Source organism: Henriciella mobilis, assembly GCF_003576315.1.
GTDB classification, from domain to species: Bacteria; Pseudomonadota; Alphaproteobacteria; order Caulobacterales; family Hyphomonadaceae; genus Henriciella; species Henriciella mobilis.
Genome location: NZ_QWFZ01000032.1, coordinates 1 through 57671 on the forward strand (window position 1 = coordinate 1; position 57671 = coordinate 57671).

Sequence of the window (57671 nt, forward strand, 5' to 3'; positions counted from 1 at the left end):
TTGCGAAGTCGATCGAACACCGCCGAGAAAATCTCCTCAGGGCACTACGAGCGATGGCAGGTATTTTCAGAGGCCTTGAAAGAGCCTCGCTGGAAACGACGAGCAACAGCCCGAACAGGCTCGGGACCGCGTGCGGTCAATGCGAAACAGCGATCTACGCTTTTCTTAAAGCAACCGAGCCTGACACTCAGGGGAGATTGAAATGAGCGCGGCGCCCTGGTCTGGCGCGTTGGCCATCGGGGTCGGCTGGGCCGCGCTCGACGCTCGCCTTGGCAAGAACACGGCACATGCTCATTTGGCACATCAGGCCATACTCGGGCTGGATGGCGCAGTCGTGGTGACGACAAACTCAGAGATAGTAGCCCCGACCGGCAAGGCTATTCACATCCCTACTGGGCAGACCCATTCCATCGGTCCTGAGGGACGCCTGACGCGCTCGATCTATATTGACCCGCGCTTTTCCGGAATTCGAAACGATCAGCAATGCAATCAGCCTGCCTGCCTTTCGGATGATCTATCAGCCGCTCTGGAGCACATCACCGACACTAATCAGGCGCGCGATTGGGCGAAAAGGTTCGCGGGCCGGTTGCCTGGTTCGGCCATAGATTCACGCCTACAAAAAGCCCTTGGCAACGTTCGCGCACTCGCCAATCCCGCCGCTCTGGCGCGCGAGCTCGCGCTGTCTCCAACTCGGCTGCGAGAGATCGTCAAGGCGGACTTCGGTGTTCCGCCCAGCAACCTATTGCAATGGTTGCAATTGCTCGGCGCCGCTAAGGCAATGGAGGCGTCGTCCAGTCTCGCTGATGCAGCGGCCGCGGGCGGTTTTGCTGACCAGGCGCATTTCACTCGCCGACTGCAACAATGGTTCGGGGTGACCCCAAAAATTGGCCTGTCGGGTTTGGAGGTGTCCGTCGATGATCTCAGCTGATCCCTCACCCAACGCGGATTGGTCGGCGCGCTTGTCTTGCTCAAGACAACGATGCGGGCCCTAAGTATATATACGGAGTAACCAATACCCCCTATGGGTATTAACTCATTTTCGAAGCAACGCATCGCTGTCGCACGAATTATGTGGCGGCAACAACCAAAGAGAAGGAAAACACCATGCGCCTCATCCCCACTGGGCACGCCCTATCCATTTTTCTCGCCATCACGTTTACGCTCTGTATCGCATGGGGGTTGGTCGCACCGCCTAGTCTCCACATGCACGGTGCGTGGGAAGAGCTCCTACCCGGATTTGAATTCATTTCGGTTTCAAGCTTCTTCCTCGGCCTCATCGAGTCCTACGTTTACGGCTGGTATATCGCGCTTGTCTTCGTACCGCTCTACCGGCTGTTCAATCGCCAAAAAGCCTAATGCAAGAACTCCATTAAAGATCAGCCGCCCAACCCGGGCGTTGACCTTTAAGAGTGACACTGAAGCCAAACCCCGGAGGGGCGGATATGACCAATACCGATCATAAACATCACGAGCATGGACATCATGATCACCACCACGGGGATGATCATGATTGTTGCCATGGTGGCGGAGACGCCGATGCCGGCGCGGACGGCAAATATGATCTCGTCCCGCAGGGCTACACAGGCACGGTCTATACATGCCCGATGCATCCAAACGTTCGCGACGTCCGAAACTCCGGGTGCCCTATCTGCGGCATGGCGCTGGAGCCAGAAGGTGTTGTCGTAGGCGAAGAAGACACTTCAGAACTCGACGATATGACCCGTAGATTCTGGATCAGCGCCATCTTCACCATCCCGCTTGCCATTTACGCCATGGGTGACCTGATCTCCGGCAAACCCCTCGAAGGGCTTTTGCCCGCCGGTTGGTCCCAATGGGCTCAATTCGTGCTGGCGGCTCCTGTCGTCCTCTGGGGCGGATGGCCATTCTTCGTCCGTGGTGTTCGGTCGGTACGGACGATGAACCTCAACATGTTCACCCTTATCTCTCTCGGCGTAGGCGTTGCTTTTGTCTTCTCGCTTGTTGCAACAGCTTTGCCAGGCATCTTTCCGCACGCATTTCGCAATGAGGCTGGCGAAGTCGCTGTATATTATGAAGCGGCCGCGGTGATCACGACGCTCGTATTGCTCGGGCAGGTTCTTGAGCTGCGAGCCCGAAGCGCAACATCGGGAGCAATCCGCGCGCTCCTGGAACTCACCCCGCCGACAGCAAACCGAATCGTGGCGGACGGACAGGAAGAAGAGGTTTCCGTCGACGATGTCCAGAGCGGTGACCGGCTACGGGTCCGGCCAGGCGAAAAAGTACCTGTCGACGGCGAAGTTGTTGAAGGGCGTTCGAATGTCGACGAGTCCATGATCACTGGAGAACCTATTCCAGTCGAGAAAGCAGCAGGGGATCCGATTACCGGCGGTACAGTTAACGGCACCGGATCACTCGTCATGGCCGCGACGCGCGTCGGCGAAGATACAATGCTATCGCAAATCGTACGCATGGTCGCCGAAGCTCAGCGCTCACGCGCGCCCATCCAGAAGCTCGCCGACACAGTGGCCGGCCTGTTTGTCCCGGCCGTCGTCGTGATCGCGATTATCACTTTCATCGTCTGGGCGATTTTTGGGCCTCACCCGGCCATGGCTTTTGCGATCGTCAACGCCGTGGCTGTGTTAATTATTGCGTGTCCCTGCGCGCTTGGCCTTGCAACGCCGATGTCAATTATGGTCGCCACAGGAAAGGGCGCACAGAGCGGCATTCTGATCAAAAATGCTGAAGCGCTCGAGACGTTTGAAAAAGTCGACACGATCGTCGTCGATAAGACCGGCACTTTGACAGAGGGCCACCCCAAACTTGTGACAGTCGAGCCTGCGAGTGGTCTCGCAGAAGCAGACTTCCTGGCTTACGCTGCCGCGATTGAACGCGGGAGCGAGCACCCTCTTGCGCAAGCCATCGTCAACGGGGCCGAAGAGCGCGGCGCAGCGCGCCTGAAGTCGACCGATTTTGAATCAGTCACCGGAGAAGGCGCGCAGGGCCGGGTCGATGGAAAGCTTTTCGCCATCGGCAACGCCAAGATGATGCGCCGGGTCGGTGCTTTTGACGAAACACTGAAAGCCCATGCTGAAACCTATCGCCGCGACGGCCAGACGGTGATGTTCGCCGCTCTGGACGGCAAACCGGCGGGCCTGATTGGTGTCGCCGATCCAATCAAAGAAACGACCCCTGAAGCCATAGCCGCCTTGCACAAGGCTGGCATGAAAGTCGTCATGCTGACAGGCGACAGCCTGGCAACAGCACAAGCGGTTGCACGCCAAATCGGCATTGATGAGGTAGAGGCCGATGTGTCACCAGAAGACAAAAACCGGATCGTGCGCGAACTCCAATCGAAAGGTGCGGTCGTCGCCATGTGCGGCGACGGCATCAATGACGCGCCTGCCCTTGCTCAAGCGGATATCGGAATAGCCATGGGAACCGGTACAGATGTGGCCATGGAGAGCGCCAGTGTCACCCTGGTCAAAGGCGATCTTCGCGGTGTCGCCCGCGCGCAGCGGCTGAGCCGCGCGACGATGGGCAATATTCGCGAAAACCTGTTCTTTGCCTTTATCTATAATTCGCTCGGCGTGCCGGTTGCTGCCGGCGTCCTCTATCCGTTCTTTGGACTGCTTCTCAGTCCAATTATCGCCGCCGCCGCGATGAGCCTCAGCTCATTCTCGGTCATCGCCAATGCGCTTCGATTGCGATCCGTAAAACTGTAATTTGAAAGGAGACTCTCATGTCGAAATGGATTCTTGGATCCCTGGGGGCGGCAGTCTTCGCCATCGTGGCTGGATTTGCCGTTATGAGCGGAACCGCCGGCCCGGCGAATGCGCAGACCATTACCGTCTACAAGACGCCCTGGTGCGGGTGTTGCACAGCCTGGGTCAAACATCTTCAGCGCGACGGCCTGGACGTCCGCGTCATCGAACGCGAGGACCTGGCTCCCGTGCGGGCCTCGCTTGGCGTGCCCGACCAACTTGCATCCTGCCACACCGCCGAGATTGATGGGTATGCGATTGAAGGCCATGTCCCGGCCGCGGACATCCGAAGGCTGCTGAAAGAACGTCCCGCCGGAGCGGGACTATCTGTGCCTGGCATGCCGATGGGCTCGCCGGGGATGGAAACACCAAATTCGCCTGACGCCTATGATGTGATCCTGTTCGATGGTGAGGCGCAAAGCGTATTTGCCAGCTATGTTGGCCGTTTCCCAGCCGAGCAGGCAGCGGACCAATGACGTCCGAAACCTATAAGAAAGGTTCGCTAAGCCTCGCTGGCACTGTCGCGATGGGCACAGGCGTGATGATTGGCGCTGGTATCTTTGCCCTCACCGGCCAGGTTGCGCAATTTTCCGGTCCCGGCTTCCCGCTTGCGTTTCTGATTGCAGCCTTCATCAGCGGGTTCAGCGCCTACACCTATATCAAGATGTCGAACAAATACCCGTCGGCAGGCGGCATCGCGATGATCTTGCAGAAGGCGTACGGGCCAACCACGATTGCCGCCGCCAGCGCGCTCCTGATGACCATGTCCATGATTATCAATGAAAGCCTCGTCGCGCGTACCTTTGGGGCCTACACATTGCAGCTCTTCGATGTCGCTAAAGACAGCGTTCTGGTGCCGGTGCTTGCAGTCGGGTTAATCGTCTTTGCTTTTGTGATCAACATATCCGGCAACAAGATAATCGGCGGCGTGTCCAAAGTCGCGGCCGTGCTCAAAGTCGGCGGGATACTGGTCTTTGCTGGCGCAGCGCTCTGGGCGTCAGGCCTCTCCTTCGAAGCGGCATCCTCTGCGACCACTGAGCAGACCGGACCCGCCGGTTTCCTGGCCGGTGTCGCGCTTGCAATCCTGGCCTTTAAAGGCTTCACGACGATCACGAATAGCGGCGACGAGGTCCAGAACCCCAACAAGAATGTCGGCCGGGCGATCATCTGGTCGCTGGCCATCTGCCTCGTCGTTTATATGGCTGTGGCACTGGCCGTCGGCTCTTCGCTGACGCTGGACGAGATTGTTGCAGCCAAGGACTTTTCATTGGCCGAAGCCTCGCGCCCGGCCTTTGGCGATCGTGGCGTGGCGTTCACCGTGATCATCGCGATCATAGCCACAGCGTCCGGACTTCTGGCCAGCGTGTTCGCCGTCTCACGTATGCTCGCCATGCTGACGAATATGAACCTGATCCCGCACAAGCATTTTGGCATGCCCGGCGGCATCCAGACGCATACGCTCGTCTACACCGTCGTGCTCGCTGCCTTTCTGGCCGCCTTCTTCGATCTTGGCCGGATCGCCTCACTCGGCGCGATCTACTATCTGGTCATGGATATCATCATCCATTACGGTGTAGTGCGGTATTTGCGCGAGGATGTCGGTGCCCGCGCCTGGGTCCTGATCGCCGCCATTCTGTTCGACTTAATCGCGCTTGGCGCATTCCTCTTCATCAAGGCCAGTGCTGACCCGATGATCGTTGTGATCGCACTGGGCTCCATGGCGGCAATCTTTGCCTTCGAAGCCCTCTACCTGGGCCGGATCCGCGGCAAGGAGGCGCCCGATCATGCGCACTCACATTCGTGACTTGCCAGGGACACATAACTGATGCGCCTGCTCGATCGCCCCATAATCTGGATTGTGATTTTCGGCTTCCTCACTGCCTTTGTCTGGGAGGCTTTGCAGATGCCTTTCTATGCAATGGATCACCTTAGCCACCGGCAGATGACCATGACCTGCGCCGTCGCGTCTATCGCGGACGCCGGTCTGATGGCGCTCGCTTACGGTCTTGCGGCGCGGGTTGGGTCGCCGGGCGTCTCGAACCCCATGCCGCTCCTGATCTATGTGGGCGCCGGTTTGACTGCGACTGCGCTGGTCGAACAGGTCGTGGTCAGTGCATCCTGGGGCTGGCGCTATAGCGAAGCCATGCCGGTCATCCCCGGTACGACTATTGGCATTGTCCCACTCTTGATGTGGATCATGGTACCCTTAGTAACACTCTGGCTGGCGCGGCGCATGACGAGGCGCGCAGCATGATCCTGGCTATTCTCATCACCAGTTTCACCTTCGTGCTGTCAGGCGCTTTGCATTACGTGATGGTCTCAAGCGCGATCCGGCACCTTGGTGCGGCGACCTATCATCGCGGGTGCAAACTCGTTATCGCGCTCTGCGTGTCTGGTATCGCGCATATAGGAGCGGTCAGTCTCTACGCCCTCGCATATGGTGCAGGCCGCGCGTTGGGCATTGGCGATCTGCGCGGCGAAACCCCGGCGACCGCGATGGATGTCTTTTACTTCTCATTGGTCAGCTACACCTCGCTCGGCCTCGGCGATATCGTCCCAACCGGACATTTGCGCCTGATTGCAGGCGTCGAGGCACTGAACGGATTCCTGCTGATCAGCTGCTCGGCAGCCATGCTGTTCCTGTTCATCAGGGATGGGGACAAGGCCAAATCACCATGAACCGTTCGCCCCACCTTTCCATACACCTGAACCTGAAATGCTCCGCCCCACTGTGCGTCATTCAGGGAATAACCGCAGCCATACGTATTATTGGGGGAAAGGGACGCGAATGACTCGCCATTTCAAGCGCTATGGCCTGATTGCTATCGTCATTGTCTTCCTTGCGGCGGCGATCCTCGGCTGGACACAGCTTCAGGACCCCCACGAAGAGCAGGGTCATATTGAAGTCTTCGGCAATGTCGATGTGCGCCAGGTCAATCTTGGGTTCAAAATCCCGGGCCGGCTTGCAGAGATGAAGGTTGAGGAGGGCGACCAGGTCGCCGCGGGTGACGTGATCGCGGCGCTTGAACCGGTTGACTATGATAATGAAGTGAAATTGGCCCAGGCGCGCGTCGCAAGATCACAAGCAGCGCTCAATGTGCTGCTCGCTGGCGCGCGGCCCCAGGAAATCGCACAAGCTGAAGCGCTGCTGGCTGAGGCTGAAGCGGCGCTGAAAGTGGCTGAAACGACTCTTTCCCGGCAAACCTACCTCGCTGAACGCGACATCGCCTCTCATCAGGCGCATGAGGAGGCGGAGGCGCGCCGCGGCGGCGCGGTCGCCCAGCGCGATGCTGCCTCAGAAGGCCTCGAACTCGCCCGGATCGGACCGCGTGCGGAAGACATTGATCAGGCGCGCTCGGTCCTGGCGGCTGAACAGGCGGCGTTCGCACTCGCTGAGCAACGCGTTGCCGACACGGTGCTAACCGCGCCCAATGACGGGGTCATCCTGACCCGCGTCCGTGAACCAGGTTCGATCATAGGCGCGGGAGAAACAATCTACACCCTGACCCTGACCTCGCCGGTCTGGGTGCGCGCCTATATTGAAGAACCCGATCTTGATCTGATCCAGGCCGGGATGGACGCAGAAATCCGCACAGATTCCGGGCACGTCTATCACGGCCAGATCGGTTACATCTCACCCGTTGCCGAGTTCACGCCCAAAACAGTCGAGACGCGGTCATTGCGCACAAGCCTCGTCTACCGCGTGCGTATTATTGCTGAGGACCCCGAAAACCGTCTCAAACAGGGCATGCCGGTTACCGTATTGCTCAGCCCGGACAGGACTCGTTGAGCGTGCCCGGTCCGCTCGTCCAGATTGATCAACTCACCAAGCGTTTTGCCCAGGGCAACCTGGCCGCGCTCGACGACGTAACAGCCAGCGTCAGCGCTGGCGAAGTGACCGGCCTTGTTGGCCCGGACGGCGCCGGCAAGACAACGCTCCTGCGACTGATCGCAGGCTTGCTGGTTCCCAATACGGGCAAAATCACCGTTCAAGGCCTTGATCCCGTCAGCGATGCCCGCGCCGTCCACCGGATCGTGTCGTACATGCCGCAGCGGTTTGGTCTTTACGAGGATCTCAGCGTCCAGGAGAACCTGACTCTGTATGCCGATCTGCGCTCGGTTACAGGCGCGGACCGCGATGACGCCTTCGAACGTCTTCTGCGCTTTACCGGCCTCACGGACTTCAAAAAACGACTGGCCGGGGCGCTGTCCGGAGGCATGAAACAAAAACTCGGCCTGGCTTGCGCACTGATCAAGACACCCGATCTGCTCCTGCTGGATGAACCGAGCGTCGGAGTCGATCCAATCTCGCGGCGCGAGCTATGGCGCATGGTCTATGACCTTGTCGACCAGGGTATCGGGGTTGTCTGGAGCACCGCCTATCTCGATGAAGCTGAACGGTGCGCGCGCGTATTGCTCCTGAATGAGGGCTCATTGCTTTATGCAGGCTCGCCGCAAGATCTGACCGACCGCGTCGCGGGACGAACCTACCAGATCCGTCATATCAGCACCGATCGGCGAAAGGTTCTGAGCGAAGCGACAAAGCTTGACGGCGTGATCGATGGCGTCATTCAGGGCAGCCGCGTCCGACTGGTCCTGGCTGAGGGCGCTGAACCGCCGTCCCTGGACCTGCTGGATGCTGGCGATCAGTCGGAAATGGCACTCACACCGCCGCGCTTCGAAGACGCCTTCATGGATTTGATCGGAGGCGGTTTCAAAGCCAACTCGCCCTTTGCCGACCGTCAGGACGCGGCCACCCACACGGTTGATAAAGTGGTCGAGGCGAACGCGCTGACCCGCCGGTTCGGAGACTTCATCGCCGCAGACGATATAAGTTTTGACGTCGGGCGCGGCGAGATTTTCGGCCTGATCGGACCGAACGGCGCTGGCAAGTCGACGACATTCAAAATGCTGTGCGGGCTGCTTCGGCCAAGCGCTGGCTCTGCTCGCGTTGTCGGTCTCGACCTTCAAAACGCGCCCAGCAAAGCGCGCGGGCGGATTGGCTATATGGCCCAGAAATTCTCGCTCTATGGCGATTTGAGCGTGCGCCAGAATCTGGACTTCTTCGCCGGTGTTTATGGCTTGCGCGGCCAGGTCCGCAAGGCGGCGATCGAACGTATGATCGATACGTTTGGACTATCCGATAAGCTGATCGTGAATGCGCTCAGCCTGCCGCTTGGCTATAAGCAACGTCTGGCGCTTGCCTGCGCGGTGATGCACGACCCCGACGTCCTGTTTCTTGATGAACCGACATCTGGCGTCGATCCTCGCACACGCCGCGAGTTCTGGACCCATATCAATGCTATGGTTGCCAATGGTGTGACCATTATGGTGACGACGCACTTTCTTGACGAGGCCGAGTATTGCGATCGCATCGCTCTCATCTATCGTAGCCGGATGATCGCATCCGGGTCGCCGGACGATCTGAAGGAGAGCGCCCGCGCCCATGGTCTGGAAGACCCCACGCTAGAGGATGCCTTTATCGCGCTTGTCGAACAAAGCGATCGGGAGCGCGAAGCGGCATGACACCGCACGCGCCTTTCTCGCACAAATGGCGGCGCCTGACGGGTTTGATCACCAAGGAGTCGCGCCAGGTTCTGCGCGATCCAAGTTCGGTTCTGATCGCGGGCGTGATGCCGCTTTTGCTTCTATTCCTGTTTGGATATGGCGTGACCTTCGATCCACGCGAACTCGACGTCGCGCTTGTGGTGGAGCAGCAATCATCCGAGACAGCGAGTTTTCAGGCGGCTCTTGAAAACTCGACCTTGTTCGAGGTCGAGGTCGGACCCGATCGACGCCTGTTTGAGAGAGATCTGTCGCTTGGCAAGATTGGTGGTTTGATCGTCCTGCCTGCCGATTTTTCTGCGAAGGCGTTTCGCGCGGACAGCGCACCCGTCCAGGTCATCGTTGACGGGAGCGATCCGAATACCGCCTATCTCGTCAGCGGCTATGTTGAGCTCTTATGGGGTAACTGGCTGGAACAGGAATGGATCAGGCGGGGACGCCCGGCCCTGCCGCCGAGCGTGCAGCTTCAGCCGCAAGTCTGGTTCAATCCGGAAATCTCGAGCCGCAACTATCTTGTGCCGGGATCGGTTGCGATCATTTTGACGACAATTGGCGCTCTGCTTACGGCACTGGTCGTCGCACGCGAATGGGAACGCGGTACGATGGAAGCCCTGCTCGCGACACCGGTTGGGATTTTCGAATTGCTGATCGGAAAACTGGTGCCCTATTATCTGCTTGGGATGGGCTCTATGGCCCTTGCGGTCATCACCGCTGTTTGGTTGTTTGGCGTGCCGTTCCGCGGGTCTCTCGGCGTCCTCATCCTGTCTTCGTCCTTGTTCATGCTGTGCTCGCTCGGTCAGGGTTTGCTCATATCAACCCTCACCCGAAACCAGTTGGTCGCGGCGCAGGCATCGGTTCTGACCGCCTTCCTGCCTGCCTTCTATTTCTCCAATTTCGTGTTTGAAATTGATAGTATGCCGCTGGCCCTGAGGCTCATCAGTTACGCGGTTCCTGCCCGCTATTATGTTTCTACATTGCAAACCGAGTTTCTCGCGGGCGATGTCTGGAATGTTATCCTGGCGGATCTGGCCGGGCTTGGACTCTTTGCCCTGATTGTCTTCGGACTTACTGCGCTGACCACGCGCACACGGCTGGAGTAGGAACATGTTTCTGCGTATCCTGTCTCTCATCATCAAGGAACTTCTCGCCAGCGCACGAGATCCCCAAACCCGGTGGGTCGTTCTCTTCTCTCCGCCTTTCCTTCTGGTGATCTATGCCTTCGCAATTACCCAGGAAATCTCCAGCGTGAATTTGGGCGTGTACACGCAGGATCGCGGCGCTGAGGCGCGTGCACTGATCAGCAGGTTCGAGGGGTCTCCAATTTTCGAAGATATCATCTATCTGCGCAGCGACTCAGAAATCCCGGCGGCTATCGACGCGCGATCCGTTGATCTGGTGCTACGAATCGGGCCCGACTTTTCTCGGACCCTGGAACGCGGCGAACACGCGACTGTTCAGTTGATCCTGGACGGGCGAGCCTCCAATGCCGCGCAGATTCTGGCCGGGTATTCAGGCCGGATCGTGCAGAATTTCAATGAGGAGACGGCTGCAGCACTCGGCATTCCGCCGCTTACAAAGTTGGTAACCCGGGTCTGGTACAATCCCAATCTCGACCCGCTTTGGTCTGCGGTACCGGCATTGTTCGCCGTGCTGACAGCCATTGTCGGGTTCATGGTCTCGGCGCTGTCGATTGCGCGTGAACGCGAGCTTGGCACATTCGAGCAGCTGCTGGTTTCTCCATTGCGACCGACGGAAATCCTCATCGGAAAAGCGGTTCCTGCACTTCTGATCGGACTGGCCAGCGCAACTGCGATGCTGATCCTGGGCTGGCTGGTGCTGGATGTCCCGCTACGCGGATCATTGATCCTCCTCTATGCCAGCATGGTCGTCTATCTGGCGGCGATCATTGGGATCGGTCTGTTCATTTCGTCCCTGGCGGCGACACAGCAACAAGCGATCATTGGTCTCTTCATCTATATGATGCCGGCTGTTTTGCTGTCGGGCTATGCAACTCCGGTCGCGAACATGCCTGATTGGCTGCAGGTTTTGAGCGAGACCAATCCGATCATGCATTTCATCGTGATCAGCAAGGCCGTCTACATGAAGGACGCGCCTGCCGAACTCTTCATCCATCACACCTGGCCCATGGCGGTGATCGCGGTCGTAACGCTCACTGCAGGTGCCTGGCTATTTCGCAGGCGCATGTCCTGAACAACAAATAGGCAATCCGGGAGAAAATCATATGTGTCTGTCAGCAGAAGTCAGTTTCATCGCCGCCGCCGGGCTTATTCCAGCTGGTATGCTCAGCATTCGGCAAGCCTGGCGGGGCGACCGGCGCTATCTGCCCCTGGCAACCCTGCCGCTGTTGTTTGGAATTCAACAATTGGCCGAAGGCGTGGTCTGGGTCGCCGGGTCCAGCCAGAACACCGAACTGATCGCAAGTGCCTCTCTCCTATACATGTTTTTTTCCTGGTTGGCCTGGCCGGTCTGGATTCCGGTCTCGACCTTCGCCCTCGAACCGGCCCGGCGTAAACCCTATTTCCTCGTCTTCGTAATAGCCGGCGCGATGTTGGGCGCACTGCAATACATTCCCTATTTTGCGCACGAGGGCTGGCTCAATACCCGCTTCCTGTCGCATGTAATCGTCTATGAAGGCACCGAACTCCTCGATTTTGTCGGACGCCGAGAGATTACCTATGCGATCTATGTGTCAGTTGTGATCCTGCCACTTTTACTATCATCGGTACGCGGCGTGCGTATCTTCGGTTTTCTCGCGTTTGGCGTTCTCATCACAACCTATACGTTCTTCGCATACGCCTATGTTTCGGTCTTCTGTTTCGGCGGGGCGGTCATGTCATCCTATCTGGTCTGGATGATGTACCGGGGTGACGGTTCGAAACACGGCACACGACCTCAAACAACACCTGCGTGAGCCAGAAGTGATGGCACTCGACCCATTCGCCATTGCCGGCATTGACACCGCCCGCCTGACACGCGTGAGCAGTCGTTTCGAGCCGCGTTTGGCGTCCGCAGTGTCGGCCCGTGTCGCAAAATGCAGGAAATAGGTGCATCGCTTTTTTAGAGTGGGTGAAGACCGGCGCCTTCTGAGCCCCCCTCAGAAGGATAGCTCAACGCCCATCAGGAACTCAAACGGCTTTCCCGGGCGAAGACCGGCCGGGTCTATTGAGGCAACATACACGTCGTCAAAAAGTTTCTCGGCCTTTACCCGCACGCGGATGCGATCCGTCAGGTCACTCCATATTGCAGCATCCGCCACCCAACGCGCCTCGATGAGTTGCGCCGCCTCGATTGCGCCCTGCCCGGCGCGCCCGTGCATCGGACACATAGTTTGCCGACAGATCCCTACCCCAGCGATTGGTCTCGACACCTGCGTTCCATGTCAGCTGTTTGTCGGACACATAGGGTAACTTGTCCCCAGCGGCGACATAATCCCACGGTACATAGTCGCGCTCGAAACGCCGCTGGAATTTTGCATCTGTGAGCGTATAGACGAACCCTGGCGGAAGGGCGAATTCTACCCCCAAAAGGGTTGCCGCATCACAGCTGGCAGTGGCTTACATGGACTTGCACGCTCACTTCACCGCCATTGAACGGGTCACCAAAGTACAGTCGTCGCCGAACGACGCCGTGCAGGTTCCGATAGTCGCTGACAATCCGGATACGGGACATGCTCTCTTATATGATCAGCTCAGTGCGCAGGCTCGCATCCGCAACGAGGCGCCGCTGCAATCCCGGTTCAACCTGATATGCCAGCGCGAACACATCGGGCATACGGGCGGGCTTGCCGGTGGAAAGCGCGATACAGACATATTTGGATGCGCCCAGAATCAGTGTTTGATGATCATCTGCCCGCACGACCTGGAAGTACCGATTGGCTCGCAATCTGCCATCATTGAACGTTATCCAGTTTGCGATGATGACCCCGTCGCCAAGTCGCGCAGGCCGCTGATAAACCAGCCTAGTTTCCCGAACCGCCATACCTCGGTCCAGATCGACGCACGCTTCAGCGGGCAGTCCAACCGACGCTGAATGTTCCATGGCGCAGTCATTCATCCATTTCAGATAAACTGCATTGTTCACATGGCTGAACGCATCAATGTCTGACGCAGCGACAGTCAAGCGAGATGTGAATGCGTCGGAAAACAGGAGGCCGCTCTGCTGATCGACAGGCATGACTTCTACCTCCCTCTTCGCTGAATATGATCATGTGCTTCCGCGGCGTTCAATTCGCGCGTCGAATTTCCGGTGCGGACATAATATTTCGAGGTATCCGACAAGACGAGAAAGACTGGTTCTGCGGCGCGCTCTACGAGCACCCAGCATATTGTCATGTCGTCGATCTTCAGGAACCGGCACCTGATCAGCGTGCAAGCGACACCCCCCAGATACGTCTTTACGATCCCCGTCAAGGCGCGCTCAAATTCATCAACTGACGGCTGCCGAAGCGTTTTAAGATCCTGTTCAATTCCGGTCAGCTCGCCTGCATCTGTCACGCCGATTAGGAGACGACCGCCTTCATGGTTCATCAATCCAGCGATTGTCTTGGCAATGACTTGCTCAAGACTTCTATTGGTCCTCGATTCATTGATATCCCACCGCAAAGTGGATTTGAACTCGGTGAATTCGTTCTCACCTCCGGCAATGACACTTGGCAATGCCGTTTGGAGATCCTCAAGGAGTCCCTCAGCTTTACGCAACTGAACAGAGAGTGCACGTGTCAGAACGGCAAAGACCATTCCGATTGCCGCGCCGAGTGCAGCGAAAATGCCATTCATAGCCATGAGATGGTAAACTGGCGCGCCACTCACCCGCTCCCAGGCAAATCGGCCAAAGTCAGAATATTCGGGTGAAAACAGAGCGCCATACTCCATCCACAAGACGAGCGTAATGATGGGGTGAAGAACAATGACCCCTATGATCGCGCCCATGGCGGCATAAAGAAGAAAATGCCGTACAGGACGGTAAAGTCCGATTCCTGAGCGTCCAAGAGCAAGACGGCGTGTCAAACTGATTCCTCTCTCAGGCCGCGAACCGAGTTGATGATGAGGGTGCCAGCCGCACCTGCAACAATCGCCTCGATATCCTTCAATGCACCGATCGCTGCTTTTGCGCCGCTATGGCGCACAAACGCGCAGGCAGCTCTGACTTTTGGGCCCATTGATCCTGCCGGGAACTCATACGTGTCCAGAGCATCAGGCCCCGCTTCTATAATGCGCCGCTGTGAGGGTTGCCCCCAGTCGACATAGACCGCATCGACATCGGTCGCCATGATGAAGAGATCCACTTCAAGTTCGCGGGCCAGCAACGCGCTGGCAAAATCCTTGTCGATGACGGCTTCAACTCCCTTGAGCCGACCATCTTCTCCCCGGATTGTCGGAATCCCCCCTCCACCGGCGCAGATAACAATTACGCCGCGGTCGAGCATCCATTTGATTGGATCCAGTTCAAGAATTTTCTGAGGTTTGGGCGACGCAACAACCCGGCGCCAATCCTGACCATCCGCTTTGATCTGCCATTTTTTTTCGGCCGCAAGACGTTCTGCATCAGCCCGGGAATAAACCGGTCCGACAAATTTGCTCGGCGCGTCAAACGCCGGATCAAGCGTATCGACCTCGATCATGGTGAGCAGTGTCGCGATCTCTTTGTCCCCTTGCAGGCAGTTTCGAAGCTCGCGCTCGATCACGTACCCGATCATGCCCTCGGTCTCGGCGCCGAGAACATCCAAAGGGAAGGCTTCGTCTGGCTTGTAGGCCGCCCCTTGCAGTGCCAGCAATCCGACCTGGGGCCCATTGCCATGCGTAACAATCAGTTCGTGATTCCGAGCCAGGGGGGCAAGCGCGCTTGCTGCAATTTTTACATTGGCGCGCTGGTTTTCGACCGTCAGCGCTTCACCGCGTTTCAAAAGGGCGTTTCCGCCAAGGGCAACCAGTATACGCATGGATCAACCGCCGATCGTGGCCACAAGAATGGCCTTGATCGTGTGCAGCCGGTTCTCGGCCTGTTCGAACTGGATTCCCGCGGGCGATTCAAAGACCGCGTCAGTAACTTCCATTTCGGATATCCCGAATTTCTCCAGCATGTCCCGGCCGACGTCGGTTTCTGCATTGTGGAATGCCGGCAGGCAATGCATGAATTTGGTTGTCGGCTTGCCTGTTGCCGCCATCAAATCGGCATTGACCTGATAAGGCCTGAGCAATTTGATCCGTTCTTCCCAGACCTCGGCTGGCTCGCCCATCGACACCCAGACATCAGTATTGATGAAGTCACAGTCCTTGACGGCTTCGACCGGGTCTTCGGTGATCGTCAGCCGGGCTCCATACCGGGCTGCCAGCTCTTTGGCAGGCTGCAAATAGTCGTCGCTTGGCCAGAGGCTCCCGGGCGAAGCGATGCGGACATCCATACCCATCAGACACCCGGCGATCATGAGGGAATGACCCACATTGCTATGGGCATCGCCGACAAAGGCGTAGGATATGTCGCGGAGCGGCTTGTCGGCATGTTCGTGCATCGTCATCAGGTCCGCCAGCATCTGGGTCGGGTGCCATTCATCCGTCAGACCGTTGAATACGGGCACGCCCGCATAGGCGGCAAGTTCTTCGACCTTTCCCTGCCCAAACCCGCGATATTCGATCGCATCGTACATTCGCCCAAGGACCCGAGCCGTGTCCTTCATTGATTCCTTGTGACCGATATGCGAGCCGGACGGCCCGAGATAGGTAAAGCCTGCTCCCTGATCCATGGCCGCAACTTCGAACGCACACATCGTACGCGTCGAGGCCTTCTCGAAGATCAGGCAGATATTCTTGCCTTTCAGGCTTTGGTGTTCGATGCCGGAATATTTCGCGCGTTTCAGATCACGCGACAGATCGAGAAGATAGCGCATTGCGCGCTGGTCGAAATCCAGCAGTTTCAGGAAACTGCGTCCTTGAAGATTATAGGCCATTATACGTCCTCATCATGAATATACGGGTGCCAAACGGGCACTTAAAAATCGACCGGATCGCGCCAGACCGGGCAGGTCATGCAATGGCCGCCGCCGCGGCCTCGCCCGAGTTCGGATCCACGGATCGTGATCACTTCGATACCGGCTTTGCGCAGGAGCGTGTTGGTCGATGTGTTGCGGTCGTACGCGACAACGACCCCCGGTTCGAGGGCGACGACATTGTTGCCGTCGTCCCATTGCTCGCGCTCCTGATTGTAGGCGTCGCCGCCCGTTTGAACGATGTTCAGCTTTTTGAGCCCAAGCGCCTCAGCCGCTATCACAAAAAGGTGACGGCTCTCCTTTGTGACGCATACGTGGTCGGGCTTGTCGCAGGGTTGCAATGTATAGCATTGGATCTGGTCGCAAACCTCGACAAAAGCCGTCGCGACATCCCGGTCACAATGGGAAAAGACCGTGTCCAGGTGCATCGCGCTGCGTGCGCGCGGCATCTGACAGGCGATGACACGGGTCGCGGCCCCGTTTTTAAACAAGGCGCGCGCCACTTGTCCAACCGCCTGCGGGCTGGTGCGTTCGCCCATCCCGATAAGGACAGTGCCGTTGCCCCATGGCATGACGTCGCCGCCCTCCAGCGTCGCGGGGCCGTGATCGGTATCCGGATCGCCCCACCAGACTTTGAAATCACCGTGTGCAAATGCCGGGTGAAATTTGTAGACAGCGGCGACGAGCAGCGTTTCGGGCCGCCGCGCGGGCCAGAACATCGGGTTCAATGTCAGGCCGTTGCCGATCCAGCAACTATTGTCGCGCGGGAACTGCGTGTTTGGCAGTGGCGGTATGACAAATCCGTCCGGACCCAGATAGCTGCCGAACATGTCAGTGGCCTTAAACGGCAGGTCATGAACGGCAATTCCGCCTATCAGAAACACCGCCAGTTGATAGGGGGGAAGTTCGCTCAGCCAGGCGCGCAACTCCTCCGGCATGCCGACGCCGACCTGGTCGTCGGTCACCCGCCGGTCGAGGATCCAGTTGCGGGCCTCAGGCATCGCGACAATCTCACTCAAGAGGTCATGAAATTCGTAGACTTCAACCCCGCGATTGGCCATTTTCATGCGAAAGTCGGCATGATCGGTTCTGGCTTCCTGCACCCAGAGAACATCATCGTAGAGCAACGCATCGGCGTTTGCGGGCGTTAGCCGTGAGTGCGCGAGCCCTGGCTGACAGGTAATGACTTTGCGCAGCTTGCCGATTTCAGAATGTACACCGAAGCCTGTCATTGGAGAGGTCCTTTCAAAAACACGTTGAATTGCGGTTCAGTATGCGGCGTTGAAGACTGTGCCCGCTCAGTTGATCAGGGTTGCGATCGTCAGAGACCCCATAACCAGGACGACCAGCCCGAGCAGGAGCGGCCACATGAACCGGAGCCAGCGCTGGTAGGGCACACCGCCAATCGCGAGTGCTCCCATGACGACCGCAAAGGTCGGGTTGATGAGGTTCACCAGCCCGTTCGCCGACTGATAGGCGGTCACCACAAGCGAGCGGTCAACGTCCGAGAAATCGGCAAGCGGTGCCATGATTGGCATGCTCAAGACGGCAAGACCCGAGGACGATGGTACCAGGAAGGACAATCCAAGCTCTATCCCGAACATGGTGTTGATGAACCCGATGGGCCCGAGCCCGCTCAAGGCGCCTTCGCCCGCATGCAGGATCGTGTCCGTCATCTTGCCTGCGTCCATGATCACCACGATTCCGCGTGCAATGCCGATTATGAGCGCCACGCCGAGAAGGTCTTTCGCGCCCGCCATGAAGGCGTCGATAAAGCCCTCTTCACCCATCCAGGAGGCGACCCCGACAAGGATAGATGCAGCGATGAACAGGGCCGACATCTTGTCCATCCACCAGCCTTGCGAAGATACGCCCCATATCATGATGGCGAAGGTCGCAGCGAAAATGATCAGGGTCAGGATTTGTGATCGTGAGAGCGGCGCGTCCGGATCATGGCCGTCGCTCTTGAAGCGGGCAGCGATTTCGTTTTTCTTGTCGGCGATGATCGATTTGGAGGGATCTGCTCTCACCTTGACGGCGTAGCGCATCACGTAGGCCGAACAGATCGCCCAGCCTGTTACCAGAATGAAAACCCGCAGGGTCAGCCCGTCCGTAAACGCGATGCCAGCCGCGTTTGAAGCGATAACCGTGGCGAACGGGTTTATCGTCGAACCGAGGACGCCGATCCCCGCCCCGAGCAGGATAACGGCAACGGCGACGACGGCATCAAACCGGGCGGCCAGCATGACCGGTATCAGGAGCCCATAAAAGGCGAGCGATTCTTCGGCCATGCCATAGGTCGTGCCGCCAACAGCAAAGAAGGCCATAAGGATCGGGATCATCCAGATCTCTCGCCCCCTCAAGGCCGACATGCAGCGTTCGATTGCATGATCGATGGCGCCTGTCCGGGTCACAACGCCGAGAAATCCACCGATGATGATCACGAACAGCGCGACATCGATAGCCTGCGCTTGATTGCTGTCCGGGTTATAGAACCCGCCAATCGGTGCGAGAAATACATCGACAATCCCTTGCGGGTTGGCATCAACGGTTTCGTATGTCCCTGGAATCGGTACCTCACGGCCCAGTTCCGCATTCTCCGCTCGCTGATATTGCCCTGCCGGTACAATCCATGTCCCCAACGCAACGAGGGCAATGAGCGCGAACAGGATTGTATAGGCAGTTGGAAACTTGAAGCCCTTCGATGGGGCCTGTGCATCGTCCGTTTCAATTGAGTCTGACATGTTTTCAGCCCCTCTCCTAGAATGCGACGGATGCGTAGAGCATGAAGTGAGACCAGGTCTCATCACCGCCCGTAAATTGTTTGGCGCCGTCGCCCGGCACCATCACAGCGGCTGCCGCCGACAGGAACAAGCGATCGGTCGCCTGCCAGTCGAGGAAGATATCGACTTCGTCTCCGAACGCCTCATCGTCCACACCGATCTGGCCAGGTTCATCCAGAGTGAAATTGAGCCAGGAAGCGGTCAGCGACACGGTGTCAGTCAGCGTGGCAGAGCCTTTGACCATATGGGTTTTCTGGTTGGAGTTCCCGAAAATCCAGTTGCCCGTGATCTCACCCTGATACCATTGGCCGTAATCGGTGAAGCCGTAGGCGAGCGGTACGAATTCTTCATTTTGCGGCGTCGACGGATCATCGCCTGTGACGACGGCGTAGCGATAGGTGATTGTCGGCTCAAACGGCAAGCTATCGAGCTTGTAGCGGCCTTGAAGGTAGCCGCCTTGGCCCTCATAGAAACCGGCCCCTTCCTGCAGGGCGTACTCGCCAGAAAATGTTAACCGGTCAGAGACGTCAATCGCGGCGCGCACATCGTAGGTTTTCAGTTCCTCGGCTGTGTTTGCGGTGACCGGGTCATCAAAATGGGCAACTTCGACATAGGTTGCGCCAATTGAGGCGCGCTCGGAGATGTCATACTCGGCATTGACCCCGCCGACATGCGCCTTGATACCGGCCCGGCCCGGATTGTTGCCAAGCCAGAACCCTTCCAGCAGCAGATCTCCTTGCTTCAGGCGAACGAGGCCGCTGCTGCGCGACGCCGAACGGGCACCCAGGTAGAAGCCGCCTCGGTCGCCGCCATCACGGCCACCATCCTTGATCAGGAAGCCGGTACCAATTTCATAGTCAAAATCGCCGCCGATGACCTCGAAGAAATCATCTTCGCCAAGTTCTGCCTTCCAGCCGACATAGAGCTTTTCGAGCGTCGCCTTGCCGGGGTCGCTGATCCCGGCGGCGAAACCTTCTGCGCTCTCGCCGTATGTCTTCGTCCCGACAGCAGACAGGCCGGCTGACAATTCCCCCCCAAATACATTTTTCAATGTCAGGTACAGTTGCGGCTCAACTGCGAACTCCGCCCATGTGCTTGTATCGACACCGATGTTCGCTTCGGGCTCTCCAAACCAGGGATTGCTTTGCGCAAAAACGACTGTGGCTGCGTCGAGACCAACATCAATGGCGACAACGTCACTGTCGTAGAGATTGATCTGGGCCATGGCTGGAAGGGCCGCAACGCCGAGTCCAATAATTGACAGAAGCGCTGTTCTGCAGGCAGGGCCCCGGGGACAATGCGCACGCACGTGTGAGTGAGGCGTATACGTGTCGGCCTTGAGGTTTCTCATCATCGGTGTCTCCAATGCGCATGGGACCAAGCCTGCCGCAAATGGGAGCGATCAGCCTTTATGGTGATACGGCATGGACGCCACCTTCCCTCACTCATTACACCGGGAACTTACACAGCCGCCGTTTTTCAATACAGTTGAAACATTCAATACTGGCGGGTTTGCTCCGCTCTAGGGTCGGGTGATGACCAAGTTACCAGCTCCTAACTACACGCCCGCACTCGGCCCTCATGGTTCGATAGAACTTTATGATCGCGCCATTGCTCTCCTGACCCGTGAGAAAACATGGCGAGCCAGGCTGCTCGTCGCTTTGGCCCCCAGAGGCGGAGAGACAATCATCGATATCGGCGCGGGCACTGCGAGCATGGCGTGTCTGATCAAAACAACGCAGCCTGGCATTCGCATGATCGCAATTGATCCGGACCCCGACATACGAACGATCGCCGAAGCGAAAGCGGTAAGAGCTGGAGCCGCTATCGAATTCGTAACCGCGATGGGCGACAAAAAGATTGACCACATTGTCCGGCCGGGAAGCGCGGACAAGATTCTGATCAGCCTCGTGCTCCACCAGTGCCCGGTCTCTGTTAAAACAAGTATCCTCGCAAACGCTTTTCGCCTCCTCAAACCCGGTGGCGAGTTGCTGATCGCTGATTACGGTCGGCAGCGCTCAATACCGATGAAGCTTGCTTTCAACCTGGTCCGCCTGACCGATGGCTATGCCGACACCAGAGCCAACAAGGACGGCCGGCTGCCCGAATTCATGCGGGGTGCGGGATTTACGCATGCCAAAGAGCAGAGCGTCACGCTCACGCCGACCGGATCGATCTCCATCTATTCGGGCACCAAACCCTAGGCTCACTGCCAGGCGGTTTGGCGCCGCGACGTACCGATCTTGCAACGCACACGCCTCGGTCCACGCCATCACGGTTTCAATAGAGCGCCGATCCAATACCGAGGGCGGCATTGGTCTTCGCGATGGATTTTTGTGAATCTGTCGAAAGCCCTGTCAGCGCCCTGATCGCATCAATCGTTTCCGGGATGACGATCGCCTGATTGTCGACCATATAGGCATAAAAGAGTTCATTATTCTGAATCGTAACCAGGTCTTCCCAAAGAGCGACTTCGTATAGGTTGTCATTTGGACGTTTCAGGTCGGCCATGAGTTCCTTGACACTGTTTATACCCGTCAGTCCGTCGTCCAGTCTGACCATGGCGATACGCGTCGAAGAGTGAAATGCCGCCAATACCTCCTCTCGGTCGGCGGCGCGCGACAGTTCAACGTTCCAATAATGCAGATGCGCAAGTGTTTCCGGCACCTTGACCGCCATCGTCACGACATCGAAATCCGGATCGACGCTTTGGGCATCCGGGCCTTGATGGCTTGGAATGCTTTGTTCCGGGACTAGCGTGTTCATGATGCCGCTCTGATGGCTTTCCCAGGGATCGGTGGCGCGGCGCAAAAGCGTGCCGCGCGCCTTTTTGAGCAAACCTGCCCGTTTCAGCGCGCCGAGCGTTCGAACAATCGACGTCGTGTTGCAGGAGACAATCCGCGTTTCATATCTGCCCACAGCGCTGTCAAAATTCGATTCGGCGACGAATGAGTGCTCGGTAAGGGCGTGGGGTTCGCCACCTTGTACAATGAATCTGAGCCCCCGCTTTCGGAAGAGAGCAACATTTCCGGTTGCAACATGTTTCGGTGTGCAATCGACGACAATATCTGCCTCGTCCAGGAGGTCATCCAAATTGCCTGACAGTACTATACCCGCTTTGCTCATCGATGTGTGCGCCTTTGGGGTTGCCGCAAAGACTCGATAGCCTCGCTGGTTCGCGACACGCAGCCGCCAGTCAACAGATGTATCAGCGATGCCTGCCAGCTGCATATCGTCCTGGCGTGTCACGGCATCGGCAACGCGTTTGCCGATGACACCGTAACCGTTTACGGCGACCCGGATTGACTTGTCAGACATGCTCTTGCTCCTTCAGTGACAGATTTTTCTGCGTTGCGACCAGGTTTTGCGGCTCGCCCGCTAGATACGTCTTGATGTTCTTGATTGTGGTTTCGGCAATGCGGGCGATGGCTTCTCGCGTATTGAAAGCGGAGTGAGGTGTCACGATCACATTGGGCATTCGCAATAGAACCTGGTCGGCAACCAGGGTGCGCAGATCATCTCCGTCACAATCAACCGAACAGATCAGCTCTGCCTCTTCGCGAAGCATGGGTTCATCAGGCAGGACGTCAAGTCCGGCCGCCGCCACCTTTCCGCTCTTTAAAGCCTCGATGAGCGCATGGCTATCGACCACGTCGCCGCGCGCCGTGTTGATGATTACGACACCGTCCTTCATGCGCATGAAGGCGTCCGCAGATAGGAGATGACGGGTCTGAGGCGTGGACGGCACGTGCAGGGATATTATGTCTGCGGTCGTTAGGAGGTCGTCAAAAGTCCGATAAGAAAAGCCCTCGCGCGTCGCAAAATCGGAATCCGGCACGATGTCAAATGCACAAACATGCATGCCAAACCCGTGAGCAATGCGGACAACATGCCGCCCGATGGCGCCGGTGCCCACCAGGCCTAGTGTCTTACCGGCGAGATCGAAGCCCGTCAGTCCGGCAGGAGAGAATGGCCCTGAGCGAGCGCGCTCCACCGCCTCGAGCAAGCGATGGCTGAGTGCAAGGAGGAGGGCGAAGACATGTTCGGCGACGGTATTTTCGCCATAGACCGGCACATTGCAGACACGAATGCCGCGTTCGGCGCACAGGGCGGTGTCAATGTGGTCAAATCCTGTCGATCGCGTCGCGATCAATTTGAGCGCTGGCAGCTGATCCAGAACCGCACGATCGATGGCCGAATTTATGAAGGTGGAAACAATTTCGGCATCAACGAAGGCGCCGGCATTTCCGGCCGAGAGAGCTTCATCTGTCAGTCTCAGACTGTTGCCTGGCTTCAGACTGTCAAACGTTGCCGCGTCTCGCGGCTCTATTTCGAAAAACGCAATTTGCATCACTCTGAACCATGCTCCTCGATGGCGACAACCTGTACGAAACTGAAGCCGGGCCGCCGCGGATTCAGCGCGTTCTTTCGCAGAGGCAACCCAGGCGATCGGGGGCCTTCCCGGTGCGAACTGGCTCATTTGGCTCAAAGTAAATGACGGTTTTTTCCGACGCCTGTGCTCAGCATGTTTCATGAAAGACTAATACAGATACGCGGCAGTGGTCCGGCGCACTCATACGCAGACGAAATTCTTCACGAGGCATGATGCTGCGCAGAACTGATCACCAGCCCCCATCGCGGGAAAAGCGCTCTTGGTTTCATACAACGCGAATAGTTTGCGCTTGTCAGGATACCTTGATCTATTGACGGCCTGGCCAAGGGGTGAACCCCAACCAGACGTATCTGACTGTGTGGATAAAGCCCCTTTCATTCCAGATCCGAAGGCAGCCACCGCAGACGCCGGCCATCTGCCTGCCGATTCAAGCGCGTCGACACGGCATGCTGCGCTTGCCGTTTTCGCAGCCATGTCCATCGCTTTTATCTGGGTTAATTCTCCGGCTGTTGGGACCTACGATTTTATCCATCATACGCCTTTCTCGATTCAACTCGGAGAGGTCGGGCTGTCCAAACCACTTGTCGATTGGATCAATGAGGGCCTGATGGTCTTCTTCTTCTTTGCGGTCGGGCTCGAAATCAAACGAGAAGTTTTGGTCGGCGACCTTGCATCGCCGCGCAGGATCGCCCTTCCCGCGATTGGCGCACTGGGCGGTATGCTCGCCCCTGCTGCAATCTATCTGATGTTCAATGCGGGTAATCCGGACACCGAACATGGCTGGGCGGTACCGGTCGCGACCGATATTGTACTCGCACTCGCCGTCTTGTCGGTACTTGGTGCCCGCGTTCCGGCCAGTCTGAAAGTCTTCCTGATGGCGCTCGCCGTATTCGATGATTTCGGAACGCTGGCTGTCATCGCGCTCTTCTATACTGAGGGGGTGAGCCTCGTCTCGCTGACTATGGCTGGTTTCGGCCTTGCCGTCCTGATCGGGTTCAACCGAATGCGCATTTCAAATATGACGCCCTATGTCCTGATAGGCATATTTGTGTGGGTCGCGGTTCTGGAATCAGGCGTGCATGCGACCATTGCCGGTGTCCTCGTGGCCTGGACCATTCCGCTTACAATCAATGGGCGCCCCGTACTTGCGGTCATCGAAGCGGGCATGAAGCCATGGGTCGCTTATGGGGTTGTCCCGATCTTCGCCTTTTTCAACTCCGGCATTCACTTGGCGGGCATAACGCCATCCTCCCTGCTCGGACCCGCCAGCCTCGGCGCCGGGCTGGGCCTTTTCCTTGGCAAGCCGCTTGGTGTATTTGGTGCGGCCAGCCTGGCTGTCTGGAGTGGGTTAGGCAAACGACCTTTCGGCGTCAGCTGGCTGCATTTGCTCGGCGCGTCCTTTCTGGCGGGGGTTGGGTTTACAATCAGCCTGTTCGTGGCGGCGCTCGCATTCGATAGTCCAACCGCTTTGCAAGGGGTCACTTTGAGTGTGATCATCGGGTCCACGCTTTCGGCGGTGACCGGGCTTGGCCTGCTTGCTGCCGCCAGACAAAGGCTCCAGCCACTCAGACCCGATGAGACATTCGCTCGATGATAATGTTGCTGGTGCGCCCTTACTGGCCATTTGCGGCGATGCCAATCGTGTTGCCACCCAATTGGCGTCCCCACCGATGAAGACCTCGTACGGCTGAGCCGGATGCGGTCGCAGGCGTTCAAATCGACCACACAATCACCTGAAATATTTGGACCGCTTGCAAGCCAGGATACACCGACCTGCCAGCTGGGATAGAAACGATATCCGAATATTGGGCGCAATCCTGCAATGATTCCTTAGGTGGCGTCGCCTTCGACTTGGCACGTTCACTCCGAGGGCGCGAACGGCTGCGGTCCCAGCCTCGTGAGTGAGTCTAGAATGGGTCTCGCAATGTCGCGGAAGCGCCTGCGGGCTGGACGTCTTGTTTCGTTTAGCTGCAAAAAAACTGAAACGTGTAATGCGCGGCCAAGGTCTGCGTCTGTTCGTCTTGCAGTCCTATTGGCTGCGATGTGGCTCGGACGGCGAACCACATCACAATACAGGAAAGTTTAAGATGAACTCTCACCAAAGTCCCCGCCGGCAAACTTCCGATGGCTCAAGCCACTCCTCCCACACTTTACCCAAGGTCTTGACCTGCGTCATATCCAGCCTTGGGATTGGCCTGTTTGGCGTGGGACTAGGTGCAATCGTGGCACCTTATATCGCAGAAACCGCTGCGCTGATTGCCCTTCTCGGACTGACGGTTCACCTTGTCGCCTTGATCCGCAGCGTTCGCCACAGACGCCCAGGCATATCCGATCAGCAACTTTGGCTCACAGCAATCTATCTAAGCTGCTGGACCATACTGATCGTGCTCACTTTACGCCTGTTTAAGGTTTGGTTTTGATGGATCCTGGGCAATTGATACCTCATTGAAGGAATACGGAGCGGCCATGACGAGGCGTTCAAAGTTGACGAGAAAGAGTGATTGCGCGCGTCTTTCGCTGAATGTCGCGTCTGCTTGCGGGCGGCAAAGTCCAAAAAGCGCAAGGGGATTGGTTTGAGCCAGGATATCAGGGACCGACAATATCAGGCGGATTTGACGGTAATATCGTGCAGAATATCGCCGGCATGCGCAAAGTGATCGGCCGCATTTGAGAGGTGGCGATAAATTTCCCGACGCTTGAGCGTCTCCATGACAAAGGAAACCCCTTTCAGGACAGAGTCGCAGCTCGCCTTATCGTCCGGTTCGAGCAAAGGTCGTAAATCCTCACTGAGGTCCTTGCGTCGCGCCGCCAAATCGTTGGCATAATGCTGCGGGCTGAATAATTCGGCTATCGCTCGCCGATAGACTTTCTCAACGTGACGCTCGGTCTTGCGAACAGCGTTTGCGGCGCGTTCCGCTTCCCCCGGATTGGTTTTCAGAACACTGAATCCGCGTTGCAGTGATCTGGCGCCCTGCAGCAGCAAGTCAGCCATTTCAGCCATAGGCTTGTCGGGGCTCACTCCAAGAACATCCATCTCCCACACCGAGGTTTTGGCATAGTTGAGCCCATCATCGATAGCGGTAATCGCGCGGTAGATGTCTTCACGATCATAGGGCGTTGCGAAGGAACGGTTCAGTATATCGATGTTTCTTGCTTTCAAACTGTCGCCTTCGTGTTCGAGCTGGCGAACCCTGTCGGCAGCGGCTTGGTCCCCCGTCATCATGAATTCAGCAAAAACCTCCATCCCCTGCACGACGAGTTCACATTGATCATTGAGCAACTGATGAAAATCTGGCGTGCGCGGAAACAGTCCGTTCAAAATCCGAACAAGGCTCGGAGGACGCTTAACGTCACCTGGGCGTTTCGACATCATACTTCCTTTCTCGCGTGCCCCGAGGGCGTCCTGCTAAACGATTGCGCCAAGCGCTTGCATAAGAAGATACAGCGCGATCGATATCGCGGCTGCACCGGGCATGGTAATCAGCCAGGCGCCTATGATGTGCTGCGCCGTGCCCCAGCGGACCGACTTTGGACGCTCAGATGCACCGATGCCCATTATGGACGTGCTCACGACCTGAGTGGTTGAAACCGGCGCGCCCGTCATGGACGCGGCCAGAATCAGGCTTGCCGATGCAAGCTGGGCATCAAGCGCATGAATGGGTCTGACTTTGTAGATCCCGAAGCCGAGCGTTCGAACGATCCGCCAACCACCTGAAAACGTGCCCAAAGTGATGGAAGTTGCGCTTGCGAGGATCACCCAAATCGGCACGGTGAACTCTGCATTGACGCCGCTGATCACAAGTAACATGGCGATAATCCCCATCCCCTTTTGAGCGTCATTCGTACCATGAGAAAAGGCGAGCGCTGCGGTCGCCACCCATTGAAATCCGCGCAAGTTACGATTGACGGCCGGACGAGCGCCGCGCAGCGCAAATCTTACCAAGCGGTGGATAATCCAGCCGAACAGAAATCCGAGGACTGGCGAAATAAGCAGCGCACCCAGGACCTTGGTGACGCCGCTCACGCGCCCTGCGTTCAACTCGGACATCCCCCATACGACATGCTCTGGTCCGGCAGAAACCAGCACAGCCCCAACCAGACCGCCTACGAGCGCTTGAGAAGAGGATGCTGGCAGTCCGAACCACCAGGTAATTAAATTCCACCCGATTGCGCCCCCCAAGCCTGAAAGCACAATCGTGAGCGACGCGATATTCTGTAGATCAGTGACATCAATAAAGTTGCCGATCGTATTGGCAACGGCTGTTCCACCCAGAACAGGGCCAAGAAAGGTGAATACGGACACAAGTATCGCGGCTTGTATTGGCGTTGCTGCTCGCGAGGCGACAATTGTGGCAAGCATATTCGCGGCGTCCTGGAGGCCATTGGTATAATCATAGGCCAGCACGATCAGAATTCCGGCGATCAACAAGACAAGAGTGTTGGTCATCGACCCGCCCGCAGGATTTAAGAGACTGAAGACACAGCAGCTGCGCTGCGCACACGCCACAATCGCTTCCCTGTCGCGGGTTCGTTTGGCCGGGAGAGACAGCTCATTCTGCGGCAGTCAACCGGATCTGGCGATCGTCGCAAGATCTCGATTTGGTCAGGCCGAGATCTATGCGCGCCAGTGTCCGGCGAAGTCGCACAGCTTCTGGTGTATGGCCGTCCCCGCGACGTTCCAGCTTTGCCAGTTTCTCCCGGAAGATTGGCACATAGACCATGATGACTGGTCGCCCGTCACATTGATCCTGACTGTCTGTCATCTGGCGGCCTCCTGGTCGGCGATCGACGCGGAAAACGGATTGTCGCGTCTGCGATAGGGTGATCAACATCAAACGGATGCAAACGTTTGAGTTTACTCTGATATGATACGCATATGACGCGCGAGGCCCTCATACGTTACAGTTCCAACTGTTTGGACCGAGCTGCGGCCGCATCGAAAATCAGCCGAACGGGCTGCTCTGACATTTCCATGCTGGCAAGAGTCCGGGTCGAGAGTGCGCCCCTGTTCCAGGTTACAGCGTTTAGCATCGTGTGCTGGAAGACGAAGTGAATCATCGATGCAGGGCTGCAATGGTTTTCTTTGTGGCCTGCAAGACAATTGTTTCATCGGGAACGGCCAGGGCCTTGTCCGTCTCCGGACAATCAATCGATTTGATGATATGCCGGATCGTATTCAATCGCGCCTGGCGCTTGTCGTCGGTGTGAACGGCAAACCACGGCGCGTGCGTCAAGTCCGTACGACGCAGCATGTCATCGCGCGCAGCCGTATAGTCATCCCACTTTTCGAGTGCGACCGCATCAATCGGGCTTTTCTTCCATTGTTTGAGCGGATCTTTATCACGGTCTGCGAGGCGGCGCGACTGTTCAGGCTTGCTTATGTCGAGATAGTATTTGAGAATCTGGGTTCCGTCGCCAACCAGCATTTTTTCGAACGCGCCAACATTGTCATAAAACGCTTCAACCTGGTCATCACTGGCAAATCCCATGACCCGTTCCACCCCGGCGCGATTGTACCATGACCGATTGAACAGGACGATTTCTCCATCGGCTGGCAAATGCGACGCGTAGCGTTGGAAATACCAGCTCCGCGTGTCCCGGTCTGACGGCTTTCCAAGCGCAACGACGCGCGTCTCTCGCGGACTGAGATGTTCGGTGATCCGCTTGATGATGCCGTCTTTGCCAGCCGCATCCCGTCCTTCAAATATTATTAGTATACGATGGTTATGCGCTATTGCCCGTCGCTGAATTTTGACAAGCTCAATCTGCAGGTCACGCAAGTCATGTTTGTAGACTTTCTTGGAGCGTCCTGCCTCTTTTTTGTCATCTCTGGGCATTGGCGAACGGTCTTTCATCATTTACGGGCGACACCTGTCGAAGGGGGCCACGCGCGGGCTCAGTCCGATACAGATAGTCGCGTGTCAGCGGCACAGCATCCTGGCGTTTGGCGAGTTGAAGCTGGAAGACGTTGTGGACGCCATGCCGGAATGACAATTCACTGCACACGAGGTAGAAATCCCACATACGTACAAAGCGATCATCATAGAGCGCTTTGGCCTCGTCTGCTCGCGCGAGAAACCGTGATCGCCAGGCTTTGAGGGTTTCTGCATAGTGCAGGCGCAGGATTTCAACATCGAGGACCATCAGGCCGGCTTTTTCGATCGCAGGCAGGATTTCAGATAGCGCCGGTATGTAACCGCCTGGAAAAATGTGGCGGGCGATCCATGGATTCGTCGCTCCCGGTCCTGGGGTCCGCCCAATCGTGTGAATGAGCGCCGTGCCGTTATCTTTCAGGCACGTCGCAATCTGATCGAAATATTCGCGATAGTGCGGCACACCGACATGCTCAAACATGCCTACCGAGACGATACGGTCATAACGCCCGGTCAGATTGCGATAATCCTGAAGCTCGAACTCCACTCTGTCGCTGACGCCCATGTCGTCCGCGCGCTCGCGGGCAAGGCAATGCTGCTCGCATGACAGAGTGACCCCGTGAACACGGACATTTTCACGGCCGGCAAGATGTAAGGCCAGTCCGCCCCACCCGCATCCGATATCGAGCACAGTGTCGCCCGGTTTCAGGCACAGCTTGCGTGCGACATGATCTTTCTTGAAGCGTTGTGCATCGGCCAGAGACGTCTCCGGGTCAGGGAAGTAGGCGCATGAATACTGCATGTCCTCATCGAGGAAGAGGCGGTAAAGATCGTTGCCGATATCATAATGGTGCGCGACATTTCGAGCCGAGCGTGCGCGTGGATTGAACTGCGCGACCGCCCGAAACGTCTTTCTGAGGAATGCCGGTAGCGAGGCACTCGGGCTGCCATCAGACAATATATTCGTCCAGAAAATATCCAGCAGATCATAAAGGTCGCCCGCTTCCAGCACCAGCCCCCCCTCCATATAGGCCTCGCCGAGCTGCAGTTCCGGATCGAGCAGGATGCGGCGAAGCCATGCTTCCGATTTGATTGCGATACGGATCGGGCTAACGCAGTATGAGCCGAAGAGGGACGTCGCGCCATTTGGAAACGTGACTTCCAGGCATCCTTTGCGAATAGATCGGTCAAGCCGGCTCCTGGCGATTGCACTCCAAAGGCTCATTGGGAAAATCCTTCTCGTCTGGCGCAAGCGCAACGTCCGGCGCTCACCACATACTCTGATACGGGTAAGACGGCCCGGCCCCTGAACCATTACACTCAGGGCCCAGCGCCATATTAAAAGTGACCGAAAATCCGTTCGCGCTTGAGGGCGATTCTGGCGGCGTGCGTATCACACTCCTCAAGCCCCAATATACGTGGAACCGCTTACGAATATGACGTCCGACCCAAGCCCTTCAGAACGGCGCAAACGAGCCATTGAAGCTGCGCTCATCGAGTCGCATCAGGACATGTTTCGGTTTCTGAAGCGAAAATTGCGCAACGATGCGGATGCCAAGGATGTGCTGCAAGAATTCTATGTTAAGGCGCTGACCCGGTTTAATGATCTTAAAGATGAAGACCGGCTTCGAGGCTGGTTGTCTCAGATTCTTCGTTCGACAATCGCTGATCATTTTCGAGCAATGACGCGCTCAGACAAAGCGCTGGAAACCTATGCGGCAGAGGCTGCCCTCCTGTTCGATGATGATGAGATCGACTTTGTTATTTGCGCATGCCTATACAAAATGTTGCCGACACTGAATCCCGACTACGCGGATCTGATCTGGCGGGCTGACCTTATCGGTGAAGATCGCTCTGTGATTGCTCATGATCTCGGCCTGTCTGAGAATGCGCTTCGAGTGAAACTTCACCGCGCACGCCGGGCCATGCGCCAGCGCCTGGAACAAACCTGCCTGACCTGTATCGAACACGGCTATTTTCAATGCGCCTGTCCGGGCGCTGAAGACTTGCGAAAACGCGTTGAAGCGACCGCCTTGTCCATACCTCCGGGCCAGGTTGTTCCTTGATACGTTTTCGCAGCGGCGGGGTGTAACGCCGCTCCGGTTCGCGCGTCTTTGTTTTCAGGTCCGCAATAGGCGGTTTTTGCTTGTGCTCGCCGAGCCAGGACGAAATTGAAGAGAAGGAGATCGCCATGAACCGTGTCAAGAAAAGCGCCGTCCAAACGCCCAAAGCCAAAGTCAAACCGCCCGTCAAAAAGGGCTGTTGTTGCGCAGGCGGCTCGAAGCCGGGCCGAGGCAAGGAAAAATCGATGCCAGCGCTAAAAAGCGCTGGTGACGCAGCCTGACCCTTTCGTTCTCAATCGCCCCCTTACCGCGAAAGCCTCAAGCCATGCCAGATGATCAACGTATGACAGCTAAAAAACCCCGCAAAGCCAAACGCTCTGATCCCAAAAAGAAAGCGTCCAAGAGCGCCCGCCGGGCGCAATCAAGGCCGGAGTCCGCAAAGCCCATTCAAGCCTCGTCCCGGCCCAGCCTGCCAGACGCCGCTGCTTATGGGGTTGATCTCATGCAGAGACAAACTCTGTTCTTTGACGCGTTGCGCCAGCGCGCCAACACAATGCTCGCCCATGAGCGAGACGGCATGCCACCTGTCTTGAAGTTCAAGTATGAGCTCGTGGCGGACGCAGCGACATTTGAACCTGCGTGCAATTATCAACTTCTAAAAATACTCGAGATTGGCGATATCTGCCTCGACGATTGTCTTGATCCAGACAAACCACCCGTGATCATTATCGATCCCCGCGCGGGTCATGGCCCCGGCATTGGCGGATTCAAAGACGATTCTGAAGTCGGCATCGCTCTACATGAAGGCTACCCCGTATACTTCGTCGTGTTCACGCCTGACCCTGTTTCCGGTCAAACGCTAGCCGATGTGTTGGCGGGCCTGCGCCAGTTTGTAGAACTCGTGGCCGAGCGACATGATGGCGAGGCGCCAGTGCTCTATGGCAATTGCCAAGGCGGATGGGCGGCGGCACTTCTGGCGGCTGATTGCGAAGGCCTTGCCGGACCGATTGTGATGAACGGGTCACCGCTCTCCTATTGGGCCGGTGAACCCGGTGCCAATCCGATGCGGCTTGCGGCAGGATTCCTCGGAGGGGCCTGGATCAATCACTTCTTGTCTGATCTCGGAAATGGCCGGTTCGATGGCGCCTGGCTGGTCCAGAATTTCGAAACCCTCAAACCTGAAGGGGCAATCTTCCGGAAATATGCCGATCTGTTTGAAAACGTCGATACAGCCGCCGACAGGTTCCTGGATTTCGAGCGTTGGTGGGGCGGCTTCTACCGCCTGAGCCGCGAAGAGATTCTTGCGATTGTCGAAAACCTCTTTATCGGCAACCGGCTTGAAAAAGGTCTGGTGAAACTCGGGGCCCATTGTGAGATTGATTTAAAACAGATCCGCAATCCTCTCGTCATCTTCGCCTCACATGGCGACAATATCACCCCGCCACATCAGGCACTTGGTTGGATCCCAGCGGTTTATGAGACGACCGAGGCACTCATCGCAGCCGATCAACGCATTGTCTATCTGATCAATCAACATGCCGGGCATCTCGGCATCTTTGTATCTGCGAGTGTCGCGCGCCTCGAACATCGCGCGATGCTGGAAAACCTTTCCGATATCGAAGCGCTGGAGCCTGGGCTCTATGAAATGAGGATCGATAATCCGACCGGCGATCCTGATTGCGACCACGACCAGTACATTGTGCGGTTTGAACCCCGCCGGGTTGAGGACCTGGTATTCGAAACCCAGCCTGAGGCATTTGAGCGTGTCGGGCGTCTGTCGGCGCAATTGGAGACGGCTTATTCGAACTTCGCCAGCCCGTGGGTGCGCGCCTGGTCTAATCCGGTCACAGCAGAGCTTATGAAATGGTCTCATCCGATGCGGGTGACACGCTACATGTTCTCAGAACGGTTCAATCCAGCTATGGCGATGACCGCCGCGTTTGCACCCATGGTTCGCGCCAATCGAAAGGCTGTCAATGAGGACAATCGCTTTCGCACAGCTGAAAAGATGGGCGTCGACTGGATCGAGACCGGCCTGACCCGCATGCGCGAGTCTCGCGATGCCGCATCCGAACTGGCCTTCAGCTGGCTCTATGACTGGCCCGTATTGCCTGAACCTATAAAGGACGAGGCGGCAAAGAAATGAGCGCCCTCGACACCCCCCAGCGCGAAAGTCATCGCGTCCTCACCGTCAATAGCGGGTCTTCAAGCCTGAAAATCGCGCTCTTCCGGGTCGGAAACGACGTGGTCAAGACAATGTCGGGCGCCGTCACCGGCATTGGCGCATCAGAGGCGAGAATGTCAGCTGAGACCGCTTATGGCGACACACTTTGGGACGAACGCACCTGCTGCATCAACCACCCCGTTGCGCTGGAAACCTTCTTTCATGAGATGGCCGCTCATGTCGATCTCGGCGGCATTTCTGCGGTGGGACACCGGGTTATGCATGGAGGTCCCGACTACACAACGGCCCAGCGTCTGACTCCGAGAGTCGAAGCGGATCTGCGCGAACTGATTCCATTGGCGCCGCTGCATATGCCTGCAAACCTTGATGGCATCGTTGCCACGCGCCTGCGTTTACCGAATGCGATGCAATATGCCTGTTTTGATACGGGCTTTCATGCAGACATGCCGATCGCGGCCCAACGCACAGGACTGCCGCCTGCGATGGAAGACAGATATGTCCGCCGGTTCGGCTTTCATGGCCTCTCCTACGCATTTATTGTCTCAGATCTTGCCGCCCGCGCCGGTGAGGCGATGTCCAGGCAACGTCTGCTGGTTGCGCATCTCGGTGCGGGCGCAAGTATGGCCTCAATCGAGAATGGCCAAACCATAGATACAAGCACGGGATTTTCGGCGCTTGCGGGACTGCCCATGGCGACCCGAAGCGGCGATGTCGATCCCGGGCTGCTCTTATACCTCATACTGGAAAAAGGCTGGGCCCCATCAGTCTTGCACGACCAGCTTTATCATGGCGCAGGCTTGCTTGGGCTTTCGGGTCTGAGCGGTGATGTAAAAACTCTGCTCAAAACAGACGACCCGCGCGCGAGCGACGCGCTTGCGCAATTTGCCTATCAAGCTCGCAAGCAAGCTGGCGCACTGATCACCGCCATGGGCGGTGTTGACCGGATCATCTTTACCGGCGGCGTTGGCGAACACGCGCCCTCGATCCGCGCCGCCATCTGCGAGCCACTTAGCGATCTCTATGGAATAAATTTTGACACCCGAGCAAATGATCTGGGTGAAACGTGTATTTCAAAGCCGGACAGTTCGGTGATTGTCGAAACGGTTCACACTGACGAGGCGATGATGATCGCCCGTTACGGACGCGCGATGCTTGAAGCCACCCCAGTGCAGATAGAGCGCCGGGTCTCATGACTGGTTTTCGAGATTTTGCCGACCTCAAGACCGCTGCCGACTCAGGACCGCCCGTGAAGGTCGCCATTGTCTGTGCGGCGCAACGAGACGTCCTACTCTCGGTCGACGAAGCCGTTAAGCGCGGCTGGATCCATCCAATCCTGATCGGCGACCCTGATGCGATCAAGGCCGAAGCCGAGGCGGCAAATCTCACATTCCATCCCGATCAGGTCTTGCCCGCCTGGAATGAGGCAGAAGCAGCCCAACGCGCAGCCGGTTTACTGAAATCGGGCAGCACGCATGCCGCCATGAAAGGCCTGATCCATACCGACGTCTTGCTAAAAGAACTGCTCAACGCCAATGCTGGTCTGCGTCAGCCTGGAGCGCGGGTCAGCCATGTCTTTCTGGCGGACATTCCAGCCTATCCGAAACTGCTTGCGATTACAGATGCCGCAGTCAACATCGCCCCGGATTTGGGCGCGAAAGCCGCTATCCTGCAGCACGCTATCGATCTTATGGTTTCTATTGGTATCGACCAGCCCAAAGCCGCAATCCTTTCAGCAATTGAGACTGTCAATCCGCTGATCAGTTCCAGCCTTGATGCCGCGGCACTCTCGGTCATGTCCCTGCGCGGTCAGGTGCGCGGCGCAGTCGTTGACGGACCGCTCGCCTTTGACAACGCAATTTCGCTTAAAGCCGCGGAAATCAAAGGCATTGCCTCGCCTGTGGCTGGGGATGCCGACATTCTACTCGTCCCAGATCTCGTTTCTGGCAATATCCTCGCTAAGAATCTGGAATATATGGCTGACGCGATGCTTGCCGGCCTGGTGCTTGGCCTGAACGCACCCATCGTCTTGCCATCGCGTGCCGATCCGGTGAACGCACGGCTCGCAGGTCTGGCGCTGGCGCGCCTTAGCCTAGCCGCAAAGGACCGCAAATCCGCGACGCGAGACAAAGCCCCGGTCTGGCCGGTGCACGCAACGCGCAGCTCACCTTTACCGGAAGCGGACTGCTGCCCGCCCAGCCATCCCACGCCAACCTCCCCCACATCACTCAATGGAGACGCTCATGCCAAGTCATGACCCCGTTATCTGCGCGCCAGTGCGCACCGCCATCGGCGCCTTTGGCGGTAGTTTGAAAAACGTCCCGGCGTCCGATCTTGGCGCTATAGCGATCAAGGCCGCTCTGGAACGGGCAGGACTTGCACCGGATCGGGTCGATACCGTTATTATGGGCCAGGTTCTGCAAGCCGGCGCCGGAATGAACCCGGCGCGTCAGGCAGCGATAGGTGCGGGTCTTCCTGTCAACGTCCCCGCGATGACCGTCAACCGGGTCTGCGGATCCGGCGCGCAGGCGGTCATAACCGCCGCGCAAGACGTCATGCTTGGCCACGCGGCGTGCGCCGTCGCTGGCGGCATGGAGAATATGGACCAAGCCCCGTTTCTGCTTGGCAAAGCGCGTTACGGCTATCGTCTGGGCGACGGGGCGCTCATTGACAGTCTTCTTAGGGACGGGCTGAACGATGCCTTTTCCGGCGAGCATTCCGGCTGGCATACCGAAGACTTAGCCGAACAGAACCAAATCAGCCGTGCCGCTCAGGATGCCTGGGCGTTGCGTTCGCAAAGCCGGTTCTCGAAAGCCCAGAGTGACGGTCTTTTCGACGCCGAGATTGTGCCCGTTGAGATGAAAACCCGTAAAGGGATTTCGGTATTCGATCGGGACGAGCACAATCGCCCGGATACGACTCTAGACAGTCTTGCGCATCTGAAGCCGGCCTTCCGAGAGCATGGAACGATCACAGCCGGGAATGCTCCCGGATTGAACGCGGGCGCTGCTGCAATGATCGTTGCTGACCGGGCCTGGGCAGAGACAAACCAGCTGCAGCCTGCGGTCCGGATTGCCGGCATGGGCGTCGGCGCCGTCGAACCCGGACTGTTCGGCCTTGGTCCTGTACCTGCTGTGAAACAGGCATTGGAGCGGGCCGCCTGGCCACTTGCATCGGTGGAACGGGTCGAAATTAACGAGGCCTTCGCGGCCATTGCCGTCGCTTTGGTCGGCGAGCTGGGATTCTCCGAGGACATAGTGAATGTCGAGGGCGGCGCCATTGCACATGGCCATCCAATCGGCGCGACGGGCGCTGTTCTGTCCGTACGGCTGATCCATGCCATGCAACGAGACAATCTTAAGCGCGGCATCGTCACCCTCTGCATTGGCGGCGGACAGGGCGTCGCGCTCGCGCTCGAACGTATCCCATCCTGACCCGGCGCATCTCCCCCCAACTGCCCCGACGCCGGTTAACAGGGAACGCCGTCTCTCACGATTGCCTCCGTGAGGGACGGCGGCTTTGGCTGCGTATTATTCTGCAAGGAGCTGGATGTGAGCACACCCGATTGTGATCTTCGCGGAAAAACCGCACTGATTGTCGGCATTGCGAATAGTGATAGTCTGGCCTGGGCGGCGGCCACGTCCCTTCGCGGTGCAGGCGCGCGCCTGGCGATCACCTATTTGAACGAGAAGGCTCGCCCGCATGTTGAACCTTTAGCGAGAAAGGCAGATGCAGATCTCATTCTCGAATGCGATGTCACCAAACCTGGATCGCTGGACGCTGTCTTCGACGCGGTCGCAGCAAAATGGGATCGGCTTGATCTTGTCTTTCACGGGATTGCAAGTGCGCCAAAATCTGATCTTCAGGGGCGTTTGACAGACTGTTCGGCCGACGGTTTCGCAGCCGCCATGACGGTGTCTTGCTATTCGCTCCTTCATATGGCGCGGCGGGCTGAACCATTAATGCGACGCGGCGGCTCTCTGATCACGCTCAGTTTCTATGGCTCAGAAAAAGTCGTTGATCACTATAATGTCATGGGCCCGGTCAAAGCTGCGCTTGAAAGCGCTGTACGCTACCTTGCCCATGAGCTCGGACCCGCCGGCATCCGCGTCAATGCCATTTCCGCCGGACCCGTTGCGACAAGAGCCGCGTCTGGCCTCACCCATTTCGAAGAATTGCTAAACGAGGCCGCAGCCAAATCACCGCTGCGACGAACAATCGATGCCAGCGAAGTCGGAAAAGCGGCTTTGTTTTTGGCCAGCGATCTGTCCAGCGGCGTGACCGGTGAAATCGTTCATGTCGATGCCGGGTTCCATATCGATGGCATGATTTTTCATTGAGAAGAGAAACGATGATGACCGTAGAAGACCCTGTTTGCCGCAACACGATCCCCCTCGAAAACGCTCACGCGTCAGAGGAATATGGTGGATGGGCCTATTTCTTTTGCTCTAACCGTTGCCACACAGCTTTCAAACTAAATCCCGAACGCTATGCAGACGCGCGCATTCCCGCCGCCTTCAGCGCGCCGAGCGACGCCTCTCACCCATCCCGCAAAGCATGACTTAGCAGACAAAGACCCTCCACCATGGATCACTCCACCCACGCCCCCCCCTCTCGCCACGCGCCTCATGCCGGTCACGGACAGAAAAAAACGGACCCGCATGGCGGCCACGACCATGAAGGCATGATTGCCGATTATCGCCGGCGGTTTTGGGTTGTGCTGGTGGCCACGATCCCCATCCTCGCTTTGGCGCCGATGATCCAAGGCTGGCTTGGCCTCGAAGATGCCTTGCGGTTTCCGGGTGACCGTTATGTGCTGGCAGGGCTTTCAAGTCTTGTTTTCTTCTATGGCGGTTGGCCGTTCCTGAAAGGGTTTTTGCAAGAGATCACCGCCCGCGACATCGGTATGATGACGCTGATTTCGGTCGCGATTACGGCTGCTTACGCCTATTCCATCGGCATGGTCGCAATCGGCAGTGATGAGACCTTTTTTTGGGAGCTCGCAACCCTGATTGCGGTGATGTTGCTCGGGCACTGGATCGAGATGAAATCGGTGCTTGGCGCTGGGCGCGCCTTGGAAAAACTTGCAAGCCTGATGCCGGATGAAGCCCACCTGGTGGCGGATGACGGCAGCGTAATCGATGTGTCCGTTTCGACGCTGAAAGGCGGCGAACATCTTCTGATCAAGCCAGGCGAGAAAGTCCCAGCTGACGGGATCATTGTCAGGGGCGAGTCGTCTCTCAATGAATCCATGCTCACCGGCGAGTCCAAGCCGATTTTCAAGACCGTGGAGACCGAAGTGATCGGCGGATCAATCAATGGCGAAGGTTCGCTAACAATCCGGGTCGACAAGACCGGTGATGAGACTTTCCTGTCGAGCGTCATCAAGCTGGTTAAGGAAGCCCAAGCCAGCAAATCCAAAACCCAGGATCTCGCCAACACGGCGGCCAAGTGGCTGACTTTTATCGCACTTGGCGGAGGCCTATCGACCGTCTTGTTCTGGACCCTGTTCACCGATCAGGGATTTGGGTTTGCTATGGCGCGCGCCGTTACCGTGATGGTCATCGCCTGCCCGCACGCGCTTGGTTTGGCTGTGCCGCTTGTGGTTGCGCGCTCGACCGCGATCGCGGCCACCAATGGATTGCTCATTCGGGATCGGACGGCATTCGAAGAAGCGCGCAACATCAATGCCATCATTTTCGACAAAACCGGCACGCTGACCAAGGGCGAGTTTGGGATCACCGATACGCTTGTTTTTGATACGACATTCACTGAGAGCGATATCGTCGCCTACGCGGCGTCTATTGAAGCTCATTCTGAACACCCAATCGCCCAGGGGATCGTTCGCGATGCGCCGCAGGCATGGGGTGTCGACAAGTTTAAGGCGATCCCTGGCAAAGGTGCAGAAGGCCTCGTTAAGGACCGCGACGTGAAAGTCGTCAGCCCCGGCTATTTGCGCGACCAGGGTCTTGAAATGGATGATCCCCGGTTCGAAACCCTGAGCGCGCAGGGCAAGACAGTCGTCTTCGTGCTCATTGATGACAAGCTCGCTGGCGCAATCGCGCTGGCCGATATCATTCGTGAGGAATCCGCTAAAGCCATCCTCATGCTTCAGGCCATGGGCATTCAGTGCATCATGCTCACTGGCGACAATCAACAGGTGGCGGAATGGGTCGGCCAGGAAATCGGCCTCGACGAAGTGATTGCCGAAGTATTGCCGGAAGAAAAAGCCGCTAAAGTCCGAGAGGTTCAGTCCCGCGGTCTGATCGTGGCGATGACCGGTGACGGTGTGAACGATGCGCCGGCGCTGGCTCAAGCGAATGTCGGGATCGCAATCGGTGCTGGCACGGATGTCGCGATCGAAACCGCCGACATTATTCTTGTCCGGTCCAGCCCGTCAGATGTCGTAGCGATCATTGAACTCGCTCGCGCGACCTATAATAAAATGATGCAAAACCTCGCTTGGGCGACCGGCTACAACACGTTCGCCATTCCAGCGGCAGCGGGCGTGTTTTTCCCCTGGGGCGTAATCCTCACACCCGCGCTTGGGGCGGTGTTCATGTCGGCGAGCACCGTGATCTGCGCCATCAACGCCCAACTCCTCAAACTGTCTCGATCCCGGGTGTCGACATGACAGTGCGAGGTTTTGTTCCGGGTTTCGGATTTTTGACGCTCTGCCTCAGAGCGCTCAGCATCGGAGCCCTCCTGCTCCTGGTCCTGGTCCTGGTCCTGGTCCTGGATCATGCCGGGCATTTGAGCTGGCAAGACTGGCTGCTGATCGTTTTCATTTTTGCGGCGCAACTAACCGGTTTGAGGCCTTCAGGCCGGAGCCGCGTAACAAACCCATCATCGTCAACCCGCGGATCCCGTCCGTTCTGATCCCGCCATAGGAGCAATCGCCGTGCACAACCATTCTGATCATGACGACCATCAGCCAAAAGGCAGCCGGTTTTGGCTGCCGCTTTTGGTCTTCGCCGGAGCGATCGGGTTTCTTTTATTCTATGAACACCGCGCTCACATTCCCGCTGATGCGGTCTTCCTTGTTGGCTTCCTGCTTCTTTGCGGCGTGATGCACCTCTTCATGCATAGCGCGATGGGCGGCCATGGAGGCCACGGAAGCCATGGAGATCGGCGCCCTTCCCAACTCGATGAGGAAGATGACTGGAGGACAAGGCGATGAATGAGAACATGGCCCATTCTGAATATGGCCTCTGGTTTCTGGTGATCCTGAACTCTGCCATCTTTATCATTTTCGCGTTCAGTTTCGCCAAACCATCCAAGTCAAAAGACTGGACGTCATTTGGAGCGTTCAGCGCTTTTGTGATCGCTCTTTTTACCGAGATGTATGGATTCCCGCTTTCGATTTACTTCCTCTCTCCGTGGCTTGAATCGCAGTTTCCTGATGTCAATTGGTTCGCCCATGACTCAGGGCATTTCTGGGAGATGATTTTCGGCTGGCAAGGCAATCCGCATTTTGGCCCATTCCACTTCGCAAGCCTCGGCTTCATTTTGCTGGGCTTCAGCGTTCTGTCATGGGGGTGGCCGATCCTGCACGGGGCGCTGCGCAGCGGCAAGCTCGCCAAAACCGGCATTTATGCCCGCATGCGCCACCCGCAATATGCCGGCTTCGTGCTGATCATGTTTGGTTTCCTGCTGCAATGGCCGACCATCCTAACCCTGATCATGTTCCCGGTTCTTGTCTTCATGTATGTCCGTCTCGCTCTGAAAGAGGAGAAGGACGCCGAAGCCGCATTCGGCGGCGAGTATCGCGCCTACGCCGCGGTCACTCCGCGCTTCTGGCCGCGTTGGGGAACGCTAGCCGTGGTAGAGAACGAAAGCTGATGCTCTGGCTGTCCAAAGCAGCAGCGAAAAGGCGCAAAGGATTCTTTGTGTTCAGTTTGGCCTTTGCGTTTATACTAACAACCTTGGCGCTTGCACCGAGCGTCATGCCCGGCGCTCTGCCATTTTTGAAACCACTGACCATCGACACCGATCCGGAAAACATGCTGCCTGCGGATGCGACGGTGCGCGTACGCAATGGTGAGCTTAAAACAGTCTTTGATATTTATGATTTTGTCGTGGTTGGCGTTCTCAACGAAACGCACCCTCAAGGCGTTTTTAACGCCAAGGATCTCGCCAACGTAAAAACTCTGACAGACTATGCCAAAACGCTAAGCTACGAACAAAGGGCTGGGACGTTTGCGAACGTCATAGCCTCAGACATTATTGCGCCCTCGACCGTCGATAATATTGAAACGGAAAGTTTGGGAGCTGTTTCGTTCACCTGGCTGATGAAAACCGCCCCCTCAACCGATCAAGAGGCCGCGCTCATCCGTGATCGAATGCTCAAAATCCCTATGTACAAGGGTACGATGATCTCGGACGATGGAGCGGCGTTGGCGCTCTACTATCCGTTAAGCGAAAAAAGTATATCCCACGCCGTGGCGCAGGATCTACAAGAACTGATAGATACGTTCGAAAACACCGGCGCAGTTTATCATATTACTGGGTTGCCCGTTGCCGAAGACCGGTTTGGCTCTGAAATGTTCTTCCAGATGGCCGTATCTGCACCGCTGGCCATGCTTTTTGTTTTCGGACTTTTGTGGCTCTTCTTTGGTCACGTACGGATCATTCTGATCTCACTCCTTGCGGCGATGGCTTCTGTGATCTGCACAATGGCTTTGCTCGTTCTGTCAGGACAAACCATTCACATCATGAGCTCGATGATCCCGATATTTATCATCCCAATTGCGGTGCTCGATGACATTCATATCCTGTCTGATTTCTATGATAAATATACGCCCGAACGCGATCGACTGGAGATTGTAAATGAAGTTATGGCGGACCTTTGGCGCCCGATGTGGTATACGACGCTGACAACGGCGGTGGGGTTCGCCTCGCTCATGTTGACACCGATCCCGCCCGTTCAGGTCTTTGGATTGTTTGTGGCAATCGGTGTGTTTGTTGCCTGGTTTTTCACAGTCACACTTTTACCGGCCTATTTTATGAGCCTGCCAGACAAGGCGTTGGCAGATTTCGGCGCGCTCCAGACATCTGAGCGCGCAATTCGTGATCAAAGCTGGCTTGGACGGTTTTTACGAACAGCAGGCCCTTTTGCCGGTCACCGCGCCAAGTCCATTATTGTATTAAGCCTCGCGCTGGTCGTGTGGGCTGGCATTGGGATTGTGAATATCAGTGTCAATGACAACCCGATCAAATGGTTTGAGACGTCAGACCAGATCCGCGTGGCTGATCGCATCATTAATGAAGAGTTCGCTGGTAGTTATATGGCCTACTTGCATCTCAGTTCTGATAGTGCCGTCAACGATGAGCCTTTCAAGGCTCCAGAGACGCTTCGCTATATTGCCAAAATGAGCGCTGATCTTGAGGCTGAGAGTAACGTCATCGGCAAGGTTTCTGGATTGTATGATATTGTATCGACGGTCTATCGTGAACTATACAATGATCCTGCAGCTTACCGTATTCCCGATACCAGGCCTGCGATCGCGCAAACCCTGCTCATGTACGAGAACTCACATCGCCCAGATGATATTTGGACTTTCGTCACGCCAGACTTCCAAGATGCCGTTTTGTGGTTTCAGCTCAAAAGCGGCGACAATACAGACATGGCGCAAGTGGAGAAACTTGTCGGTGACTACCTGAACCGCAACCCTCCACCGCGCACCTTAGCGTCCGAATGGTTTGGACTGACTTATATCAATCTCGTCTGGCAAGATGAGATGGTGACCGGCATGCTCAAAGCGTTTCTGGGGAGCTTCATAGTTGTCTTGATACTCACTTCGCTTCTGTTCCGATCTTTGAGCTGGGGAATTATGGCAATGATTCCGCTCGCCCTTACCGTCGCAACGATCTACGGCGCGGTTGGATGGGCCGGTATGGACTATGATATGCCAACCGCCGTACTTTCTTCGTTGTCACTCGGGTTAGCCGTAGACTATGCAATTCACTTCCTCGCTAGGACACGAGAAATTTTCCGAAGACAGCAAGCATGGGAACCAACGCTTCGAGAGATGTTCGAGGAGCCGAGCCGGGCGATTTCTCGAAATGTCATCGTCGTCGGAGTTGGTTTCCTCCCATTGTTGGCTGCAAATCTTGTTCCCTATCAAACAGTTGGCATCTTGATTTCAAGCATCCTGATCCTCGCAGGCGCGGCGAGCCTGATCCTCTTGCCAGCTCTGATTTCTGTTTTCCAAAAACCACTCTTTCACCGCGAAAGGATAACAGAATGAATAAAGCCGCTCTGGTCTTCTTGATTATTGTAAGCGCTTTCGGACCACCAGCCCATGCGCAGAATACCGATGCGAATGACATCGCACGACAAGCGGAAAAGACTGCATTTTATCAGGGCGAAGATGGCCGTGCGCGTGTCTCTATGCAAATCATCGACAAACAGGGACGTACGAGATCGAGGGATATCACGATCCTACGCAAAGACGAAATCAACGATAATTCTGAATCAGGCGATCAGCGATTCTTTGTCTACTTTCGTGCGCCTAGCGACGTTCGCGATACTGTATTTTTGGTTTGGAAACATCCACAAGCAGATGATGATCGCTGGCTATATTTACCAGCGCTGGATCTGGTGCGCCGAATTGCGGCTGGAGACGAGAGATCAAGCTTTGTTGGATCTGACTTTTTCTATGAAGACGTATCTGGGCGAAGCGCTGAGGAAGATACACACGTTGTCCAAGATACAACTGAAACCTATTATATCTTAAAGAGCACACCAAAAGATCCAAATCGCGTGGAATTTGCCTATTATATTTCCTACATCCACAAAGAAAGCTACTTACCCGTCCAAGTCGAATATTATCAGTCTGACCATTCGAAATACCGCGAGTACACGGCAGAGGCGGTTGAAACCATTCAAGGGTTTCCAACTGTAACACGTGCAACGATGAAAGACCTCGCGGATGGAGGGCGGACAACACTTACCTATAGTGACATTCATTACGACATTGATCTTAGCGACGACATCTTCACGGAACGATATTTAAGAAATCCACCGCGGCAGTTCTTCGGCGAGAATTAAGAAATGTCACTCCGTACGATCTTTCTAATAGGCTTCCTCTTAGCCTTGACTTCGCGAGCCGGTGCGGTGCCGCCGCTACCAGAGGGGTTGAAGCCTCCAATCGAAACTGAGAGAGACGCTGCCCGAACTCAATCAGAGCCGGACTTGCCTGAAGGATTGATCAATCTCGACCTTAAAGAACCGCCGAAGGCTGACTCTGCTACCGAGGTAGCCGCGACAAAACCAGATTGGCGTCCAAGCGCGTTTATTGACACGCGCCTTGGTACCAGGTTGCGCGACCCGATCGATCAAGAACAGCTTTCGCTCGCAGAAACGCGGCTACAACTGAAGGCGGTCCGACGCTGGAGTAATATTACCGCAACAGTTGCGGTCGATATTCTCGCCGATGCAATCAGTGATTCGAATACGCCTGATTTGAATACGGGTGAAGGATTTGTCGATTTACGCGAGGCGAACGTGCTTTGGCGTCCATTATCTTGGATCGATATCAAAGCGGGCCGGCAGATATTAACTTGGGGTACTGGGGAATATTTATTCCTCAACGATCTCTTCCCGAAAGATTATAACTCATTTTTCATCGGGCGCCCCGACGCCTATTTGAAGGCACCTTCGGATGCGGTGAAGGTTTCTCTGTTCGGTGATATCGCTAATCTCGATATTGTCTATTCGCCGCAATTCGATTCCGATCGATTTGCGGATGGAGCAAGACTAAGCGTTTTTAACCCATTTCAAACTCAAGTCACTGGGAATAGATCCATAATAGAAAGCACACGACCTGCTGATGTATTTCAGGACGACGAATTGGCTGCGCGCATCTACCAAACAATTGGTGCCTATGAAGGCGCGTTGTATTTTTATAGCGGCTTTTGGAAAAGCCCGCTTGGATTTTCGTCAAATGAATCTGCGCTGCGACACAACACGCTGACATCATATGGAGGCAGCATACGCGGCCCAGCGAAGGGTGGTATCGCCAATTTAGAAGTCGCCTACTATAACAGCACAGAAGACCCAAGCGGTGACGAACCGTCAGTTCCAAATTCCCAGGTTCGGTTCCTTTTGGGGTATGAACGTGAATTGGCGAAGGACTTTACCGGTGCAGTTCAAGTCTACTTGGAACAGACAATTGATTACGGTGCTCTCACGCAATCGATACCTGTCGCGGCTCTGCGCCCAGATAAAACAAGACAGGTTGTGACGCTCCGCGCTCGAAAGGTCTGGCCTGAGAATCAAGTGACCGCTACAATCTTCGCAGCGTTCTCATCAACAGATCAAGATGGGTATATTCGCGCGAACCTCAACTGGAGTATCACCGATAACCTAACCCTGGAGGCCGGTTCCAACATCCTCTATGGCGCGCAGCAAACAACCCAGTTTGCTCAGCTCCAAAGCAATTCAAACATTTTTGTTGCCGCTCGCTATGGCTTCTAAAGCGCCGCACATTCATGACGATAGCCAAGAGGCTCAGAGAGCGAGGTCTAATAGATCATTTGGACTCGTCCTCGCGGGCGGCGGTGCGCGCGGGATGGCGCATGTTGGAGCCCGTGATCCAGCCCCGTGATCCACAAGACGTGCTCGACGAGCTTGTCTCAGCAGGTATTAATACAAGTTTCGAACACTGCGGCGTAAGGCAAGGCGTTGTTTTCGACAGCCAGACCAAGCCTCGTCGCGTGCATGGCGCACGGCCTTTGTTCTACTTGCTGAGGCGAGGTCGCGCAGACGGCAGTTTGGACCGCGCGCTTCTCGAACAAGCCCTCGCGGCTGGCGTGGAGGTTCGCTTCAATGACCGCGTAACACAAACATCCGGCGAGATGGTGCTTGCTGGAGGGCCGCGGCGCGCCGACATTATTGCAGTCGGAAAGATCTTCGATACGGATATGGCGGATGGCGCTTGGCTCGCATTGGACCCTGCGCTAGCGCCAAAAGGGTACGCCTATTTGCTTGTGCATCGGGGACGAGGGACAGTGGCAAGCTGCATGTTTACGGGCTTTCGCGACCAGGCATCACACCTTTCCGAGACATTAGCGTTCTTCGAGCGTCATGCCGGATTGTGTATGAAGAACCCTCAGCCGTTTGGCGGCTTCGGTAACACCCGCTTGCTCCGCACGGCGCTGCAGGGCGGATATCCCGTGATCGGTGAACATGCCGGCTTCCAGGATGCACTGGCCGGCTTCGGATTGCGCTACGCTATTCGGTCAGGTCGATTGGCCGCTGAAAGCATGATCCATGGAACCAGCTATAGACAGGCTTGGCGGAAAACGCTCCAGCCAACGCTTAGAACTGGCGTGGTCAATCGCTTCTTGTTCAATATCACTGGGCGTCGCGGAATCGATTTCATGCTTGGACACCTTGCCCGCGCCGACACAGGCGAGGCCCTCAGGCGAGCATACCGCCCGTCAACTCTAAAACGTCTTCTATTCCCTCTGGCGCGGCGCCGTTTTCGAGCGCCGCTCGCAGACCCCAGCTGCACCCATGAAAATTGCGACTGCATCTGGTGCGAGCATGGCACCCACAATCAGTCACCCAACTCTTGAGTGCAATTTTTTTAGCATGCCTTCGACCGGGCCTGCACGATGGAATCAAGGTCCGCGTATCTCACGAATGGCGAAGCATTGAGCTGCTGTGATATTTCGTCGAGCGTTGGGCGTGGTATTCTGTCATCCATGCGAGGGTCGTAAATCAGCAGCGCTTCACCAGAGTATGCGACTCGATCCAGCGCCAATCCGCGAAACGCTGATTTGTCTCGCGCCCAAACGCCGAATGCCTGAACAGCGCGCTCGCGCTGGGGGCGGTAAAGCGCAAGAATTTCAGCTAATCCCTCATCCGCTTTGAACTTCACGATGAACACGTAGGATCTGCCGGGATGAAGTTCAGCGCCATCGGCAGGTCCTGCCGCCAGATCAGCGCGTTGCAGCTCGCCGTGAAATTGGTTGGCATCGCCGCCGCTACGGGCCGTCCCTGAAAGACTCAAGCCCGTCAGGGCAAGCAGGCAAAGTACAAGAAAGACGATCAGGTGTGAGTTTTCCAATTGGCGTTTCATTGTCTGTCGCTCTTGGTGCCAAGCGCTCCAACTCGGTTTCTCAAATCGAGATCGTCACTAAATCATCAGTCAGATAGACATAGTCTGGGACAGGCAGATTCAGCGGTGCCGGTCCCTTTCTGATCCGCCCGGAAATGTCATAGTGCGATCCATGGCAGGGGCAGTACCACCCGCCATAATCTCCGACCGCGCCCTGATTTGGGCCTACAGGCACACAGCCAAGATGCGTACAGACGCCCGATGTAATCAATATAGCGGGGTTGAGCGTGCCATCACGGCGGGGCCTAAGACGGGCATCATCTGTTTCCGGGTCTGGCAATCGGTCGAAATTAACGGCGTTGGCAGCGGCGATCTCCGCTTCAGTGCGTCGGCGAATAAAAAACGGCTTACCGCCGATCAAAACCCGGATTTCGCCACCGACCGGAATCTTCGAAACGTCGACATCCAAGGAACTCGACGCGCGTGTGTCGCTCGCCGGATTCATTTGATCGACAAGCGGCCAGGCCGCCAGTCCCGTTCCAATAGCTGCGGCGGCAGTCGTCGCAATAAAGATAAAATCACGTCGTTCAACTTCTGTGGGAACGGAGTCTGACATAAAAATACTCCCTGAAATTCTCATCATTGGAACAGACGCCGGGCACGCTGTGTCCATTACAGGTGCAGCTGCGGCGTCCCATGCAGCGATGAATATATTGCCGCGCCCCATATTGGCTTTGGGGGGAGCATGGGACGCGGCAAGTTCAGAGCGAGATCGAGCGAGAGGGGAGGGCTAATCTCATTCTGCTTCATTGTTCGTCGAAGCGAACAATTTTTGGTCCGGGCTTTCACAGTTGGGGGGGACGTAGTGCGAAGGCCCGGGACCAAGGCGGCGGCGCCGAAGAACGACACCCGAACACGCCTTATTCTGTGGCAACCTCCTCCTCGCCCGTCATCATTGGGCAGTGCTCAGCTGGATCATGGCCCATAGCTTCATGTTTGGCCTCGCAGTCTTCCGCAGACATTGGATGATCACCAGATGCGGCATGCATTTGGTGGCCATCTGCGCCATGTTCCGTCATTTTATCCATGTCCATCGCCATGCCGCCCTCGCCCATCATGGGTTTGTCGCGACCCATCATGTGATCGCCGCCATGATCCATCATATGACCTTCAGCCATCTTACCTTCCATATTGGCCATGCAGCCCTCCATACCTTCCATGCCTTCATGACCAGCCATGCAGGTTTTGGCACTGGCGGGGTCCGTCTCCGCCTCAACGGCAGGTGTTTCGCTTTGATCATGTGTCTTGTGGCCGTCTTGAGCCAAGGCCATAGGCGACAAAGCAAAAACAGCGGCGGCGGTGATCCAGATCGGTTTCATGAGGGGTATCCTTTTTACAACTGTTCGAACCCAAGGGTATTGGGCACTTGCAACGTATTACGCAGCACACAGGCGGCGCCCTCATAATTGGCTCCACTCTTTCAAGTGTTTCACCGGAGCCCTGGTTTGATTGTCAGCCCCCGCATTCTCGCAGCCATCGTCATGGTCTTATGGGCCTCCTGCTATCCGCTCATCACGCTGGGGCTCGCTTATGCACCTCACCTGACCTTTGCAGCCCTGCGCGCTGTTCTGGCTGGTAGTGTTTTAATAGGTGTCGCCGCTCTGCGCCGAGCCGCGTTGCCTCGCGGGTGGACCGTTTGGGGCTGGATCACGCTTGCTGGTCTTGGAATGACCGGCATTGGCTACTTCGGGATGTTTCACGCCGCGGAGTTTGTATCACCTGGTCTTGCGACCGTGATAGAAAGTCTCCAGCCGTTGATCGCCGCCGTGCTCGCTGTCGTGTTTCTGCGCGAACGTCTTGGACCGATTGGCTGGTTTGGGCTTTGCCTCGGCGTCGGCGGCGTGGCGCTCATCGCCATACCGCGCGTACTGGCCTCGGGCGGGGGGTCAACAGCCTTCGGTCTGGTCCTGGTAATTATGGCGACGAGCGGCGTCGCTGTAGGTAACATCGCCATTAAGTCATTAGCGATGCGCGTCGATGCGGCGATGGCGATGGGGTTACAGCTTTTGGTTGGAGCGATCCCGATCTCAATTTTGGCGTTCGCGACCGAATCCCCAACGGCCATCGACTGGTCGGCGCAATTCATAATTTCACTTCTTGGACTCGCCCTGCCCGGGACGGCGCTGGCCTATTGGTTATGGCAGGTGACTTTGCAGTCGCTGGATGTATCCAAGGCGGCCGCATTTAGTTTTCTCGTTCCGATCATTGGCGTTTCGATTGGCGCGCTATTCTTCTCAGAGCCACTGACGATAAATGTCATTGGCGGCGGCGCGCTCGCTGCCATCGGGATCTATCTCGCATCGCGCCCGAGGTCCGAAACGTCGCCGCTAATGTCTGCTAAAAAAGAAGCCTAATCGAGCTTTTCGACCTGTTCCTGCAAGATTTTCCGGGCGCGGTAGACCCGTGTTTCCACCGCCTTGATGGAGACACTAAGTATTTCGGCCACTTCACTTTGGGGCATGTCTTGAAGGACCTGCAGCGTAAAGGCCTGCCTCAACTTATCTGGCAGCGCGTCCACCATTTTCGAGACACGGTTGAGCTCATCGCGGTGCTCATAATCGTCTTGAACATTTTGCGAGTGGTCCGCGATATCGGGCCGATCCGGGCTCTCCAGAGGTGCTGCTTGAAAGAAAAAGCTTCGCACGGCGCGTTTACGGCCATGATCACGAACTTTGTTGAGCGCAATGTGGTAGATCCAGGTCGAGAACTTCCGCGACGGGTCATAACGGTCAATCGAACGCCAGGCTGCGGTAAAGGCTTCCTGCAGCACATCATAGGCGTCTTCATTGCCACGCATCAAGCGTTGAACGTAGCGGTAGAGCGGTTCCTTGTAACGGCGCATAAGCTCGGTGAAAGCGCGTTCCTCGCCCCCCGCTGCGGCTACAGCAAGCTCTGCATCTGTTCGCTCTGTGTTGTGCACGTGTATATGTCTAAAGCTCCGTCAGTGCTCGAACGACTTCCGCGTCAAAGACGATCGCTTGTTCCTCGGTAAGGATCTCGCGCATCTCAAACACATGCTCGATAGTGACTTTTTGCAGCTCCCCCATGGCTGTGTGGAAATCATCGATGGCCGCCTGAACAGCGGGCGAATAGGATTTGTCGGCCTCCATTGCGCCAGCAAGTGCCAAGTTGGCCGCGCGAAGCTTTTGTTCCAGCTCAGCCTTTCTGGCCGCGAAACGGTGTTCGATTAGCTCGAGTTCTGCTTCCTGATCCGCTGAGAGATCCAAGTCGTGATGGACCAGCTCATGCAAACCAGAAGCTGTTTCGACCGGATGCGTTACAGACCAGTTTCCAGCGACAAACACGCCGGTCATGCCCGCGCACAGGGCTAGGAAAACGACAATGATCCAGTGTTCTAGTTTCATTACTCCTCTTACCTCAGAAGCCCGGAAGGGGCATATGGGGCGTCAACAGAGAAGACCGAAAAATCGCTCGGCGATGACTGGCTGGGCGCCCCGAACAATCCGACCAAAAGGCCGATTGCAACGGCAAGCGCAACCGCCGCGGTTCGACTTACTGCCGGTGTCGCAAAAAGGCGTCTGTCTGTGGCAATCGCTGCGGGCGAAGCTGGGTGTCCGGCTGGGTTGCGCGCGTCAATCCGCTCCCAAACCTCGGCTTCGAGATTGTGAAGGTCGCGATCAAGGGGCGCCGCCTTCAGATCTTTGATGAGCGCGTCTATGTCATTTTTCATGGCACTCTCCTTTCGAGAAGCAAATTTAGGGAGGATTACGTATTGTCAGATACGCAGCAGCTATAGCGCTCCCTCAAAAAACATTCATAAAAATCAGTATGCACCGATCGCGCGCCTGACAATGCCGATCTGCATGTGAGGGATGATACCTGTCGACACGTAGAAATTGGCAACCTGATCGCATTTTCGCAAGAGACGCCAATGACGCAAGAACTGGACATCCCGAAACCAACCACAGCTCCAAACTGGCGGTTGTTACAGTTCTTTTTCGCCTACATTCTGATTATCGCGGTCGCAAACTTGATCTGGGAAATCGCCCACGCGCCGCTTTACACGATCTGGATTGATGGGACACGCGCCGAGATCGCATTCGCGATTGCTCACTGCACATTTGGCGATGTCCTAATCGCCGGGTCTTCGCTGTCGATCGCCTGGCTCATCGCGGGGCGCCGTGGATGGCCAGACAAAAACTATTGGCGAGTCGCAGGTTTAAGCCTCCTGATCGGACTGACCTATACAGTGTTCAGCGAATGGCTGAATATTTCGATCCGCGAAAGCTGGGCCTACCGCGAAGCAATGCCGACGATCGGACCGCTCAACACCGGGCTGTCGCCGCTCTTGCAGTGGCTGATCATCCCCAGTCTGATCTTTGCCTGGCTGAAAAGCGCGATGCGTCGGTGACGGTTCGCTAAAGTGTCGCACCTCATACCCCAAGGGGGCATAAGGGGTGCCCGGTCTGGCCGCGTAACCATCCGACAACGACGCCTATTCCTCCCCCAATATTCCAGCGGCGTCCAACGCAATAAGGAGAACATCATGCGTTCCAAACTCGCCGGACTGCTCATCGCGACAAGCAGCTTGATCGCGCCCGCCGCACTCGCAGACGTTTATAATCTGGAGATCGACCAGTTTGAACGGACGGTCGATGGCAAGACGCTGACCGGCGTCAGCATCAACGGGACGAGCCCTGGCCCTCTACTGCGACTGCGTGAAGGCGAAGACGTCACCATCAATGTCACCAATACACTCGATGTAGATACCTCGCTTCACTGGCATGGGATTATCCTGGACGCTGGTATGGATGGCGTTCCGGGGATCAGTTTTGACGGCATCGCGCCGGGCGAGACCTACACTTACAACTTCACCGCCAACCAGTCAGGCACCTACTGGTACCATGGACACTCTGCGCTGCAGGAACAGGAGGGCGTCTTCGCGCCCATCATAATCGAACCGGCACAGCCGGACCCCTTCGAGTATGATCGCGAGCATGTGATCATTCTCGCCGACTGGCTGAACGACAGTCCCTACAAAGCGCTCGCCAATCTCAAGAAGCGCTCGAACTATTACAATTACAATCGCCGAACCGTTTTCGACCTCTGGCGTGATTGGACAAATGCTGATGGCGGCGAAAAGACCGACGTCATCCAGGAGCGACTGGCGTGGGGCCGGATGCGCATGGATCCAACCGACATTGTCGACATTACCGGCTACTCGTTTCTGGTGAACGGTGAAACGCCTGAAGACAATTGGAGCGGTCTTTTCGAACCGGGCGAGAAAGTCCGTCTCCGGTTCATCAATGCTGCCGCCATGACCTATTTCGACGTCAAGATTCCGGGACTCAAAATGACAGTGGTCCAGGCCGATGGTCAGAACATCGAGCCAGTCTCGGTTGATGAGTTCCCGATCGCTATCGCTGAAACCTTCGACGTTATCGTCGAGCCTGAGGCGGGACAATCATATACGATCTTCGCCGCTGCAAAGGACCGATCAGGATATGCCCGCGGCACACTCAGCGAGACACCCGGCGCCGAAGCGGCGATCCCGGAACTTGGGCCCCGGCCAGAGCTGACAATGGCAGCGATGGGCGAAGGCCATGCCAGCCACGGCGCGATGGCTGATGGTGAAGCTACCGGCATGGATGAGATGACCATGGACATGAGTGGAGACGCCCATAGCGGACATGGCGAAATGCCTGCGATGGAGCAAGGACAGAAAGTCCTCACCTATGACGATCTCCGCGCGCTCACGCCATATACGGACCGGCGAGCTCCAGATCGCGAGGTCGAGCTTCGTCTCACAGGGAACATGGAACGGTATTTCTGGTCGATTAACGACGTGAAGTTCGGTGACGCCGGCCCGCTGGAGTTTAATTACGGCGAACGCGTTCGTATCACATTCAAGAATGAAACCATGATGGAGCACCCGATGCACCTGCATGGATTGTGGATGGATCTGGTGAATGGCGAGGGCGACATGGCGCCCCGCAAGCACACGATCACGATCCGGCCAGGTGAAACTATCTCCGCCGATGTAACCGTCGATGCCACCGGATCCTGGGCCTTCCACTGCCACATTCTCCAGCACGCCGCGACCGGCATGTTCCGGCAAGTCGACGTCATTGGCGGCGCTCAATAACAAACACCCATAAGGATAAAACAGATGAAACCCAATTTCCTGATCGTGGGTGCGCTCGCCATGGCGACCGCCCTGCCGGCCCTCGCAACCGAAGGTGACCCGGTCTACAATTACACGTTGATCGAAGCCGATATTGCCGAGATTGATGATGAAACCGTCGGTGCCTTTGATGCCCAAGGCTGGGTCGGCGGTGATTATAATCGCTTTTGGTGGAAGACTGAAGGTGAGTTTGCCGATGGCGACTTCGAGGACGCCGAGGTCCAAGCGCTGTATTCACGCTACATTTCAAAATTCTGGGATGCGCAGATTGGTGTGCGCTACGACCTTGAGCCTAAAGGCGAGACCTATGGCGTTATAGGGCTGCAAGGTCTTGCGCCCTACTTCTTCGAAGTTGATGCCGCCGCCTTTGTCTCTTCGAGTGGCGATGTCAGCGCCCGATTTGAAGCCACGGGCGAACTTTTGTTCACGCAACGCCTGATCCTCGAACCCGGCATTGCGCTAGATTTCTATGCCGAAGACGATCCGTCCCGGCAGATTGGTTCGGGATTAGCGACGGCGGAATATAGCGCTCAATTGCGCTATGAATTCACCCGTGAATTCGCACCTTATGTCGAGCTTGCCTATGAAGAAGCCTATGGCGACACCGCTGACTTTCAACGATTGGAAACCGGCAGCGCGGATGACACCGTTTTTAAAGTCGGCTTGCGAACCATGTTCTAGCGATTCTTAGGAGGCAGCGTTTCTATTGGCGACTCCGGACCGGCAATCAATCAGCAGACGGAAGCTAAGGCCCGCATCGAAGGATGCGGGCCTTGACCTGAGCCCTTCGGCTCCCTCGTTTATTTCGAGAGTCTGACCCTTTCATAGTCCAAGGTTTGATGTCTGGCGAGCGCGCCGGGAGTGGAGCCCCCGACAAGCTCGAGCGACCGGCGCGCTGCGGGCGTCAGCCCGCCCAGCGATGAGTGAGGCCGGTGATGATTGTAATCGTGCCGCCAGCGCCCCAGTACCTTTCTGGCGTGGGAGAGACTGTCGAAGACTTCCTCGTTGAGGCATTCGTCACGGAGCTTGCCATTGAAGCTCTCGACGAAGCCGTTCTGCTGCGGCTTGCCCGGCGCGATGTAGTGCCAGGCGATGCCGGTCTCGTTCTGCCATTCCAGGATGGCGCGCGAGGTCAGCTCGGTCCCATTGTCCGAGACGATGGTCTCCGGCCGGCCATAGAGGCGGATGCAGCGATCAAGCTCCCGCGCCACACGCGCGCCTGACAGGGAGGTGTCGGCCACCAGTGCCAGGCATTGCCGGGTATAGTCGTCGATCACGTTCAGCATCCGGAACCGCCGCGCCGGACCGAAGACATCAGACACAAAGTCAAGGCTCCAGCGTTTCGATGGACCGTCCGGGACAGGCATCGGCTCGCGCGTCCCGGTGGCGCGCTTGCGTCCCCGTCGTCGCTTCACCGCCAGGCCTTCCTCCCTGTAGAGGCGCCTCAGCTTCTTGTGGTTCATAACGATGCCTTCGCGTTCGAGCATCAAGCCGATGCGGCGATAGCCGAACCGGCGGCGCGTTGCCGCGATCTCGCGCATACATTTGCGGATCTCCGGATTATCCGGCTCCGCTTCTCGCCTGACAGTCTTCGGATCGACGCTGACCAGTCGGCAGGCGCGACGCTGGGAGATGTCATGATCCGACATCGCTCCGAGCGCCGCCACCCGCTTCAACTGGGGCGTCGTCAGTACTTTCCCAGCAGATCCTTCAGAACGACATTATCAAGCATCGCATCCGCCAGAAGGCGCTTCAATTTCGCGTTCTCACCCTCCAGCGTCTTCAGCCGGCGGGCATCGGACACGTCCATCCCGCCGAACTTTGCCTTCCATTTGTAGAAGGTGGCCGAGCTGACGCCATGACGCCGGCAGACATCCGCCGTCGACATGCCGCGCTCCTGTTCCGCCAGGATCGCGATGATCTGTTCTTCCGTGAATTTGCTCTTGCGCATTGTCTGTCTCCATAACGACAGACTCTCAATTCAAATGCGGGACCAATCGGGGCTCAGGTCAATACCCGCGTTGAAGCAACGCCTTAGCGACACGCTTTTCAGGCGCGGCCAATGAGCCTTGTTTTGATCGCTTAGCCATTTCAAAAAACTAGCACAGATCTCTTAAGAGTTGATTTTTTGATTTTCTTCAACTCGTCCGAGTTGCGGACGATTTGGCTAATTGAACTCAGATTGGCGCTAAATCGAGAGGCAGCGATGAGCGCCCTAGTTAGAGCGTTTGGTGTGACTTCGCACCATTATCCGAAAACGAAGCATGCCAGATCATCAGAACTGATACACCGGCGCAAACCCGCCGCCGCTGGTGCGGAAGTTGGTCGTCTGTCCCTGATAAACGCGGGCAGCCAACAGCAGTGTTTTCCCGGCATAAGTGTAAAGCCGAACGTCATACTTCAGTGTTACCGGCTCTTGGTCGACAGTTACAGCGCGCACCGTCGGCGGGACCAGGGCTTGAGCAATATAATCCCCTTCCAGGATTGCCGACCAGACGCGTTTCGTCAGCTTGTCACCACGATAAGCAGCACGGCTGCCAAAACCCGCGGCGGGTTTAAAGAAGTATCCTCGCCGCGTCGCCCAAAGCTCATCAGCGACGTCTTCGGTAACGCGCCGCGTATCGGGGATCGCCGCAAGCACCTGTCGGTCTGCGTCATCCGCGCCAAACGATTTAAGCGAATCTGGATCGCTAAGCCAAATCAGGTTTCGTTTGTTGGCATAGAGCGCGTGGTGGCGCGGCGCCGGACTGATAACCACCGCCTCGTCGAGGAGCGCGGCGCGCAGATGTGCATGACCTGGCTCGGACAGATCAAAATCCGTTAGCCGATTATAGACCATGTCGATAGCTCTTCCACCGTGCGCAAGATCGCCGTTCTCATAGGTGAGCGCCTCGGGGTCAAGGATGAGGGTTTCGATGCCGTTGCGGGCCAACAAGTCTCTCGCGAGCACCATGTCCGGATAGAGATACTGCCCAGATGCGTCCTGATCGAGAATAGCCAACCTGCCCGGACGGCCCTCCCGTCCCGTCGCCTGCCACTCAGAGATGAAGCTTTCAACAAGGACTGCATCGATTGCGTCCGAATCCGCGAGACGCGCGTCTCCGCAAGCCTCAGCATGTTTCGCCGCAGCGCGCTGGAGCTCGCTGACCAGGAAGGCTCCGCCGGCATTTGTATTTATCTCAATGAGTTTGGGTCCGTCTTCAGAGATGTGAAAATCGTATCCCATGAACAGACCGCGTGCGCCGGTCTGAGCGCTGAAAATATTATCATTTGAGCGTGCCAGGGCGACCTCTTGATAAGACGTCAGGGATGCCACCGCTTCAATTGCAGACACTTGCGCCTGCATCGCCCGCAGGTCCGATGGTGAGACAAAAACGGCCGTGGCCGCAAATAGATTGGGCCGCGCCGCCAGAAGCGCCGAGAGCTCATCATTGCCGGCATGATCCAAAATGGCTTCATCAAGATCGGCCCTGCCGAGCGTCATGCAAAAGCAGGACTTGTTGAGGGAAATCAAATCACTTGCGCCAGGCAGTTCGCAGGTTTTATCGCACCGCATCAAAACCCCTTTCTGGGCGAGACTGAACCATCACACTCATCGCCTTTCTCCTGCTTATAGGCTGCGTTTCTGGACCGCGAAAGCCAGCCTGAATCCACGCAAATCTGATCGTGAGGGTTTGCCCGCCACGCGCCGTATCAAGACTGCTCACCTGATTTTTGATGCGCGAACTGGCAGGGGGATATCGACGATCATGACAGAACAATGGACCAGCGGATATGGCGTGATCGTCCATGATA

Annotated in this window: 57 protein-coding genes (1 of these 57 running past the window's edge); 35 read left to right on the forward strand and 22 right to left on the reverse strand. The window is 56.7% G+C overall.

The genetic code is table 11. From position 1 onward, the window contains the following. The 13 genes from D1227_RS20215 to D1227_RS14255 form a co-directional block, all read left to right on the forward strand. Positions 1 to 206: hypothetical protein (locus D1227_RS20215; protein ID WP_233352896.1), on the forward strand; the 206-nt coding region annotated here is incomplete at its 5' end. Beyond that, positions 203 to 928, forward strand: coding sequence for a helix-turn-helix domain-containing protein (locus tag D1227_RS14200; RefSeq protein ID WP_119404568.1), 726 nt, complete (start codon positions 203 to 205; stop codon positions 926 to 928). The genes D1227_RS20215 and D1227_RS14200, both read left to right, overlap by 4 nt. 176 nt (positions 929 to 1104) lie before the next feature. After that, a complete protein-coding gene (locus D1227_RS14205) occupies positions 1105 to 1356 on the forward strand; it encodes a DUF5676 family membrane protein (protein WP_084396990.1) in 252 nt (83 codons plus the stop codon). An 86-nt stretch (positions 1357 to 1442) separates the two neighbouring features. Continuing rightward, complete coding sequence (locus tag D1227_RS14210; protein ID WP_119405104.1) at positions 1443 to 3701, forward strand: copper-transporting P-type ATPase; 2259 nt, start codon at positions 1443 to 1445, stop codon at positions 3699 to 3701. 17 nt (positions 3702 to 3718) lie between these two features. Then, positions 3719 to 4216 carry a DUF411 domain-containing protein gene (locus D1227_RS14215; RefSeq protein ID WP_034742898.1) on the forward strand — a complete coding sequence of 166 codons (498 nt, stop codon included), beginning with the start codon at positions 3719 to 3721 and terminating at the stop codon, positions 4214 to 4216. Continuing rightward, on the forward strand, positions 4213 to 5544 hold the full coding sequence (locus D1227_RS14220; RefSeq protein ID WP_119405105.1) for an APC family permease: 1332 nt from the start codon (positions 4213 to 4215) through the stop codon (positions 5542 to 5544). The genes D1227_RS14215 and D1227_RS14220 overlap by 4 nt, the downstream gene beginning before the upstream one ends. Positions 5545 to 5565: 21 nt before the next feature. Further along, positions 5566 to 5994, forward strand: a complete 429-nt coding sequence (locus D1227_RS14225) for a hypothetical protein (RefSeq protein WP_233349730.1) — start codon at positions 5566 to 5568, stop codon at positions 5992 to 5994. Then, entirely contained in the window at positions 5991 to 6419 is a 429-nt protein-coding gene (locus tag D1227_RS14230) for a potassium channel family protein (protein WP_119405106.1), read from the forward strand. The genes D1227_RS14225 and D1227_RS14230 overlap by 4 nt, the downstream gene beginning before the upstream one ends. Positions 6420 to 6528: 109 nt before the next feature. Next, complete coding sequence (locus D1227_RS14235; protein WP_158586661.1) at positions 6529 to 7530, forward strand: HlyD family efflux transporter periplasmic adaptor subunit; 1002 nt, start codon at positions 6529 to 6531, stop codon at positions 7528 to 7530. A gap of 2 nt (positions 7531 to 7532) precedes the next feature. Continuing rightward, the gene (locus D1227_RS14240; RefSeq protein WP_233349728.1) at positions 7533 to 9266 is read left to right on the forward strand and encodes an ATP-binding cassette domain-containing protein; all 1734 of its coding nucleotides are present in this window, start codon (positions 7533 to 7535) and stop codon (positions 9264 to 9266) included. Further along, positions 9263 to 10405 carry an ABC transporter permease gene (locus D1227_RS14245; RefSeq protein ID WP_119405109.1) on the forward strand — a complete coding sequence of 381 codons (1143 nt, stop codon included), beginning with the start codon at positions 9263 to 9265 and terminating at the stop codon, positions 10403 to 10405. Before D1227_RS14240 ends, D1227_RS14245 begins: the two co-directional genes overlap by 4 nt. A gap of 4 nt (positions 10406 to 10409) precedes the next feature. Then, a complete protein-coding gene (locus D1227_RS14250) occupies positions 10410 to 11516 on the forward strand; it encodes an ABC transporter permease (RefSeq protein WP_119405110.1) in 1107 nt (368 codons plus the stop codon). Positions 11517 to 11547: 31 nt separating this feature from the next. Further along, positions 11548 to 12237, forward strand: a complete 690-nt coding sequence (locus D1227_RS14255; protein ID WP_119405111.1) for a DUF6629 family protein — start codon at positions 11548 to 11550, stop codon at positions 12235 to 12237. 183 nt (positions 12238 to 12420) lie between these two features. Here the strand turns inward: D1227_RS14255 and D1227_RS14260 are convergent, their stop codons facing one another. From D1227_RS14260 to D1227_RS14295, 8 genes are all read right to left on the reverse strand, one after another. Then, positions 12421 to 12642 (reverse strand): hypothetical protein, encoded by a 222-nt coding sequence (locus D1227_RS14260; RefSeq protein ID WP_119377433.1) that lies wholly within the window; start codon positions 12640 to 12642, stop codon positions 12421 to 12423. Positions 12643 to 13001: 359 nt separating this feature from the next. Beyond that, positions 13002 to 13499 (reverse strand): acyl-CoA thioesterase, encoded by a 498-nt coding sequence (locus D1227_RS14265; RefSeq protein WP_119377434.1) that lies wholly within the window; start codon positions 13497 to 13499, stop codon positions 13002 to 13004. A gap of 5 nt (positions 13500 to 13504) precedes the next feature. Continuing rightward, positions 13505 to 14332, reverse strand: coding sequence for an AlbA family DNA-binding domain-containing protein (locus D1227_RS14270; RefSeq protein ID WP_147372879.1), 828 nt, complete (start codon positions 14330 to 14332; stop codon positions 13505 to 13507). Beyond that, entirely contained in the window at positions 14329 to 15264 is a 936-nt protein-coding gene (gene arcC, locus D1227_RS14275; RefSeq protein ID WP_045656387.1) for a carbamate kinase, read from the reverse strand. Before arcC ends, D1227_RS14270 begins: the two co-directional genes overlap by 4 nt. Before the next feature lie 3 nt (positions 15265 to 15267). Continuing rightward, positions 15268 to 16269 (reverse strand): ornithine carbamoyltransferase, encoded by a 1002-nt coding sequence (gene argF / locus D1227_RS14280; RefSeq protein WP_045656388.1) that lies wholly within the window; start codon positions 16267 to 16269, stop codon positions 15268 to 15270. 41 nt (positions 16270 to 16310) lie between these two features. Then, entirely contained in the window at positions 16311 to 17540 is a 1230-nt protein-coding gene (locus D1227_RS14285) for an arginine deiminase (RefSeq protein WP_045656389.1), read from the reverse strand. 66 nt (positions 17541 to 17606) lie between these two features. Then, on the reverse strand, positions 17607 to 19052 hold the full coding sequence (locus D1227_RS14290) for a YfcC family protein (RefSeq protein WP_119377437.1): 1446 nt from the start codon (positions 19050 to 19052) through the stop codon (positions 17607 to 17609). Positions 19053 to 19068: 16 nt separating this feature from the next. Further along, complete coding sequence (locus tag D1227_RS14295) at positions 19069 to 20316, reverse strand: alginate export family protein (protein WP_045656391.1); 1248 nt, start codon at positions 20314 to 20316, stop codon at positions 19069 to 19071. A gap of 310 nt (positions 20317 to 20626) precedes the next feature. Here D1227_RS14295 and D1227_RS14300 point away from each other — a divergent pair, with 310 nt between their 5' ends. Then, positions 20627 to 21295, forward strand: coding sequence for a class I SAM-dependent methyltransferase (locus D1227_RS14300; protein WP_045656392.1), 669 nt, complete (start codon positions 20627 to 20629; stop codon positions 21293 to 21295). Positions 21296 to 21371: 76 nt separating this feature from the next. Here the strand turns inward: D1227_RS14300 and D1227_RS14305 are convergent, their stop codons facing one another. After that, positions 21372 to 22409 (reverse strand): type II glyceraldehyde-3-phosphate dehydrogenase, encoded by a 1038-nt coding sequence (locus D1227_RS14305; protein ID WP_119377439.1) that lies wholly within the window; start codon positions 22407 to 22409, stop codon positions 21372 to 21374. Continuing rightward, a complete protein-coding gene (locus D1227_RS14310; protein ID WP_045656394.1) occupies positions 22402 to 23442 on the reverse strand; it encodes a hydroxyacid dehydrogenase in 1041 nt (346 codons plus the stop codon). The genes D1227_RS14305 and D1227_RS14310 overlap by 8 nt, the downstream gene beginning before the upstream one ends. 457 nt (positions 23443 to 23899) lie before the next feature. Here D1227_RS14310 and nhaA point away from each other — a divergent pair, with 457 nt between their 5' ends. After that, positions 23900 to 25078, forward strand: coding sequence for a Na+/H+ antiporter NhaA (nhaA, locus tag D1227_RS14315; RefSeq protein ID WP_045656395.1), 1179 nt, complete (start codon positions 23900 to 23902; stop codon positions 25076 to 25078). Positions 25079 to 26086: 1008 nt separating this feature from the next. On the opposite strand, the gene D1227_RS14320 is transcribed toward nhaA, so the two are convergent. The 5 genes from D1227_RS14320 to D1227_RS14335 form a co-directional block, all read right to left on the reverse strand. Beyond that, positions 26087 to 26854 (reverse strand): DUF47 domain-containing protein, encoded by a 768-nt coding sequence (locus D1227_RS14320; RefSeq protein WP_119377853.1) that lies wholly within the window; start codon positions 26852 to 26854, stop codon positions 26087 to 26089. A 36-nt stretch (positions 26855 to 26890) separates the two neighbouring features. After that, the gene (locus D1227_RS14325; RefSeq protein WP_119377440.1) at positions 26891 to 27931 is read right to left on the reverse strand and encodes an inorganic phosphate transporter; all 1041 of its coding nucleotides are present in this window, start codon (positions 27929 to 27931) and stop codon (positions 26891 to 26893) included. Positions 27932 to 28034: 103 nt separating this feature from the next. After that, positions 28035 to 28247 carry a hypothetical protein gene (locus tag D1227_RS19830; protein ID WP_035542146.1) on the reverse strand — a complete coding sequence of 71 codons (213 nt, stop codon included), beginning with the start codon at positions 28245 to 28247 and terminating at the stop codon, positions 28035 to 28037. Positions 28248 to 28538: 291 nt separating this feature from the next. Further along, positions 28539 to 29342 (reverse strand): polyphosphate kinase 2, encoded by an 804-nt coding sequence (ppk2, locus tag D1227_RS14330; RefSeq protein ID WP_119377441.1) that lies wholly within the window; start codon positions 29340 to 29342, stop codon positions 28539 to 28541. After that, on the reverse strand, positions 29308 to 30582 hold the full coding sequence (locus tag D1227_RS14335; RefSeq protein WP_119377442.1) for an SAM-dependent methyltransferase: 1275 nt from the start codon (positions 30580 to 30582) through the stop codon (positions 29308 to 29310). The genes ppk2 and D1227_RS14335 overlap by 35 nt, the downstream gene beginning before the upstream one ends. 211 nt (positions 30583 to 30793) lie before the next feature. Here D1227_RS14335 and D1227_RS14340 point away from each other — a divergent pair, with 211 nt between their 5' ends. The 15 genes from D1227_RS14340 to D1227_RS14410 all read left to right on the forward strand — a co-directional run bounded on the left by D1227_RS14340 (position 30794) and on the right by D1227_RS14410 (position 47186). Beyond that, a complete protein-coding gene (locus tag D1227_RS14340) occupies positions 30794 to 31423 on the forward strand; it encodes an RNA polymerase sigma factor (RefSeq protein ID WP_119405112.1) in 630 nt (209 codons plus the stop codon). Positions 31424 to 31548: 125 nt separating this feature from the next. Continuing rightward, positions 31549 to 31701 (forward strand): hypothetical protein, encoded by a 153-nt coding sequence (locus D1227_RS19965; RefSeq protein WP_158085701.1) that lies wholly within the window; start codon positions 31549 to 31551, stop codon positions 31699 to 31701. 221 nt (positions 31702 to 31922) lie between these two features. Continuing rightward, on the forward strand, positions 31923 to 33566 hold the full coding sequence (locus D1227_RS14350; protein WP_233349723.1) for a DUF3141 domain-containing protein: 1644 nt from the start codon (positions 31923 to 31925) through the stop codon (positions 33564 to 33566). Then, the gene (locus D1227_RS14355; RefSeq protein ID WP_119377444.1) at positions 33563 to 34798 is read left to right on the forward strand and encodes an acetate/propionate family kinase; all 1236 of its coding nucleotides are present in this window, start codon (positions 33563 to 33565) and stop codon (positions 34796 to 34798) included. Before D1227_RS14350 ends, D1227_RS14355 begins: the two co-directional genes overlap by 4 nt. Then, positions 34795 to 35859 carry a bifunctional enoyl-CoA hydratase/phosphate acetyltransferase gene (locus D1227_RS14360; RefSeq protein ID WP_119405113.1) on the forward strand — a complete coding sequence of 355 codons (1065 nt, stop codon included), beginning with the start codon at positions 34795 to 34797 and terminating at the stop codon, positions 35857 to 35859. Before D1227_RS14355 ends, D1227_RS14360 begins: the two co-directional genes overlap by 4 nt. Next, the gene (locus D1227_RS14365; protein ID WP_084398738.1) at positions 35846 to 37036 is read left to right on the forward strand and encodes an acetyl-CoA C-acetyltransferase; all 1191 of its coding nucleotides are present in this window, start codon (positions 35846 to 35848) and stop codon (positions 37034 to 37036) included. The genes D1227_RS14360 and D1227_RS14365 overlap by 14 nt, the downstream gene beginning before the upstream one ends. A gap of 117 nt (positions 37037 to 37153) precedes the next feature. After that, a complete protein-coding gene (fabI, locus tag D1227_RS14370) occupies positions 37154 to 37942 on the forward strand; it encodes an enoyl-ACP reductase FabI (RefSeq protein WP_084398726.1) in 789 nt (262 codons plus the stop codon). A 14-nt stretch (positions 37943 to 37956) separates the two neighbouring features. Then, complete coding sequence (locus D1227_RS20505) at positions 37957 to 38163, forward strand: YHS domain-containing protein (protein WP_084398737.1); 207 nt, start codon at positions 37957 to 37959, stop codon at positions 38161 to 38163. Between the two features lie 24 nt (positions 38164 to 38187). Then, positions 38188 to 40236, forward strand: a complete 2049-nt coding sequence (locus D1227_RS14380) for a copper-translocating P-type ATPase (protein ID WP_084398725.1) — start codon at positions 38188 to 38190, stop codon at positions 40234 to 40236. A 267-nt stretch (positions 40237 to 40503) separates the two neighbouring features. Further along, positions 40504 to 40782: a DUF2933 domain-containing protein gene (locus tag D1227_RS20510; RefSeq protein ID WP_084398724.1), complete on the forward strand. Its 279-nt coding sequence runs from the start codon at positions 40504 to 40506 to the stop codon at positions 40780 to 40782. Next, a complete protein-coding gene (locus D1227_RS14390; protein ID WP_084398723.1) occupies positions 40779 to 41444 on the forward strand; it encodes a methyltransferase family protein in 666 nt (221 codons plus the stop codon). The genes D1227_RS20510 and D1227_RS14390 overlap by 4 nt, the downstream gene beginning before the upstream one ends. Further along, the gene (locus D1227_RS14395; protein ID WP_119405114.1) at positions 41444 to 43852 is read left to right on the forward strand and encodes an efflux RND transporter permease subunit; all 2409 of its coding nucleotides are present in this window, start codon (positions 41444 to 41446) and stop codon (positions 43850 to 43852) included. Before D1227_RS14390 ends, D1227_RS14395 begins: the two co-directional genes overlap by 1 nt. Continuing rightward, the gene (locus D1227_RS14400) at positions 43849 to 44655 is read left to right on the forward strand and encodes an outer membrane lipoprotein-sorting protein (RefSeq protein WP_119377449.1); all 807 of its coding nucleotides are present in this window, start codon (positions 43849 to 43851) and stop codon (positions 44653 to 44655) included. Before D1227_RS14395 ends, D1227_RS14400 begins: the two co-directional genes overlap by 4 nt. 3 nt (positions 44656 to 44658) lie before the next feature. Continuing rightward, entirely contained in the window at positions 44659 to 46083 is a 1425-nt protein-coding gene (locus tag D1227_RS14405) for a hypothetical protein (protein ID WP_119377450.1), read from the forward strand. Between the two features lie 101 nt (positions 46084 to 46184). Beyond that, positions 46185 to 47186: an NAD(P)/FAD-dependent oxidoreductase gene (locus D1227_RS14410; protein ID WP_147372883.1), complete on the forward strand. Its 1002-nt coding sequence runs from the start codon at positions 46185 to 46187 to the stop codon at positions 47184 to 47186. Between the two features lie 11 nt (positions 47187 to 47197). Here the strand turns inward: D1227_RS14410 and D1227_RS14415 are convergent, their stop codons facing one another. The 3 genes from D1227_RS14415 to D1227_RS14425 all read right to left on the reverse strand — a co-directional run bounded on the left by D1227_RS14415 (position 47198) and on the right by D1227_RS14425 (position 49050). Then, positions 47198 to 47692 (reverse strand): hypothetical protein, encoded by a 495-nt coding sequence (locus D1227_RS14415; protein ID WP_119377452.1) that lies wholly within the window; start codon positions 47690 to 47692, stop codon positions 47198 to 47200. A gap of 40 nt (positions 47693 to 47732) precedes the next feature. Beyond that, a complete protein-coding gene (gene petA, locus D1227_RS14420) occupies positions 47733 to 48287 on the reverse strand; it encodes a ubiquinol-cytochrome c reductase iron-sulfur subunit (RefSeq protein ID WP_084396435.1) in 555 nt (184 codons plus the stop codon). A gap of 304 nt (positions 48288 to 48591) precedes the next feature. Continuing rightward, positions 48592 to 49050, reverse strand: coding sequence for a hypothetical protein (locus tag D1227_RS14425; protein ID WP_119405115.1), 459 nt, complete (start codon positions 49048 to 49050; stop codon positions 48592 to 48594). 126 nt (positions 49051 to 49176) lie between these two features. Here D1227_RS14425 and D1227_RS14430 point away from each other — a divergent pair, with 126 nt between their 5' ends. Next, positions 49177 to 50085: a DMT family transporter gene (locus tag D1227_RS14430; RefSeq protein WP_084396437.1), complete on the forward strand. Its 909-nt coding sequence runs from the start codon at positions 49177 to 49179 to the stop codon at positions 50083 to 50085. On the opposite strand, the gene D1227_RS14435 is transcribed toward D1227_RS14430, so the two are convergent. Both D1227_RS14435 and D1227_RS14440 read right to left on the reverse strand, forming a co-directional pair. Then, positions 50082 to 50651 (reverse strand): RNA polymerase sigma factor, encoded by a 570-nt coding sequence (locus D1227_RS14435; protein ID WP_147373322.1) that lies wholly within the window; start codon positions 50649 to 50651, stop codon positions 50082 to 50084. The two genes, D1227_RS14430 and D1227_RS14435, sit on opposite strands and share 4 nt — an antisense overlap. Positions 50652 to 50661: 10 nt before the next feature. Then, entirely contained in the window at positions 50662 to 51096 is a 435-nt protein-coding gene (locus tag D1227_RS14440) for a Spy/CpxP family protein refolding chaperone (RefSeq protein ID WP_084396439.1), read from the reverse strand. A 527-nt stretch (positions 51097 to 51623) separates the two neighbouring features. Between D1227_RS14440 and D1227_RS14450 the strand changes: the two genes are divergently transcribed. The 3 genes from D1227_RS14450 to D1227_RS14460 all read left to right on the forward strand — a co-directional run bounded on the left by D1227_RS14450 (position 51624) and on the right by D1227_RS14460 (position 54557). Beyond that, positions 51624 to 52103: a hypothetical protein gene (locus D1227_RS14450; protein WP_233349719.1), complete on the forward strand. Its 480-nt coding sequence runs from the start codon at positions 51624 to 51626 to the stop codon at positions 52101 to 52103. A gap of 135 nt (positions 52104 to 52238) precedes the next feature. Further along, positions 52239 to 53837, forward strand: a complete 1599-nt coding sequence (locus D1227_RS14455) for a copper resistance system multicopper oxidase (RefSeq protein ID WP_119405118.1) — start codon at positions 52239 to 52241, stop codon at positions 53835 to 53837. A gap of 60 nt (positions 53838 to 53897) precedes the next feature. Continuing rightward, positions 53898 to 54557 (forward strand): copper resistance protein B, encoded by a 660-nt coding sequence (locus D1227_RS14460; protein ID WP_158586662.1) that lies wholly within the window; start codon positions 53898 to 53900, stop codon positions 54555 to 54557. 119 nt (positions 54558 to 54676) lie between these two features. On the opposite strand, the gene D1227_RS14465 is transcribed toward D1227_RS14460, so the two are convergent. After that, positions 54677 to 55827 (reverse strand): IS3 family transposase gene (locus D1227_RS14465; protein WP_119377456.1). Its coding sequence is split into 2 segments (ribosomal slippage): positions 54677 to 55569 and positions 55569 to 55827, totalling 1152 coding nucleotides; the frame shifts between segments, so codons are not numbered across the junction. Positions 55828 to 56151: 324 nt separating this feature from the next. Further along, positions 56152 to 57390, reverse strand: coding sequence for a hypothetical protein (locus D1227_RS14470; RefSeq protein WP_233349717.1), 1239 nt, complete (start codon positions 57388 to 57390; stop codon positions 56152 to 56154). A gap of 235 nt (positions 57391 to 57625) precedes the next feature. Between D1227_RS14470 and D1227_RS14475 the strand changes: the two genes are divergently transcribed. After that, positions 57626 to 57671, forward strand: the 5' portion of a protein-coding gene (locus D1227_RS14475) for a phosphoketolase family protein (RefSeq protein ID WP_084396443.1). It continues 2342 nt past the right edge of the window; 46 of the gene's 2388 nt are visible here — the first part of the coding sequence; it begins with the start codon at positions 57626 to 57628; the stop codon falls past the right edge of the window.

Coding starts and splice junctions, on each gene's coding strand:
- D1227_RS14200 (WP_119404568.1), top strand. CDS start 203: ATGAGCGCGGCGCCCTGGTCTGGCGCGTTGGCCATCGGGGTCGGCTGG.
- D1227_RS14205 (WP_084396990.1), top strand. CDS start 1,105: ATGCGCCTCATCCCCACTGGGCACGCCCTATCCATTTTTCTCGCCATC.
- D1227_RS14210 (WP_119405104.1), top strand. CDS start 1,443: ATGACCAATACCGATCATAAACATCACGAGCATGGACATCATGATCAC.
- D1227_RS14215 (WP_034742898.1), top strand. CDS start 3,719: ATGTCGAAATGGATTCTTGGATCCCTGGGGGCGGCAGTCTTCGCCATC.
- D1227_RS14220 (WP_119405105.1), top strand. CDS start 4,213: ATGACGTCCGAAACCTATAAGAAAGGTTCGCTAAGCCTCGCTGGCACT.
- D1227_RS14225 (WP_233349730.1), top strand. CDS start 5,566: ATGCGCCTGCTCGATCGCCCCATAATCTGGATTGTGATTTTCGGCTTC.
- D1227_RS14230 (WP_119405106.1), top strand. CDS start 5,991: ATGATCCTGGCTATTCTCATCACCAGTTTCACCTTCGTGCTGTCAGGC.
- D1227_RS14235 (WP_158586661.1), top strand. CDS start 6,529: ATGACTCGCCATTTCAAGCGCTATGGCCTGATTGCTATCGTCATTGTC.
- D1227_RS14245 (WP_119405109.1), top strand. CDS start 9,263: ATGACACCGCACGCGCCTTTCTCGCACAAATGGCGGCGCCTGACGGGT.
- D1227_RS14250 (WP_119405110.1), top strand. CDS start 10,410: ATGTTTCTGCGTATCCTGTCTCTCATCATCAAGGAACTTCTCGCCAGC.
- D1227_RS14255 (WP_119405111.1), top strand. CDS start 11,548: ATGTGTCTGTCAGCAGAAGTCAGTTTCATCGCCGCCGCCGGGCTTATT.
- D1227_RS14260 (WP_119377433.1), bottom strand. CDS start 12,642: ATGCACGGGCGCGCCGGGCAGGGCGCAATCGAGGCGGCGCAACTCATC.
- D1227_RS14265 (WP_119377434.1), bottom strand. CDS start 13,499: ATGCCTGTCGATCAGCAGAGCGGCCTCCTGTTTTCCGACGCATTCACA.
- arcC (WP_045656387.1), bottom strand. CDS start 15,264: ATGCGTATACTGGTTGCCCTTGGCGGAAACGCCCTTTTGAAACGCGGT.
- argF (WP_045656388.1), bottom strand. CDS start 16,269: ATGGCCTATAATCTTCAAGGACGCAGTTTCCTGAAACTGCTGGATTTC.
- D1227_RS14285 (WP_045656389.1), bottom strand. CDS start 17,540: ATGACAGGCTTCGGTGTACATTCTGAAATCGGCAAGCTGCGCAAAGTC.
- D1227_RS14290 (WP_119377437.1), bottom strand. CDS start 19,052: ATGTCAGACTCAATTGAAACGGACGATGCACAGGCCCCATCGAAGGGC.
- D1227_RS14295 (WP_045656391.1), bottom strand. CDS start 20,316: ATGGCCCAGATCAATCTCTACGACAGTGACGTTGTCGCCATTGATGTT.
- D1227_RS14300 (WP_045656392.1), top strand. CDS start 20,627: ATGACCAAGTTACCAGCTCCTAACTACACGCCCGCACTCGGCCCTCAT.
- D1227_RS14305 (WP_119377439.1), bottom strand. CDS start 22,409: ATGTCTGACAAGTCAATCCGGGTCGCCGTAAACGGTTACGGTGTCATC.
- D1227_RS14310 (WP_045656394.1), bottom strand. CDS start 23,442: ATGCAAATTGCGTTTTTCGAAATAGAGCCGCGAGACGCGGCAACGTTT.
- D1227_RS14320 (WP_119377853.1), bottom strand. CDS start 26,854: ATGTCGAAACGCCCAGGTGACGTTAAGCGTCCTCCGAGCCTTGTTCGG.
- D1227_RS14325 (WP_119377440.1), bottom strand. CDS start 27,931: ATGACCAACACTCTTGTCTTGTTGATCGCCGGAATTCTGATCGTGCTG.
- D1227_RS19830 (WP_035542146.1), bottom strand. CDS start 28,247: ATGACAGACAGTCAGGATCAATGTGACGGGCGACCAGTCATCATGGTC.
- ppk2 (WP_119377441.1), bottom strand. CDS start 29,342: ATGATGAAAGACCGTTCGCCAATGCCCAGAGATGACAAAAAAGAGGCA.
- D1227_RS14335 (WP_119377442.1), bottom strand. CDS start 30,582: ATGAGCCTTTGGAGTGCAATCGCCAGGAGCCGGCTTGACCGATCTATT.
- D1227_RS14340 (WP_119405112.1), top strand. CDS start 30,794: ATGACGTCCGACCCAAGCCCTTCAGAACGGCGCAAACGAGCCATTGAA.
- D1227_RS19965 (WP_158085701.1), top strand. CDS start 31,549: ATGAACCGTGTCAAGAAAAGCGCCGTCCAAACGCCCAAAGCCAAAGTC.
- D1227_RS14350 (WP_233349723.1), top strand. CDS start 31,923: ATGCAGAGACAAACTCTGTTCTTTGACGCGTTGCGCCAGCGCGCCAAC.
- D1227_RS14355 (WP_119377444.1), top strand. CDS start 33,563: ATGAGCGCCCTCGACACCCCCCAGCGCGAAAGTCATCGCGTCCTCACC.
- D1227_RS14360 (WP_119405113.1), top strand. CDS start 34,795: ATGACTGGTTTTCGAGATTTTGCCGACCTCAAGACCGCTGCCGACTCA.
- D1227_RS14365 (WP_084398738.1), top strand. CDS start 35,846: ATGCCAAGTCATGACCCCGTTATCTGCGCGCCAGTGCGCACCGCCATC.
- D1227_RS20505 (WP_084398737.1), top strand. CDS start 37,957: ATGACCGTAGAAGACCCTGTTTGCCGCAACACGATCCCCCTCGAAAAC.
- D1227_RS14380 (WP_084398725.1), top strand. CDS start 38,188: ATGGATCACTCCACCCACGCCCCCCCCTCTCGCCACGCGCCTCATGCC.
- D1227_RS14390 (WP_084398723.1), top strand. CDS start 40,779: ATGAATGAGAACATGGCCCATTCTGAATATGGCCTCTGGTTTCTGGTG.
- D1227_RS14395 (WP_119405114.1), top strand. CDS start 41,444: ATGCTCTGGCTGTCCAAAGCAGCAGCGAAAAGGCGCAAAGGATTCTTT.
- D1227_RS14400 (WP_119377449.1), top strand. CDS start 43,849: ATGAATAAAGCCGCTCTGGTCTTCTTGATTATTGTAAGCGCTTTCGGA.
- D1227_RS14405 (WP_119377450.1), top strand. CDS start 44,659: ATGTCACTCCGTACGATCTTTCTAATAGGCTTCCTCTTAGCCTTGACT.
- D1227_RS14410 (WP_147372883.1), top strand. CDS start 46,185: ATGTTGGAGCCCGTGATCCAGCCCCGTGATCCACAAGACGTGCTCGAC.
- D1227_RS14415 (WP_119377452.1), bottom strand. CDS start 47,692: ATGAAACGCCAATTGGAAAACTCACACCTGATCGTCTTTCTTGTACTT.
- petA (WP_084396435.1), bottom strand. CDS start 48,287: ATGTCAGACTCCGTTCCCACAGAAGTTGAACGACGTGATTTTATCTTT.
- D1227_RS14425 (WP_119405115.1), bottom strand. CDS start 49,050: ATGAAACCGATCTGGATCACCGCCGCCGCTGTTTTTGCTTTGTCGCCT.
- D1227_RS14440 (WP_084396439.1), bottom strand. CDS start 51,096: ATGAAACTAGAACACTGGATCATTGTCGTTTTCCTAGCCCTGTGCGCG.
- D1227_RS14450 (WP_233349719.1), top strand. CDS start 51,624: ATGACGCAAGAACTGGACATCCCGAAACCAACCACAGCTCCAAACTGG.
- D1227_RS14455 (WP_119405118.1), top strand. CDS start 52,239: ATGCGTTCCAAACTCGCCGGACTGCTCATCGCGACAAGCAGCTTGATC.
- D1227_RS14460 (WP_158586662.1), top strand. CDS start 53,898: ATGGCGACCGCCCTGCCGGCCCTCGCAACCGAAGGTGACCCGGTCTAC.